The following is a 56,551-nucleotide window of genomic DNA, read 5'->3' as shown; positions in this document are numbered from 1 at the left end:
CCAGAAGGCGCAGGACACCGCCGAGTTGTTCTTCGACGACGTACGGGTGCCCAAGGCGAACCTGCTCGGCGCGGAGAACCAGGCGTTCTCCGCCCTCATGGCCAACCTCGCACAGGAGCGGCTGGCCATCGCCGTGGGCGCCGCGGCCGCGGCCGAGCACATTCTCGAACTCACCATGGCCCATGTGAAGGAGCGCGAGGCCTTCGGCCGGCCGCTCGCCCGCCTCCAGCACATCCGCTTCGAGATCGCCGAGATGGCCACCGAGTGCGCCGTCACCCGGAGCTTCGTCGACCGCTGCATCACCGAGCACAGCGCGGGACGCCTCGACGCCGCGCACGCCTCGATGGCCAAGTGGTGGGCCACCGAACTGCAGAAGCGGACCGTCGACCGCTGCCTCCAACTACACGGCGGATACGGCTACATGGCGGAGTACCGGGTCGCCAGGGCGTTCCTCGACGGCCGCATCCAGACGATCTACGGCGGCACCACGGAAATCATGAAGGAGATCATCGGCCGCTCGCTGCTCGGTTGAGTGCCCGTGAGCGCCCCTCCGTCCCGACGCGCCCCGACCTCCTCGGCGAAAGGCCTTCCCGTGAGCACCGAAGCGTACGTGTACGACGCGATCCGCACCCCGCGCGGGCGTGGCAAGGCGAACGGCGCCCTGCACGGCACGAAACCGGTCGACCTGGTGGTCGGCCTCATCCACGAGCTCCGTGCCCGCTTCCCGGACCTTGACCCGGCCGCCGTCGACGACGTGGTGCTGGGCGTGGTCAGCCCGGTGGGCGACCAGGGCTCCGACATCGCCCGGATCGCCGCCCTCGCGGCCGGGCTGCCCGACACGGTCGCCGGCGTTCAGGAGAACCGGTTCTGCGCCTCGGGTCTGGAGGCGGTCAACCTGGCCGCGGCCAAGGTCCGTTCCGGCTGGGAGGACCTGGTTTTGGCCGGCGGCGTGGAATCCATGTCCCGCGTCCCGATGGCCTCCGACGGCGGCGCCTGGTCGATGGACCCGCTGACCAACCACGAGATCGGTTTCGTCCCGCAGGGCATCGGCGCCGACCTCATCGCCACCCTCGAGGGCTTCTCCCGCCGCGACGTCGACGAGTACGCGGCCCTCTCCCAGGAGCGCGCCGCCACCGCCTGGAAGGAGGGCCGCTTCGCGCGCTCCGTGGTCCCGGTGAGGGACCGCAGCGGGCTGGTGGTCCTGGACCACGACGAGCATCTGCGTCCCGGGACCACCGCCGGCTCCCTGGCCGGGCTCAGGCCGTCCTTCGCGGACATCGGCGAGCTGGGCGGCTTCGACGCGGTGGCGCTGCAGAAGTACCACTGGGTGGAGAGGATCGAGCACGTCCATCACGCGGGCAACTCCTCCGGCATCGTGGACGGCGCCTCGCTGCTCGCCGTCGGCAGCCGGGAGGTCGGCGAGCGCTACGGGCTGAGCCCGCGTGCCCGGATCGTCTCCGCGGCCGTCTCCGGCTCCGAGCCCACCATCATGCTCACCGGGCCCGCCCCCGCCACCCGCAAGGCGCTGGCCAGGGCCAAGCTGAGCATCGACGACATCGACCTGGTGGAGATCAACGAGGCGTTCGCGGCGGTGGTGCTGCGTTTCGTGAAGGACATGGGCCTGTCGCTGGACAAGGTCAACGTGAACGGCGGGGCCATCGCGCTGGGTCACCCGCTGGGCGCCACCGGCGCGATGATCCTGGGCACCCTGGTGGACGAGCTGGAGCGCCGGGACAAGCGCTATGGCCTGGCCACCCTGTGCGTGGGCGGCGGCATGGGCATCGCCACCGTCGTCGAGCGCCTCTGAAGCCCCGGCGGACCCCGCACCCGAGCGACCCGAGCGCCCCGAGCGACTTCTACGGAGACCTTGTCATGACCGACAGCCCCACCATCCGCTGGGAACAGGACGACACCGGCGTCGTCACCCTCGTCCTCGACGACCCCCGCCAGTCCGCCAACACCATGAACCAGGCGTTCGTCGATTCCCTCGACGCCGTCGTCGACCGGCTGGAGAGCCGGCGCGACACCCTCAAGGGCGTCGTCGTGGCCTCCGCCAAGGAGACCTTCTTCGCCGGCGGCGACCTGCGCGACCTGAGCGCCGTCACCCCCGAGACCGCCGGCCGCTCCTTCGAGGTCGGCATGCGGGTCAAGCGCGCTCTGCGCAGGCTGGAGACGCTGGGTGTCCCCGTCGTGGCCGCCCTCAACGGCGCGGCTTTAGGCGGCGGTTACGAGATCGCGCTGGCCTGCCACCACCGCGTCGTCCTGGACCGGCACACCGCCCGGGTGGGTCTGCCCGAGGTGACCTTCGGGCTGCTGCCCGGCGGCGGCGGAGTGACCCGCACGGTAAGGATGTTCGGTATCGCCGAGGCGCTGCGGAAGGTGCTGCTCGAGGGCAGGCGGTACGCACCGGCCGCCGCGCTCGCCGCAGGCCTGGTCGACGAGATCGCCGCCGACCCCGCGGACCTGCTCGCCCGGGCCAGGGCCTTCATCGACGCCCACCCGGTCTCCGCGCAGCCCTGGGACCGGCCCGGCCACCGCATCCCCGGCGGCACCCCCGCCCACCCCGCGCTGGCCGCCCAGCTCCCGGCCTTCCCCGCGGCCCTCCGCAAGAAGCTGGCCGGAGCGCCCTACCCGGCGCCGCGCAACATCCTGGCCGCCGCGGTGGAAGGCGCCCAGGTCGACATCGACACCGCCTTCGTCATCGAGGCCCGCTACCTCACCGACCTGCTGACCGGGCAGACCGCCAAGAACATGATCCAGGCGTTCTTTTACGACCTGCGGGCCGTCGACGCGGGCGCCAACCGGCCGCAGCACATCCCCGCCCGCACCGTGAGCAGGGTCGCCGTCCTGGGCGCCGGCATGATGGGGGCGGGCATCGCGTACGCCTGCGCCGGGGCCGGGATCGACGTCGTCCTCAAGGACGTGTCCGTCGAGTCGGCCGAGCGGGGCAAGGCGTACTCGGCGCGGCTGCTGGAGAAGGCGGTGGCCGCGGGCCGGACCACCGACGCCGCACGCACGGCGCACCTCGCCCGGATCACGCCCACCGCCGACGCCCAGGACCTGGCGGGCTGCGACGCCGTGATCGAGGCCGTCTTCGAGGACCCCGGCCTCAAGGCCCGGGTGCTCCGGGAGGCCGAGAGCGTGGTCGCCGCCGATGCCCTGCTGTGCTCCAACACCTCCACCCTGCCCATCACTTCGCTCGCCGGTGCGGTGGGCCGCCCGAAGGACTTCATCGGCCTGCACTTCTTCTCGCCGGTGGACCGGATGAGACTGGTGGAGATCGTCAAGGGCGGGCGGACCGGCGACGAGGCGCTCGCCCGCGCCTTCGACCTGGTCCGGCAGATCAAGAAGACACCGATCGTCGTCAACGACAGCCGCGGCTTCTTCACCTCCCGGGTCATCGGCCGCTTCATCGACGAGGGCGTCGCCCTGGTCGGCGAGGGGTACGACCCCGCCTCCGTCGAACAGGCCGCGGCCCAGGCCGGCTACCCGGCCAAGGTGCTCTCCCTGATGGACGAACTCACCCTCACCCTGCCGCGCCGCATCCGGGAGGAGACGCGCCGCGCCGCGCAGGAGGCGGGCCGGGAGTGGACACCCCACCCGGCCGACGCCGTCGTCGACCGCATGATCGACGAGTTCGGCCGCACCGGCCGCAGTGGCGGTGCCGGCTTCTACGAGTACGCCGACGGCCGGCGAGCCGGACTCTGGCCCGGGCTGCGGGAACACTTCGCCGACCCGGCGCTGCGCGAGGCCGACCTGAGGGAACTCAAGGAGCGGATGCTCTTCGCCGAGGCCCTCGACTCCGTGCGCTGCCTGGAGGAGGGTGTCCTGGTCTCCGTCGCGGACGCCAACGTCGGCTCCATCCTCGGCATCGGCTTCCCCGCCTGGACCGGCGGCGTCCTGCAGTACATCAACGGTTACCCGGGAGGCCTGCCCGGCTTCGTGGCCCGCGCGCGTGAACTCGCCGCACGGCACGGAGAGCGTTTCACCCCGCCCGCGTCGCTGCTCCGCAGGGCCGAGCGCGGAGAGACCTTCACCGACGGCTGACGCCCGGACCCTTCGCCCGAAACCGCCGCACCATCCCTCCCGTCCCATCCCTCCCCCCGCCCCTCGATACGCCCCCGAACCGTCCAGCCCGCCAGGAGGCCGTCATGACACCAGCCCCGCGCACCGACGGGGAACAAGCGGCACGGTCCACGCTGCCGCTGCTCGTGGAACACAACGCCCGCGCCCACCCGGACCGGCCCGCCCTGTCCTGGCGCAAGCCGGACGGCGCGGGATGGGCCACGCTCGACTGGGCGCAGGTCCGGGAGCACACCGGACGACTCGCCGCCGGGTACGCGGCGCTCGGCGTCGGCCGCGGGGACCATGTCCTGCTGATGACGGCCAACCGGCCCGAGCACTGGCTGTCCGACCTAGCCCTGGTACGCCTCGGCGCCGTGCCCGTCAGTGTCTACGGCACCGCGGCGCCCGAACAGATCGCCCATATCGCCCGCAACTGCCGGGCGGCGGTGGCAGTGGTGGAAGGCGCCGCCCAGGCTCAGGTGTGGGAGCCGCTGCTGGACGACGACGCCACACCGCTGGCCCGGCTCGTGGTCGTGGAACCCGGGGAGGAGGGCCCGCACCTGTCGTACGCGGCACTGACCCGCGAACCCGTCCCGGAAGGGTTCGAGAAGGCGCTGGACACGGCCGGCCCCGACGACCCGCTGACCGTCGTCTACACCTCGGGCACCACCGGCGAGCCCAAGGGCGTGGTCCTGACCCACCGCCAGGTGATCGCCAACGCCCTCGCGCTCGACGCGGCGGTGGAACTGCCGCCGCACGTCGAACACATCTGCTACCTGCCGTTCGCCCACATCGCGGAACGCATGCTGGGCATCTACCTGCCCTGTCACCGCGCCTCGCACGTCTATCTGTGCGCCGACCCGACCGTCGTCGCCGAGACGGTGCGCGAGGTGCGGCCACGGCAGTTCTTCGGCGTGCCGAGGATCTGGGAGAAGCTGGCCGTGGCGGTACGCGCCGGGCTGGCCGTGCTTCCGGAGGAACAGCGCCACGGCGTGGAGAAGGCCATGGAGGTGGCCCGCGAGCACGTCGGTTTCCGGGAGCGGGGGGAGACCCCGCCCCCCGAACTGGAGGCGGCGTACGCCCGGATGCGGGAGAAAGTGCTCCAGCCGCTGCTGGCCGCGGGCGGACTCGACCGGGTGACCTGGACCGCCAGCGCCTCCGCGCCCATGTCCCTGGACGTGGTGAGGTTCTGGTCCGGCCTGGGCGTCGTGATCATGGACGCGTGGGGCCTGACCGAGACGACGGGCGTGGCCACGACCAACAGCCCCCGCACCGGGTTCCGGCTGGGCTCGGTCGGACGCCCGGTCTCGTCCGTGGAGGTCCGCCTCGCCGAGGACGGGGAGCTCGAGGTACGGGGCGCCTCCGTCTTCTCCGGTTACCTTCAGCAGGACGGTTCGGTGCGGTCGGTACTGGACGACGACGGATGGCTGGCCACGGGGGACATCGGCCGGATCGACGACGACGGCTATGTGTGGCTCACCGACCGGAAGAAGGAAATGATCATCACCTCGACGGGGAAGAACGTCTCCCCGGCCCTGGTGGAGAACACCCTGAAGGAACACCCCCTGATCGGGCAGGCCTTGGTGCACGGTGACAACCGTTCCTACCTCGTCGCCCTGCTGGTGCTCGACCCCGAGGCCGCCCCCGCCTGGGCCACCGCCCACGGCATCGACACCGGCGGCGACCTCGCGGCCCTGGCCGCCCACCCCGCCGTGCGCGAGGAGGTCGACCGTGCGGTCGCCGCGGCCAACACCCGGCTCAACCGGACCGAACAGGTCAAACGGTACCGGCTGCTGGCCCGGGAATGGGGGCCGGCGACCGGTGAGCTGACGCCGTCGCTGAAGATGCGCCGCCGCGTCATCCGCGACCGGCACGCCACCGAACTGACGGAGCTCTACGCCGACTGACGGCGACCCCGCTCCACCCGCCCCGCCCACCGACGGCCGCCCCACACGCCGACGGCCGCCCCGCCCGAACCGGCGGGGCGGCCGTCGGCGTACGGCCGTCGGCGACTTCTACAGCCCGTAGCTCCTGCCGATGATGTCGCGCTGGATCTCGCTGGTGCCGCCGTAGACGGTGGAGACCACGGCGGCCCGCAGATGGCGCTCCATCCCGTACTCGGTGGCGTAGCCGTAGCCGCCCATCATCTGCATGCACTCCAGAGCGACCCGCTTGGCCGTCTCGGTGGCCTTGAGCTTGGCCATCGAGGCCTCCCGGGGGAAGAGCCGGTCGGGCTCGGCGTCGCAGTCCGACGCCACCTCGCGTACCAGCAGCCGCGTGCACTCGATCTCCGTGGCGAGATCGGCGACGCGGTGCCGCAGTGCCTGGAAGCTCCCGACGGGCCGGCCGAACTGCTCGCGTTCGCCGATGTAGGCGACCGCGTCGTCGAAGGCCCTGCGCGCCAGGCCCAGCATGTTGGCGGCCAGGAACAGCCGCTCGTGGTTCAGCCCGGCCATCAACTGCTCCCAGCCCCCGTCGACTTCCCCGACCACCGCGTCGGCGGGCAGCCGTACGCCGGTGAAGAAGACGTCGTTGACCTCCTTGCCGCCCATGGTCTCGATGCCGCGGATCTCGATGCCCGGCGTGCTCGCCGGCACGTGGAACATGGTGAGCCCCTTGTGCTTGTCGCCGCCCGTCCGGGCCACCAGCAGCACGCTGTCGGCGAGGTGGGCATTGGAGATCCAGGTCTTCTGACCGTCGATCAGCCAGTCCCCGTCCGCCTGCCGTTCGGCACGGCAGCGCAGAGCCCCCACGTCGGATCCGGCGCCGGGCTCCGACATGGCGATGGCGAGGACGCCGCCGCGCGCCGCGCCGCCGAGCACCTCCCGCCGCTGCCGCTCGGAGCCGAACCGTTCGTACGCCTTGGCGGTGATGACGGTGGTGGTGAAACCCCCCGCGGGCACCATTCCGTAGGAGGTCTCCTCGAGGAACACGCAGGCATCGCCGATGCCCCCGCCCGCCCCGCCGTACTCCTCGGGCAGGCAGACCCCGAGCCAGCCGAGTTCGGCGAGCATGCCGTAGATCTTGGGGTTGTGCGGCTCCCGGCCGTCCTGCGTCAGCGCGGCGCGCTGCTCCCGTGACCCGCACTCGCGCTGGGCGAAGTCACGGATGGCGGCGGCGAAGTCCGCCTGCTGTGCGGTGAGACGACTTCCCATGTGGGGCCTCCGAACGTGGTGGGACACGGCGTTGGGATACATGTATATGGAGCATGTTTCAATGTTGCTCAGTGGAGGTGGGCCGGTACCGTGAAAGACACCATGAAGACTTCTGCGAACGACTCCTCGCTCGCCCGTGCCCTCGCACGGCCGGAGACGGAGGAAAGACTGGCGCGGCAGATCCTCGATGCCGCCCTGGAGCAGTTCACGACCTTCGGCCTGCGCCGCTCCTCGGTGGACGACGTCGCCAAACGGGCCGGCGTCTCGCGGGTGACGGTGTACCGCCGTTTCCGGAACAAGGACGGACTGGTCGAGGCGTGCCTGCTGCGCGAGGTCAGCCGCTTCTTCCGGGAACTGGACGACGCGGTCGCCGCGTTGCCGACCATGCAGGACAGGGTCGTCGAGGGTTTCGTGGTCGCCCTGCGCCACACCAGGGCCCACCCGCTCTTCGGAGGGCTGCTGCGGCTCGAACCCGAGGTGGTCCTGCCCTACCTGACCGTCCAGGGCGGCCCCGCCCTCGTCGTCACCACCGATTACCTGACGTCCCATCTGCGGCGGGCCCAGCACACCGAGGGCCGCTCGGACTCCGACCCGCGACCGGTGGCGGAGCTGATGGTGCGTGTCGCCGTCTCCTTCCTCCTCAACCCGGCCGGCTGCATCGAACTGGACGACGAGGAGCAGGCCCGCGCCTTCGCCCGGCGCTACCTCGCGCCGCTGCTCGACGCCTGACGGGAGCTGCCGGACCCGCATCGCGTCCCGCGGCGGGCCCGGCCGGCCACCCCTCAACGCCTGGTGTGCAGCCACCGCGTGAGCGCGACGGCACGGGCCTTCGCGGCGGACGGGGTGGCGAAGGACGTCAGGTCGACCGGAGGCGCGAAGCGCCGGACCGTGACCGACTGCGGCGCGGTGAACGCCCGCAGTCCGTCCGCACCGTGGATACGGCCGAAGCCGGAGTCGCCCGATCCGCCGAACGGCAGGGCCGGAACGGCGGCGAAGCCGAGCACCGAGTTCACCGACACCGCTCCCGCGCGCAGCCGGGACGCGATCGCGGCGCCTTCGCGGCGGCTGCCGCAGAACACCGCCGCGCCCAGTGCGTATCGGGACGTGTTGGCGCGGCGCACCGCCTCGTCGACGTCCGCCACGGCGTTGATCGCGACGGTCGGCCCGAAGGTCTCCTCGGTCATCGCGGGACAGTCCTCCGGTACGTCGACCAGAACCACCGGCGCCACGAACGGCCCGCCCGACGGCTCCGACGACTCCGACGGTTCCGGCGACACCGACGCATCCGTGCCACCGAGCGGCGCGCCCGCGCCGGCCGCCAGCGCGGCGTCGACATGCCGGCGCACCACGTCGCTCTGGCCCGGCATCGTCATCGGACCGTAGGCGGCGTCCGGGCCCGCGCCGGGCCGCAGCACGCGGGCCCGCTCCACGACCCGGTCGCACAGTTCCGCGTGCACCGCGCGGACCGCGTAGACGCGCTCCACACCCGCACAGGTCTGGCCCGCGTTGCCCAGCGCGCCCCACACGACGGCGTCCGCGGCGGCGTCGAGGTCCGCGTCCGCGGTGACGAGAACGGCGTCCTTGCCCCCGCATTCGGCCAGGAACGGCGTCAGCGACCGGGCACACACCTCCATCACCTTGCGCGCGGTCCCCGGCGAGCCGGTGAAGGCGAGCTTGTCGACCCCGGAGGCGGCCAGCGCCGCGCCGGTTTCGGCGGCACCCGTGACGACGGTGAACAGACCCGCGAAGTCGGGCACGGCCGCGTCGAAGAGCCGGGCGAGCAGCACGCCGGTGCCCGGGGTGTACTCGGACGGTTTGAACACCACGGCGTTGCCCGCCGCCAGGGCGTAGCCGATCGACCCCATCGGCGTGTAGACGGGGTAGTTCCAGGGGCCGATCACCCCGACCACGCCGAGCGGCCGGTGGACGACGAAGGCCGCCTGGTTCGACGCCGCCAGACCGGTGCGGACCCGGCGCCTGCGCAGCACGGGGCCGGCGTTGCGCGCCGCCCAGGACAAGTGCTCCAGGGTCAGCACCACTTCCAGTTCCGCGTCCTGGAGCGGCTTGCCCGTCTCCGCCGCGACGGACGCCGCCACCGTGTCCAGCTCCGCTGCCAACTTCCGCTTCCAGCAGAGCAGATGGGCACGCCGCCGGGCGGCCGGGAGCGCCGCCCAGCGCGCGCCGGCCGCCCGGCCCCGTTCCACCGCCGACGCGACGTCCTCCGGTCCGTGGACCGGGTGGTCGGCGAGCGGCCGGCCGGTGGCCGGGTCCCGGGACGTGAACGTCGCCGTCGGCGGCGTCCTTCGGGAGGTATCGGTGTCGGTCATCGGTTCTCCAGCGGTGAGGTCTCGTCGGCGAGCGGCTCCAACGGCCTGCCGTGCGCCCAGTGCGGGCCGAGGTCGTCCAGCGTCCACCCGAACGGGTAGCTGCGCGGCTTGTGCCGGAACCCCCACCACGCGGGCCGGGGTGGAAGCAGGCGCACCACCGCGGCACGGGTGCGCAGGACGCGGTGGGCGGCGGCGCGCAGCAGGCGGGGCTGCGGGGCGAAGCCGAGCGCGGTCAGCAGCGGTTCGTCCAGAACCGCCATCAAGAAGCGCGAGACGAGCGGACGCAGCGGCCGGGGATACCAGTCGGTCATGACCCGCAAAGTGGCCGCGGCCACCCGCCGGTTGGCGGGGTCGTAGGCGAACATCTCCTTCTCGTAGGAGTCGAGGAGATGCTCGAAACCGGCGTAGTCGGCGGGCATGCCGGCGATGCCCATCAGGTCGCCCATCCGTCGTCCGACCAGGGCCAGGCTCTCGGTCTCCTGCCAGGACAGCGTGCGCCAGCCGTAGCGGTCGATCCACCGTTTCGGGCCGACCACGGTGGTGGCCAGCACGTACAGGTAGTCCTCGTTCGGTATGCGGTAGCGGCCGTGGATACGGTTGAGGTGACGGGCGGCGGCCCGCCCGTGCGGTGAGTCCATGCCGTCGCGGACCATCTCGTACGCGATCAGGACCGTGTCGTCGTAGCGCTTCTGCCCCGCGCGCTCGAACTCCTGCGTGCGGTCCAGCAGCCGGGAGATGCGGGGGACGCCGTAGTCGCGCAGGAACGCGACGGAGACGCCCTGAAGGTAGTCCCAGGGGAACTCGTACCGGGTGAGCAGCGCGAAGATCTCCTCGTAGTCCTGCTGCGGGTCCATCTTTTGGATCCGGCGGAGCCGGGTGTAACGGCCCATCGGGGGTGCCTCCTCATCGAGACAGGGTGCGCGCGTTCAGACCGGAGAAGCCGACCGCCTCGGCGTCGACGAGCACCCTGCCCCCCATGAGAGTTCCTTGACGTCGGAGTGACGGCGCGGGATGACGTGCCGGTCGGACTGTGAGAGAGTCGAAGATACAAAAACTATTGACTTGTTTCAGGGGGCGCGTCAATACTCCGGACGCGATGGATGATCGGAGGCCTCATGAACAGCATGTGGCACACATACGACCCCCCAACCCGCCTGCGAAAAAAGCTGAGTGACGCGACGTCACACATTCGGGCGCCAAGCGGAGGCGGAGTGGCCCGGCGCCGCTTCGGCGACGCCCGCTCCACGCCGATGGCACCAGGGCTGCTGTGGCCACAGGTGTCGCCCCCGGTGGTCGGAGCCGGCGTCGCGGACCACAGCACCTTCCGCCGCCTGCCGGGCCACCCACCGGCCGGTGCCCGGCCGGGCACCGACCCCACCGCCCGGCGGCCCCTCGGAGTGTGGTGACGGCCATGAACAACGGCCCCGCACACGCGACCGGACCGGACACGGGCCCCGCACCCGGCCCGGACCTTTGCCCCGAGCCCGTTCCGTTCGCGCCCGGCTCCCTCCTCTGGGACACCGCCGGTGACGTCCGGGTCCTGCTCTCCCTGCCCGCCGCCCTGGTGCTCCAGGTCGCCCACCCGGCGGTCGGCGCGGGGGTCGACGAGCACTCCGTGTTCCGCACCGACCCCTGGGGCCGGGCCGAGCGCTCACTGGACTCCCTGCAACTGTGGGTCTACGGCGGCGAACAGGCCCTGGAGGAGGGCCGCAGGCTCCGCAGACTGCACAGGACCATCAGCGGCACCGACACCCGCGGCCGCCCCTACCACGCACTCGCCCCCGCCTCCTACGCCTGGGTGCACGCCACCGCCTACCCGGTCTTCCTGAGAGCGGCGCGGTACCTGTCCCACCCGCTCGACGAGCGGGACGAACGCCGCCTCTACGACGAGCACCTCCACCTCGGCGCCATCCTCGGCATCAGACAGCGCGACATGCCCGGTACCCCGGAGGAGTTCTGGCCGTACTTCGACGCGATGGTCCGTGAAGAGCTGGAGAGGACGCCCGTCGTGGCGGAACTGCTCGACCCGCGGCGGCCGATCCCTCCGCCGGACGGCGCGGGCGCGTTCCTGCGCCGGATCTGGCCGGTGCTGCGCCCGCCCCTGGCGCGGCTGCACGTCTTCGTCACGACCGGCCTGCTCCCGCCGGCCGTCCGCGAGCACCTCGGCCTGGTGTGGACGGCACGGGACGAACGGAGACTGCGCCGCCTGGGCACCGTCGTCCGCACGGTGGTCCCGCTGCTGCCCGAACACCTGCGCTACCTGCCCAAGGCCCGCGCCGCCCGCCGCGCCGCCCGTACGTGACCCCGACACCCATACGGCGGTGGCGTGCGGCACGCCTTCGACATCGTCGGCACGGCGGCGACGGCGGACCATGCCTTGCGCATGACCGCCCCGGGCGGGGACGTGTACGTGGTGGGCCCGGCCGGCAGCGGCGAAGGCGAACTGAGCCTCTCCCTGCCCCGGCTGCTTCTCCAGCAGAAGCGGATCCAAGGACTGATCATGGGGTCGGCCACTCCTCGCCGGGACATCGCCCACTACGCCGAGCTGTATCTGCGCGGGCTCCTGAACCTCGACGGCCTCGTGTCCCGGCGGATCTCCCTGGACGGGATCGACGCGGGTTGCGCGGCCCTCCAGGACCCTGAGGTGGCATGCGTGGTCGTCACGTCGTTCTGAGAACCGCTGCCGCCGCCGGGCGGAGGAACGCGGCGTCCGCCCGGGACCGCGACGACGGCGTCAGCCCGCGGAACTCCGCTTCCCCGGCGCCCCGACATGCACCGCCCTCACCCCCGGGGCCTGTGCGCCGAAGTGCCACCGCAGATTCCGCTCGATGAACCGGTCGCCGCGGCGCAGCAGATACGCGCGGCCCGCCGGCGTACGGCCGAGGACGTGGTAGCGCAGAAGATTGCCGACGAGCAGGGGCGGCACGGCCCAGGGCAGCGCCGCGGGCAGCCGCAGATCCCGCATGCCCCGCCGCCCGAGGAAGTACCGCAGCATGCTCAGCAGCCGCGCCCGCGCATAGGCGCGACGCACCCGGGCGAAGCGGTCGAAGTGCAGGGCGCCCTGGGCCTCCACCAGGGCTTCGGCCAGGGGCGGCCCCGCCGGGCCGCCGTAGCTCTGAGCGAGCAACAGGTGGTAATTGAACCGGTGCTGGAGAATCTCACGGTCGCAGAGCCAGTCCTCGTCCACGCCCATCAGATGGCCGACGTACTTCCACAGGTGCATGAGCGCGCGCGACTCGGCGCGGGTGACACGCACCCCGAGCAGCCGGACGCCGAGCAGCTGAACCGCGTTGAACAGGCCGAGGGTGGCCGCCAGATCGGACTGGTTGACCGGCAGCCCCAGCCGGGCGACGTCCCATCGACCCCCGCTCTCCACCTCATGGTTGACCAGGGCGTGCATGAGGCGGACATGGACCGTGAGACCGAAGCCCCGGCCCCGGCGGCGCATCGCGCCCGGGCCGGTGACCGCGGACGCCCACTGCTGGGTCTCGGCGATCCTGCGCAGCGCGGATCCGCCGGCCAGACCGCCGGTCTCGACCAGCAGCCGGGGCGGCCCGTCGAACCGGTAGGAGCCGATCAGCGCCAACTGCAGCATGACGTCGGAGGAGTTGCGGCCGAACCTGCGGGCCACCCGGCCGCCCTCGTCGACCAGGTCGAAGTCCACCCAGTCCGGCACCGGGTCGACAGCGGCGAAGAAGTTCCGCAGGGCCGCCGGAGGATCGGGCACCGAGTCGATCCCGTCGGCGAGCGCGGTCCGGAACTGACGCATCGTCACCCGGTCCGGGTGTGCCGGGTCGGTGATCCGGAGCGCACTCGCCAGCTCCGCCGCGACCACGTCGCGCGCCGTCAGCCGCTCGCCGATGGACGCCAGCAGCACCGGATCCACCCTGCCCCGGCGCCCCAGCAGCAGCCGCAGCGGTCTGCCCAGACGCCGGTTGAGACTCTCGGTCTCGCGAAACCGCCGCGGATACGGGGCCGGACGCAGGGCCGGATGCGAGGGCGGGGGAGTGGGCGGTGGCGGCATCACGTCCCCCGGCCCGGCAGAGGTATCACGCTGCGGCAGCTCGTGTGCGACCATGACTCGATGCTGACCGCAACGGTTACTCGCGTTCAATTCGCGTTCTGACTCCCATGTCACCGTCTCCCCGGGACACGCGGCGCACCCCCACCACTCGCGTTTCGCCCCGCAGGACGCCACGGCAGGAACGATCCCGGGCGATGGTGGAGAACATCATCGGGGCCGGCCGGCAGGTTCTGGCCGAGTACGGCTACGAGGGCGCGTCCACCAGCCGGATCGCGGCCGAGGCCGGCATCAGCCCCGGCTCGCTGTACCAGTACTTCCCCCACAAGGACGCCATCGTCCTGGCGGCGCTGGAACGCTACAGCGACACACTCGTCTCGCACGTCACCACCCGCATGTCCGGGCAGTTCGCACAACCCGCGCCCGTGATCGTCCGGACCACCGTCGCGGCGCTGCTCGACGGGCTCGACGTCGAACCACCGCTGCTGCGCGCCGTCGTCGAGGACGGCCCCCGCCTCGACGACGGACGCACCCTGCGCGCCTTCGAGCAGCGCATCGGCGAACTGGTCCTCGCCTACCTGACGACCCGGCGCCAGGACCTGCGCCCCGACACTCCCCTCGACACCGCCGTGTGGATGCTGGTCCGCACGGTCGAACACCTCACCGTCCGCTACCTGCTCGACCGCCCGCCCATCCCCAGGGACCGGTTCACCGAGGAACTCACCCGCCTCGTCCTCAACTACCTCCGCCCGCCCCCGTAACACCACCCGTCCGACGGTCCTGAGAAGCGTCCGGCCCCGGCCGGGTGGTGAGTGCGGGCGTGGGCGCCGACGGGGGAGCGGGGGCCCGGGCACCGGCCCTGTTCATCGTTCGTGCGAACCCGGGGCGAGGAGGTCAGGCGGCCGTGCCACGACGGAGTCCGCTTCCACGCCCCACCGCAGTGAGCACGACCACGGAAACGGTCGCCGCGGTCCCCGTGGCCAGCGCGTCCGCGATGTACCGGCTCAGCTCGGGGCGCAGGAGGTCGACGAGTGCGAACAGCACGGCGACCCCCACGAGGCCCGCCGCGACACCGGCCGGCCAGGAGCGGCGGCGCGTCCAGAACCACTGGAGGAGTCCCATGCCGACGAGGGGCGCCACGGACAGCCGGGGCTCGTCGAGGGCGGCCAGGACGCCGTACCCCAGGACGCTCACCACCCAGCAGGCCACGGCCACGAGCGCCGCCTCGCTCCAGGGTGCGGACTGGTTCACGGCTGACTCCTCTCCAGAAAACAGGTACCGCGAGGTGGAATTCCACGATCCTTCCTGCGCAACGGCCGGTGCCGCGATATCGAAGTGATCATGACACCCCCGAGCAGCTCGTTGCCACTGCCCGACCTCATGATCGTCCGGAGAACACTTTTCGCGGAAGCCCGAGGCCAGGAGGAACGGACGGGCAGGGGGTGGACGGTGCGTGTCCACCCTCGCGTTCACTCCTCGGCCACCACGCCGGCCGGCCCCGGCAACGCGGTCGTCGCCGGTGCCGTACGCCAGGCGTACGGCGTGAAATGCGCCGGAGTGTGGTCGATGGGCAGGTCGGGGCGCCAGGCGGTGAGGATCTGGGCGCTGCACACGAACAGACCGCCGGGCAAACGGTCCAGGGGACACCAGGCCCACTCGCCGACGCTCTCGTCCGGCTGCGTGGCCGGCCGGCCCTGCCATGCGTGGACGACGGCACCGACGGTGACCCGCACGACGTCACCGACGTGGTCGACCAGCGTTCCCAGCAGGGTGACATCGTCGGGCCGGGCGATCAGCCCGGTTTCCTCGGCGAGTTCACGCACCACGGTCGCTTCCAGGGACTCCCCGGCCTCCACGGTCCCGCCGGGCAGCTCGAAGGTGCCGTGCCGGTGGCGCCCGAGCAGCACGCCCTGGTCACCGAAGACGATGGCACCGACACCGACGGCCGCGTGCGGCACCGGCGGCCTCGTGGTGCGGGGCCGGCTGGAGACGCGTACGGGCCGGACCGGGAGACGACGGGCGCGGACGAGTTGCTGCACGACCGGGCTGTCCTCGTCGGAGGACCGCAGCAGGTCGATGCCCTCGACCCGGAAGCCGTACTCCGTGAGCAGGTCCTCCCACAACCGCGGTGCCAGAACCCACATCCGGGTGGGGAGAGGCGGGTGGTCACGATGCCTGACCATCTGCTCGCGGGCCGCGACCGTCGTGGACGGGCCGTGGCCGTGCAGGTCGGTGTGGATGAGGGAGAGGACCAGCGGGGCGCCGGGGCGGAGTCCGTCGCGCAGCGCGGGCAGGACGCGGTGCGGGTCGATGAAGGCCAGACTTCCGATGGCATACGCGGCATCGAAGGGTTCGGCCGTGCGGAGATGGTCGACCACGTCGCCGTGCACGAACCGCACGCCCGGCGTGCCCGCGTGGGTGCCGGTGGCCCGTCGGTGCTGGGTGGCGGACCGTTCGACCGCGTGCACCTGCGCGCCGTGTGCGCGGGCCAGGTGCACGGCGTGGTGCCCGGCGCCGGAGCCGATGTCCAGGACACGTTTCCCGGTGATGTCACCGAGGACCTCCGTACCGGGGCCGACCCCTTTCCACGGAGCCCACTCCAGTCGCTCGGGGACGGGTGGCATGTACCCACGATTCAGCTGGCGTCGGCCGTAGGTGGTCCACGCTTCGGCGTTCACGTCCTCAACGGTCATACGAACTCCCAGGAGTGGAGGGCGGAGAGGGGAGGATGGGGCGGGCCCATTCAAAGGGTTTGTCCACAGGGCCCCTTCAGGCAGGGTCCACGACGGTGGGCGGGGCCGGGTGGGGGACGGTGGGTGCCGGGGCGTACTGGGCGGCCTGGGCGTCGAACATCGCGGCGTACCGGCCCCGGGCGGTCATCAGCTCCTGGTGACTGCCCTGTTCGGCCAGCCGGCCCTGGTGCAGGACGTAGATGCGGTCGGCGTGCCGGACCCCGGACATGCGGTGGGTGACCAGGACGACGGCCAGGTCCGGGGAGGCGAGCCGGCGGATGCGGTCGAAGGCGGCGATCTCGGCCTGCGGATCGAGGGCGGAGGTGGGTTCGTCCACGATCAGGACGCCGTCCGCCGCCGCGGTGGAACTGCGCCAGTGGGTGCGGGCCAGGCCGATCTTCTGCCACTCGCCACCGGACAGCTCACTGGCGCCGCGGAACACGCGGGCCAGCAGGCTCTGCAGGCCGTCGGGGAGTTTCGCGACGACCGGTCCGGCATTCGCGTAGTCGACGGACGGCCGGAGGTCGTCGGGGCCGGCCTCGTGGGCGGGCCGGCCGATCCGGATGTTCATCGCCGCCGTCACGGGCCAGCGCTGGAAGTCCTGGGTGAGCAGTGCGACGCGGTCGAAGAGCTGGGAGCGGTCCAGAGAAGCCACCTCGGCATCGCCCCATCGCACGGCCCCGCCCTGCGGCAGCAACAGGCCCGACAGCAGTTTCATCAGGGTGCTCTTGCCGGAGCCGTTCTCACCGACCACGGCGGTGACCGAGCCCATGGGCAGCGTGAGCGACACCTCGTCCAGCGCGGGGTCCGCCCGGTCCGGGTAGCGGTAGGTGACCCGGTCGAGCGTGACCTGCCGTACCCGCGCGGGAACGGGATCGCCCCCGCCGGGGATGGTCCGGCGCGTCGCCTCGTCCAGGAAGCGGGAGTGGTCGCGGACGTAGAGGGATTCCTCGTGCAGCTGGTTCACGTTCATCACGAGCGCGCCCAGGCTCGCCGAGCCGGAGCGGACGGCGATGACCGCGGTGCCGGCGACGGCCAGGCTCATGTGCCCGTCCATGATCAGCCAGAACATGATTCCGTACGTGACGGCCATGGCCACGCCGGACAGCGCGGCGGCCACCCACTCCGTGACGGCCTTGCTGGAGGCCAGCCGCTCCTGCTCGGCCTCGGCGCTTTCGGCCATGCGCTCGTAGCGGCTGAGCAGGAACGGCCCGACGGAGTGGATGCGCACCTCCTGCGCGGCGGTGCGTTCGGTGAGCAGGTTGCCGATGAGGCGGCTGGCCCGTACGTGCTCGACCCAGCTCATCACCGACACGTACCGTTCCTGCGCCACCCGCATCGCGCCCCAGCCGCGTGGGGCCGCGATCAGGATCAGCATCGGCAGCAGGGCCGGGTGCAGGATGGTGAGCACTCCGGCCGTGGAGATCAGGGAGATGCCCCCGTTCAGCGAGGCCACGCAGGCGCCGATCATGCGGCGGGCGGACGCGGCGCCGTACTGGGCGACATCGATCAGCCGCCGGAACTCCGGGTCCTCGATGGCTTCCAGCTCCACCGACGCGGCGGCGGCCAGGTACTGGGTCGTGGCGATCCGCTCGACCAGCGGCTCCAGCCGGCCGGCCCGCGCGGTGGACCACCCGGCCAGACCCGAGTTCACCACGGCCGCCCCGGCGGCGATGGTCAGGCCGGGGAGCATCGTGTGCAGCCGCTCCACCGGCGTGCCCGAGCCGAGCAGCGCGTGCATGACGGCGTTGACCGCGAGCAGTCCCACGGCCGCGGCGACACCCTGTCCGACCTCGCTGATCGCCACGGTGAGCAGGGCACGCCGGTTCGCCTGCCATGCCATCCGCAAGGTCGCCCCGACCAGCTTCGGCATGGAGCGCAGGGCGGACAGCATGGTCAGGTCGAGTTGGGCGTGCTCGTGTTCCGACCAGCCCATGTCGTAGCGCAGCGGACCACCGAACAACTCCCGTTCGGCATCGGAGACCTGGGGCTCGGCCATCCGCACGCGACCGAAGAACCTCCGCACGGGACGCCTCCCGGCTTCGGCCTTCGCCCCCTTCATGGACTCCGTCATCGTGTTCCTCCCGGGCCCGCGGGTGAGCCCGTGAGGGATTCCGAGCCCGAACCCGTGTCCGAAACCCTGTCCGATCCCGGTGTGCCGGGATCCGGTTGTTCCTGTGTGCCGGCCGAGGTCATGGTGGCCCCCTCGAGGGTCGCTGCGGTTGGCTTCTCGGGCTCAACGACCCAGCCGGCATTTCGAACACCTGTGTTTCGGTCGTGTGCGGAGCCCCGGGATCGGGGCGTGGCGGAGCATGTGGGATGCACCGACCCTTGTCGCACAAAGGGGCAGGCGCACGGCGGCGGTGGCCGAAACGCCGAGTGTGCCGCCGGCTCGGGGGCCGCGTCCGTCCTGCGGGCCCGGGAACACACACTGAGCGGGGCCGTCCAGGAGACGGCCCCGCTCAGTGTGTGGAGGGAGGGATGCAGCCGGATGCCCCACGCCTCACAGGCAGAAGACGCCGGACGCTCACGGTTCCGTCCACCGGCACAGCAGCCGGAACAGTGAGTACAGCGTCAAGGGCCAGAAGGCGGCGAAGACCCAGATCACCGCCGGCTCCGAGGTTTCGATGCCGGCCGCCATGAGGGCGACGGACACCGTCAGCAGCACCGCGACGGTCCACGGGCGTGGCCGGTGGCGCGCCACGCGAACCAACAGCGGCCGCCGGCGCCGCTCCAGCGTGCGCATGCGCCGGTCGAAGCGGCGATCGCGGCGCAGTACGCGTTCCATCTCGGAGAGGATGTACTGCTCGTCGTCGCGAAGCGGACCGGTCGTCACTGTCTCTCCTCGTCACGGGCCACCGGGGATGAGACGCGGGTGCCCTGCCGCTCCTCCGGACTAACCGGTGGGGGCCGGGGCAGTACGGGACGGCCACACGACTGACCGGGTACTGGACGACAGGACGGCAGGGCGACAGGACGGCTGTGCACGGGACGAGCCGGCGGTCTCGACCCAGCGGCGTCCGTCCAAGAAGACGGGGCGGATCGTCCGCGCCCCACGTCCAGCAGTCGTCAGAAGCCGTCAGAAGCCGTCAGGGACCACCCTGCCGGCCGCGCTCACGGCCGGGGGTTGGTGCGGTGCCATCGTGGGCGGGCGTCGCCGCCGCGGCGTCCGGCGACCGAGGCGCAGCGCGGGCACTGGCGCCGCACCTGGTCCGCCGCGCCTCCGGACTCCGGGAAGGTGTCCGGCCAGCCGACGTGCGGGAAGCGGATCAGCTGGGAGCGGCTGAGGGACAGCCCGCAGACGGTCTGGTTCAAGCCCGGCTCCCAGGCGTGGACCTCGCCGGCGGGCAGTCGGCGGCGGCCCTCCTCCTCGTCCGTCCACTGTCCGGAGGCGGCGACGGCGTACTGCTTGACGCGTGCCATGGGTGTGTACTCCGTCCGTCATCCGGCCGCGTTGTCCACGCGCAGCCGTACCTGTTCCTCCAGGCGCTGAAGACTGGTCTCCAGGGCGTCGCCCACGGCCTGCGCACCCGGATCATGGCTCTCGTCGAAGAACGACAGGTGCACGGTCACCTCACTGGCCCCGCTGCCGATGCCGGCGACCTGGAGCCACCCCGCGTAGCTGCCCTGGTCGCGGGTGCCCCATTCCAGCCGCATCTGGTCGGGCCGGGCACGGAACAGGGCGGAGGTGTCCTCGTCGGTACGGTCCTCGTGCACGGTGACGGCCGGTAGCTCCCCGGCGTCCACGTGCAGGGCTTCCGGCAGCCAGGTTTCCATCTGGTCGACATGGGCGGCCTGGTCGAAGACGTGCTCGGGCTGTGCCGGCATGGTCCGTGAACGCTCGTACTCGGTCATCGCGATACCGTCCTCCGTCGGGGTCGTACAGGAGCGGGCCCACGCGTGGAGATCTCGGGTACCCAGTGACCAGGGCCGTGAATCGGTCCGGGAGCCGGCCCGCCCCTGCCGCCCCGGACGTGCCCATCGAGCAGCGGCCCGGTTACGGCGTTTCCGTCCGGGCGGCCGGGCTGCGGCTGCGCGGCCGGATGCGCGGCTCCCTGTCCGGCACGCTGGCGACGATGGGCCCGGGCGTGCCCTACGCCATCGGCGCGAAGTTCGCCCATCCCGACCGGCCGGCGATCGCCCTCGTCGGTGACGGCGCGATGCAGATGAACGGCATGATGGAGCCGGTCACCGCGGCCAAGTACCACCACGAGTGGTCCGATCCGCGGCTGATCGTCGCCGTGCTGAACAACGGAGACCTCAACCAGGCCACCTGGGAGATGCGGGCGATGTCCGGCGCGCCGCAGTTCGAGGAATCGCAGCACCTCCCCGACCTGCCCTACGCGGAGATCGCCCAACGGATCGGGCTGGACGGCGTGCGGGTGGAGAAGCCCCGGCAGATCGAAGCGGCCTGGGACCGGGCACTGGCCGCGGACCGGCCCTTCGTCATCGACTTCCGCACCGACCTGGCCGTCCCGCCGATCCCGCCGCACGCCGAGCTGGACCAGATCGAGGCCGCCACCATGGCGATCCTGCAGGGTGACAGCGACCGCGGCTCCATGATCAAGCAGGACTTCAAGGCCAAGGTGCAGGAGATGCTGCCCGGCAGCCGGCACCGTGATGACCGGCCCGGCGCCGGACCCCAGGGCTGACCGGCCGGCGGCGGAGCGGCGGGGCTTCTCCGTCGCCCCACCCGTCGGGACGTCAGATCCGGTTGCGTCCCAGGCCCGCGACGAACCCGGACCATGCGCTTCGGGTGAACGCGAGCCGGGGGCCGGACGCGGGGCGGGAGCGCACACCTCGCCCTCACCCTGACCCCCGCCGGCCTGCGGATCGAGGTCACCGACGCGCGGGGCGGTCGTCCGCCCGTGCCGAGGCCGGACGCCGAGGCCGACGGCGAGTCCGGGCTGGGCCTGCTCTTCTTCGCCTCGCTCGCCGACGCCTGGGGCTGCGAGTCCCATCACCCGGGCGGCAAGACGGCGTGGGCGGAGTGCGGCGTCGTGCTCCCGCACATGGTTCCAACCGGTTGACCGGTGGTCAACACGGATGCACGATGAGGGCCATGACGGATGATCACATGCGGCGCGGAGCAGTCGCCGACGAGCCGCATTCGGTGCACTCGGGCCGCGTCCCGATCGTCCGGCGCCGGCTCCCCGGTCCTCCCGGACGGTCGCCGAAGGCAGCGGTCTGACGATGCCGCCCTTGCTCATCGCGTACGCGGGGCTCGTCCTGCTGAACCTGACCGGAGTGGCTCTGCACCACGAGGTTCTGGAGTGGGTCAGCAAGCCGCTGCTCGCTCCGGTGCTGGCCCTGTATCTGTGGCGCCGCACGGGCCGGAGCCATCCCTTCGTGCTCGCCGCACTGGTCCTGTCGACCGCGGGCGATGTGGCCCTGCTGCTGTCGGGTACCGGTGCCTTCATGGCCGGTGTCGCCTGCTTCCTGGGCGCTCAGGTCTGCTACATCACCGCCTTCGCCAAGCAGGGCGCGCTCACGTTTCTGCGAGCGCGGCGAGGGTGGTGCGTGGGCTGGCTGGTGGCGTGGGCCGCGGGGAACGTGGCTCTGGCGCCCCTTCTCGGGGCCCTGGTGTGGGCGGTCGCCCCCTACAGCCTGGCCCTGGTCGCCATGGCGTGTGCCGCGCCCGTGAGGGGGAGGAGGGCGGCCTGGGGCGGTGCGCTGTTCGTCTGCTCGGACCTGCTCATCGGACTCGGCGCCGCGGGGCTGGGCTTCGGCGGACGCCCCTTCGTGGTCATGGCGACCTACGTGGCGGCGCAGTACTTGCTGACCGTCGCCTTCGCCGACACGCCCGCGCAGCGGACCGCGCGGCTCTCCGCGGCGGACGAGGACCGGCCGTACGCGCCTCCCGCCGCCGACGGAGCGGACGGCCCTCCGCAACGCTGAACGGGACGGGCCGCGCGATCCGTGCCGCCCCGGCGGCCCTCTCGTCCTGGGCCCGGGCCCCGAGGACGCCTGCCCGGACGCGGCGGTCCCGCCCGGTCACCGACCCCGCCGGGGAGCCGCCGGTCAGGATCGCTTCCGGACGGGTGTCCGCAGGGCGAGGAGGGCGACGTCGTCGTCGTTGGCGGCGGGGCGGACCCGGCGCAGCAGATGGTCGGTGAAGGAGGCCAGCGGGCGGTGGGCGAGGGCGGCGGCGTGCTGGCGCAGCCGGTGCAGACCCTCGTCGAGGGTGTGGCCGGGTTCTTCGATCAGCCCGTCGGTGTACAGCAGAAGGGTGGAGCCGGGCGGCAGCAGGGCGACGGCGTCGGTGCGGGGGCTGCGGGTCCCGGTGCCCAGGAGGATCCCGTGGCCGTCCGTGAGGTAGTCGGCCAGGCCGTCGTGGCTGATCAGCAGGGGCGGCGGATGGCCGGCGTTGGTCCAGGACAGTTTCCAATGGCCGTCGTCCGCCTCTTCGATCCGGGCGAAGACCACGGTGGCCATGGCGACGTCGGTGATGTGCAGGAGCGCCTCGTCCAGCCGGCCGATGATCCCGCTGGGGGGCTCCTGCAGGGCCCAGGCGTACGCGCGGAGCATGTTGCGCAGCTGCGCCATGCCGGCCGCGGCCTCCAGGTCGTGACCCACGACGTCTCCCACTGCCAGCGCGGTGGCGCCGTCGGGCAAGGAGAAGGCGTCGTACCAGTCGCCACCGACCTGTGAGGCATCGGGCGCGGGCAGGTAGCGCACCGTCATCTGCAGCCCGGGCACGCGCGGCATCTGGGGCAGCAGGTGGTTCTGCATGGTCTCCGCGACCTTGCGTTGGCGCTCGTAGAGACTCGCGTTGTCCAGGGCGAGGCCGGCCCGGCGGGCGATGTCCTCGATCAGGGGGAGATCGTCGGCGGTGAAGTCCACCGGCTTCTTGGCGCGGCCCAGAGTGAGGGCCCCCAGCACTTCGCGCGTGCTGCGGATGGGGGCGATGGCCGCGGAGCGGATGCCGGTGGCCTCGAACAGGCCGCGCTGTTCGAGCGCGATGCCGGAATCCGGTGCCCCCTGGTAGGTCTGCGGGCCGGCCAGGGCGGAAGCGACTCCGCGGAGGGCCCTGGACAAGGGCATCTGGGAACCCTCCGGGATCGGCGGCATCGGCCCCTGCAGTTCCTCGTGGCGCACCAGGGCATCACCGTCCGCGTGCACGACGAGGGTGCGCCACACCTCGTCGCGCTCGGTGATCAAATCGATGACGGCCCAGTCCGCCAGCCTGGGCACCACCAGGGTCACCAGCCGGCGCAGCGCCTCCTCGACATCGAGCGTGGAGGTCAGCTGAGTGGTGGTCTCGGCCAGCAGCGCGAGCCGTTCGAGCTCCGGCAGCGGGCCGGCCGTCACCTCCGGCTGGGGCTCGATCTCCAGCGAGTGCCGGGGGCGGAAGAGGACGAGCGTGCCGAGTGCGTGGTCACCGACGTCATAGGGGGTGATCAGCCACGAGATGGGCAGCAGGGAGCCGTCCCCGCGTGCGAAGTAGTCCCCTTCGACCTGGGCGGTGCGCCCGGCGAGAAAAGCCTGCCGCATGCTGCATTGAGCCCTTGACAAGCGCTGGCCGTGGGAGTTCCGGTGCAGCAGGTCGTGCGCGTCGCGACCGAGGAGATCCTCTGCGGACAAGGCCAGCAACTGCTCGGCGTGGGCGTTGACCGCGATCACGCGGCCCTGCTCGTCCACGATGTAGGCGCCGCTCCCTATGGCCTCCAGCGCCCGGGTGAGCATGGCAGCAGGTTCGGCCGGGGACTGTTCGCCGAGGGCCTGCGTAGGCTCCACCCCTGCCATACCCTCATCTCCTTCGCTGACCGGCGGCACGTCCGCACAACAATATTTTCCTTCCCAGGGTGCCCCAGTACGAGTGATTCCAGCCTCAGTCTCGAGCACGCTCCGGGAACCGGATGCGCATTGAAGCATCTCCACCGGCGGAACCTCCACACAGGTGGGCGGCCGCCCGTTCCGGAGGGAGGCCGGGGACAAGGCCGCCTTCGCCTGGACCGAGCTGTGAGCGGCAGCCGCACCAGGGGGCGGCGGTGACGGAGGAGAAGGGCGTGCCGGGGGTGGGAGCGGTGGCGGTGCGGACCCGGGTCCGGTCGGTACCGGTCCTGTCCGGATCTGCGCTCCGCACCTTTGTCCGGTATGTGTTGATTCATATGGGTACTGGCAACGGGTCCCGTCAGGTCGGGTGATGAGGGGAGGGTGTGGAGCGGCAGCCGGTGCGGACGCTGATCCCGCGAGGCGCGGCGGCCCTGTGGTCCGGGACGGTGGCGCCGGTCGTCCCCACCATCGCCGCAGCGCGCCCGGCCCGCCGTACCCGGCACGCCTGACCAGCGGGAACCGCCGCTCGGGGTAGTGACGACCCGCTCCGGACGCACGCGGTGGCACAGCGCCGAGGCCTCAGGAAGGACGCAGGAGATGAGCACTCCGGGATTCGGTTTCGGGCGTGGCCCGTTCGACGACTTCGACGACGTCTTCACCCGGTTCTTCGGCAGCGGGCCGCCGTCCGCACAGCGGCGGCCCCGGCAGGTCGACGTCGGAAGCCTGCTGTCCGAGCGTGCCCGGGAACTGGTCGCACGCGCTCAGCAGGCGGCAGCCCGGGAGGGCAGTGAGGAACTGGGCGCCCGGCACCTGCTGGCCGCCGCGCTCGAGGTGGACAGCACCCGGCGCATGCTCACCGAGGCCGGTGTCGACGTGGACGCGCTGGGCCGGCGCCTGGGCATCGACGCCGCCTTGGAGGAGGCGCCGGGACCGGGGCCGAACGAGCTCTCGCCGTCGGCGAAACGGGCGCTGCTGGACGCCTACCAGCTGTCCCGCCGCCTGGGCACCTCCTACATCGGGCCGGAGCACATCCTGCAGGCCCTGGCCTCGAACCCGGAGTCGTCGGCCGCACGGACCCTGGCCGAGGCCGGCGGCGAGGCGGTCGCCGCTCGGTCCGGGCAGGCGGGCGAGCAGCTCAGCAGCAGCACGCCGACCCTGGACGAGTTCGGACGTGACCTGACCGAACAGGCCCGCGCGGGCAAGCTGGACCCGGTCATCGGCCGGGACGAGGAGGTCGAGCAGACCATCGAAGTCCTCTCCCGCCGCACCAAGAACAACCCGGTCCTGATCGGCGACCCCGGCGTGGGCAAGACCGCCATCGTCGAGGGCATCGCCCAGCGCATCGTGTCCGGCGACGTGCCGGTCACGCTGGAGGGCAAGCGGCTGGTCTCCCTGGACCTGGCCGGAATGGTCGCCGGTACGAAGTACCGGGGCGAATTCGAGGAGCGGCTGAAGAAGCTGCTGGACGAGGTCGGCGAACACGGCGACGACCTGGTGCTGTTCCTGGACGAGCTGCACACCGTCGTCGGCGCGGGGGGAGGCGGCGAGGGCGCGATGGACGCCGGCAACATGCTCAAGCCCGCCCTGGCCCGCGGCGAACTGCACCTGATCGGCGCGACCACCATCGACGAGTACCGCAAGCACATCGAGAAGGACGCCGCCCTCGAGCGGCGCTTCGCCCCCATCCTGGTCGGTGAGCCCACCGTCGACGACACCGTGGAGATCCTGCGCGGCCTGCGCGACCGCTACGAGGCCCACCACCAGGTCCGCATCCAGGACGAGGCGCTGGTCGCCGCCGCCGAACTGTCCGACCGCTACGTCACCTCACGCTTCCTGCCCGACAAGGCCATCGACCTGATGGACCAGGGCGCGGCCCGCGTCCGGCTGCGCGCCAGGACCACCCCGGCCGACACCCGCGACATCGAGGACCGCATCGCCGCGCTGGGCCGGGAGAAGGACCAGGCCGTCGCCGAGGAGGACTACGAGCGTGCCAAGGACCTGCGCGACCGGATCAGGCAGACCGAGCAGGAGCTGAAGACCGCGCAGGCCGAGGACCAGGAACAGGCCGAGCCGAAGGTCACGGCCGAGGACATCGCGGAGGTCGTCTCCCGCACCACCGGCATCCCCGTCGCCCAGCTCACCCAGGAGGAGCGGGAACGCCTCATGGGTCTGGAAGGGCACCTGCACCAGCGGGTGGTGGGCCAGGACGAGGCCGTCGCCGCCGTCGCCCGCGCGGTGCGCCGGGCCCGTGCCGGCATGGCCGACCCCCGCCGGCCGGTGGGCAGCTTCCTCTTCCTCGGCCCCACCGGAGTGGGCAAGACCGAACTCGCCCGCGCGCTGGCAGCCGCCCTCTTCGGCGACGAGAACCGCATGATCCGCTTCGACATGAGCGAGTTCCAGGAACGCCACACCGTCGCCCGGCTGGTCGGCGCCCCACCCGGATACGTCGGCTACGACGAGGCCGGCCAGCTCACCGAGGCCGTGCGCCGCCAGCCGTACGCGGTGCTGCTGCTGGACGAGGTCGAAAAGGCCCACCCGGACGTCTTCAACGTGCTGCTGCAACTGCTGGACGACGGCCGCCTCACCGACGCCCAGGGACGCACCGTCGACTTCAAGAACACGGTCGTCATCATGACCTCCAACATCGGCGCCGACCGCATCCTCTCCGCCGGCGTCGAGGACTACGCCAAGGTCCGCGCATCGGTCATGCCCTCCCTGCAGCAGCACTTCCGGCCCGAGTTCCTCAACCGCATCGACGAGATCATCGTCTTCCGCGGCCTCGAACGCGGCCAGCTGCGGCAGATCGTCGACCTGCTCCTGGAGCACACCCGCCGCCGGCTGCACGCCCAGGACGTCACCCTCCAGGTCACCGACGCCGCCGCCGACCTGCTCGCCGATCTCGGCCACCAGCCCGAGTTCGGCGCCCGGCCGCTGCGCCGCACCATCCAGCGCGAACTCGACGACCGCCTCGCCGACCTGCTCCTGTCGGGCGCCCTGGAATCCGGCGCGAGCGTCCGCGTGGACGCGGTGGACGGCGAACTCGACATCCGTGCCGTGGACGGCGGCACCGCCGACAGCGAGGCCGCCCGGTGACGGAGCCGGGGGGCAGCCGCCCGGCTCTCCCCGCACCGACCGCCGCCGTGCCGTCCGAGCCACCCTTGATCACGGAGCGTACCGATGTCCGCTGAACCGCCCCCGCCCCCCACCGAGCGAGTCGTCGTCGAGTCGTACCCCAGCTACGAAGGAGCCCAGCGGGCCGTCGACTTCCTCGCCGACAGCGGCTTTCCCGTCGAGCGCACCGCGATCATCGGCTCGGACCTGAGGATGGTCGAGACCGTGCTGGGCCGCCTCACCCGCGGACGCGCGGCCCTGGCCGGCGCGGGCTCGGGAGCCTGGTTCGGCCTGCTCATCGGTCTGCTGCTCTCCCTCTTCGCGGCCGGCTCCCACACCGCTCTCGCCCTCCTCCTCAGCGGCATCGCCTACGGCGCCGTCTTCGGGGCGGTCTTCGGCTTCATCGGCCACGCACTCACCGGCGGGCGCCGCGACTTCACCTCCCGCAGCCAGATCGTCGCCGGACGCTACGACGTCGTGGCCGACCCGCAGGTGGCCGAGGAGGCCAAGAACACGATCGTCAAACTGAACCGGCGGGAGTCCTGAGGGGCGCCGGGCCCCGGGCGCGACGCCCCTGAGGAATGCCTCGGTCCCCGGGCCGCCGGCGCCGACGACGGTGTCCGGCACGTCGGACACGTGGACACGTGCAGGGCGGCCGTCGCCGAGGCGGCGGCCGGTGCCCTGGTGAGCACGCCGGGCCGCACGAGCATGGAACAGCGAGGGCCCTCGTGGCAAGAGGGCTGCACGCGGCGAAAACAGCCGGTGCGCATCTCTTCTCCGAGCTCGGGGGGCGCTGTTACATTCCGGAAAACAAGAATTCATTTCAGTCTGTGACTGGAGGCTCCCATGGCGGCTGCCGAGGCTGTTCCCACCGTGCACGCGCCGGTCCGTCGAGAGTTGCCACCGTCGATGGTCGAGCGGATGACGCTGATCATGGACGTGTTCGAAGGCCGGACGGCCCGGCTGTCCCTGGAAGAGGTGGCCCGCTGCACGCAGTTGCCCAGGTCGACGGCGCACCGGATACTCGACCAGCTGGTGCGGCTGCGCTGGCTCGAACACAACGGCCTCGGCTACGGACTCGGGCGCCGCGCCCTCGGGCTCGGCGGGGGAGACGGCGGACACAGCAGGATCCGTGAGGCCGCCGCCGCCCGCCTGCACCACCTGCAGATCAGGACCGGGCTGGTCGTCCACCTCGCCGTCCTGGACGGAGCGGAGGTGTACTACCTCGACAAGGTCGGCGGCCGCTTCGCCACGACCGTGCCGTCACGTGTCGGCGGCCGGGCCCCGGCCCATTCGACGGCGCTCGGCAAGGCCATGCTGGCCTGGCTCGAACCGGAGGACGTCGAGGCGAGGGCGGGCGACTCCATCGGCCGCATGACCCAGCGCACCATCTCCGACCTGGGCACCCTGCATCAGGAACTCAACCGCATCCGGCGCCGGCACGGCCTGGCCTTCGAGCGCGGCGAGTGCTTCCCGGACATCGCGTGCGCCGCCACGGCGGTCCGCGGTCCCGAGGGGCCCGTCGCCGCGATCTCCCTGGTGGGAGACGCCTGGTCCCCGCTGGAGAAGGTCGCCCCGCTGGTGGTGGACGCGGCCCGGCAGGTGTCCCTGGAGCTGTTCCCCGGCCGTCGGACGCCGGTCAGGTCGTCCCGCCGCGCGGCGACCGTACCGGAGGAGACCTGGTCCCCGCAGACCATGGACCGCCTGCTCGCCGCAGGGCAGTACGGGGACTGGCAGTAGGGGCCCCCTCCGGTCACGCCGCCGCGGCGGCCACCGCTCATCCCCAGTGGTCGCCCCAGCCCCACAGGTCCGGGACCGGGGCGGCGGCCGCCGGGCTCTCCACGCCGAAGCCGCCGCGGAAGAAGAGCATCGGCTGCCGGTCGGTCACGGTCTCCAGGGCGAGGACCCGGCCCACCACCACGTCATGGTCGCCCGCGGTGTGCACGTCGTACACGTCGGCGTGCACCCGGGTCAGGACGTCCGGCAGCGACGGCGTTCCCCAGGGGGAGAGTTCCCAGTGCAGGCCCTCGTACTTGCGGCCCTTGCCGGACCCGAACCGTCCGCACAGATCCGTCTGTTCCGCGGCCAGGATGTTGACGGCGAACCGCCCCGACTCCCGGATCTTCGGCCACGCGCGCCCCCGGTGATCGGCGCAGAACAGGACCAGGGCGGGTTCGAGCGAGACGGACGCGAACGACTGGCAGGCGAAACCGGCCGGAACACCGTCCCGGCCGACCCCGGTCACCACGGTCACCCCGGACGCGAAGGAGCCCAGGACGCGCCGCATCCGCAGGGGCGTCGGCTCGGTCTCCTCGGCGGCCTCGGGCGGGGACAGGGACTCTGCGGTCATCGGATTTCACCTCGAGGGAGACGGTGCGGTGATGTGCCCGGAGTGGGCAGGGGGCCGAAGCTAGGACACCGTCCGGCCGCGCCGGGCGCCCGTTCCCGATGAGTGGAACGGCCTGCGGGCCCGGGCCCGCAGACCGCGCCGGCACCCCCGTGACCGTACACATCCCGCTGACCGAGACGTCCGGCGCGCGGCCCCGCCGGCCGTGACTACCGTCCAGGAACCGATCACACGGCACCCGTGGCCGCCCGCAGCCGGCGACCACCCGGAAACCGCCGGTCACCAGGACCATCGACCATCGAGGTCAACCGAGGGCAGGGATGATGACGGAGCTGAGTCACGACTCCACACTGCGCGAACTCCCCACCGAACAGGGCGTTCTGCGCTACCACGAGGCCGGCGACGGCCCGCCCCTGCTGCTGTTGCACGGCTCGGGCCCCGGGGTCACGGGCTGGCGCAACTACCGGAACAACCTGGGCACGTTCGCCGAGCACTTCCGCTGCCTCGTGCTGGAGTTCCCGGGGTTCGGGGTCAGCGATCCCGTCGACGGCCACCCCATGGCGACCGCGGCCTCGTCCGTGACCCGCTTCCTGGACGGGCTGGGACTGCATCAGGTCGACGTCATCGGCAACTCCATGGGCGGCATCGTCGGCACCCGGTTCGCAATCGGCCACCCCGACCGGGTGAGGCGCCTCGTGACGATCGGCGGCATCGGCCGCAACGTGTTCAGCCCGGGGCCCGGCGAAGGCATCAAGCTGCTCACCGAGTTCACCGACGTGCCCTCCCGCGAGGGCCTGGTGCGCTGGCTGAACTCCATGGTGTACGACCGGTCGCTGGTGACCGAGGAGCTCATCGAGGAGCGGTGGACGCAGGCCACCGACCCGGACACCCTCGCCAGTGCCCGCCGCATGTACGGCAGCGAGGCCTTCGCGGCCCAGGCCGCCGCCGCGGCCGCCTCCGACGAGGCGCCGTACTGGGCGATGCTGCACCGGCTGACGGCGAAGACCCTGCTCACCTGGGGCCGCGACGACCGGGTCAGCCCCCTCGACATGGCGCTCCTGCCGATGCGCACCATCCCCGACGCGGAGTTGCACGTCTTCCCCGACTGCGGGCACTGGGTGATGATCGAGCAGAAGGCCGCCTGGGAGAGCGCGGTCCTCGCCTTCCTGACCCGCAAGGACACGGCGTGAGCGCCGCCGCCCAGCAGGCCTGGGACGCGGAGTTCGACTTCGTCGTGGTCGGCAGCGGCGGCGGCGGCATGGCCGCCGCGCTGACCGCGGCCGACAGCGGCCTGTCCACCGTCGTGGTCGAGAAGGGGGCGATGTACGGCGGCACCACCGGCATCTCCGGCGGCGGCATCTGGATCCCCAACAACCCCACCCTGCGCGCCAGGGGCCACGACGACAGCCGCGAGTCCGTCCGCCGCTACCTGGACCGGCTCACCGAGGGCCGGGTGCCCGGCGCCCGGCTCGACGCCTACGTCGACCAGGGGCCGGCCGCCATGGAACTGCTCGGCCGAAGCCGCTGGATGAGGTTCTTCTGGGTCAAGGGGTACGCCGACTACCACCCCGAGTACGAGGGCGGCCGCCCGCTCGGCCGGTCCGTCGAGGCGCTGCCCTTCGACACCCGCACACTCGGCGAGGACGAGAAGTACCAGCGGCCCAACAGCCTCAAGGGCCCCCTCGGCCTCTGGATCACCGCCAAGGACTACCGCGACCTCGCCATGGTCAAGCGGACCTGGCGCGGACGCTGGGCGTCGGTCGTCGCCGCCTGGCGGGTCTCTTCGAACGCGGTCCGCCGTCGCCACATGGCCACCGGTGGCCGGGCCCTGGTGGCCCGCATGCGCATGGCACTCAAGGACGCCGGTGTACCGGTGTGGCTGCGCAGCCCGATGACCGGACTCGTCGTCGACGACGGCGGAAAGGTCACCGGCGTCGTCGTGACCCGGGACGGCCGGACCGTGCGCGTCGGCGCCCGGCACGGCGTGCTCCTCGCCACCGGCGGCTTCGACCACAACCGGGAGATGCGCGAGAAGTACCTGCCCGAAGGCGGCCGGGACGACCACAGCGCCGGCGCCGCCGAGAACGTCGGCGACGGCATCACGGCCGGCCAGGCGCTCGGTGCCGCCCTCGACCTCATGGACGACGCCTGGTGGATGCCGTCCGTGCACCACCCCTCCGGAGCGACGATCCCCCTGGTCTCCGAGCGGTGCATCCCGCCGTCGGTGATCGTCTCCGGGGACGGCAGGCGCTTCACCAACGAGTCCTCGCCGTACGTCAACTTCGTCCACGACCAGCTCGCCGGCGGACACGTCCCCGCCTGGTTCGTGATGGACGCCAAGGCCCGCGCCCGCTACCCCTTCGCCCAGATCCTGCCCGGCATGCCGTTCCCCGCCGCGTTCTACGACAACGGCACCGTGCACCGGGCGGACAGCATCGAGGAACTCGCGGGGAGGATCGGCGTTCCGCGTGAGGCGCTGGCCGACACCGTGGCACGGTTCAACGGTTTCGCCCGCACCGGCAAGGACACCGACTTCGGGCGCGGCGACAGCGCCTACGACCGCTACTACGGCGACCCCACCCTGAAGAACCCCAACCTGGACGAGATCGACAAGGCCCCCTACTACGCCGTCCGCATCGAGGTCGGCGACCTCGGCACCAAGGGCGGCCTCGTCTGCGACGAGCACAGCCGCGTCCTGCGCGAGGACGGCACGGCCATCGGCGGGCTCTACGCCACGGGCAACACCTCCGCGTCCGTGATGGCGAACGAGTACGCCGGGCCGGGCGCCACCATCGGCCCGTCCATCGTGTTCGGCCACATCGCCGCCCGGCACGCGGCCGCCACCCGTACCCGGTCCGTCATCGCCGGGGGCGCGCCATGAGCCCCGGGCCGCTGACCGTACGGGTCGTCAAGGTGATCCGGGAGACGGCCGACGCGCACTCGCTGGTCCTGGAGCCCGCCGGGGAGGACCGGGCCGCGTTCGCCTACCGGCCGGGCCAGTTCCTCACCGTCCGGGTGCCCTCCGAGCGGGACGGCGGGGCCGCACGCTGCTACTCGCTGTGCAGCTCCCCGGTACGCGACGAGCCGTTGAAGATCACCGTCAAGCGCACCGCCGGAGGGTACGCCTCCCACTGGATCTGCGACCACGTCACCGAGGGCGACACCCTGGAGGTGCTGCGCCCCGCGGGCACCTTCACCCCCGACTCCCTCGACGGCGACTTCCTGCTGCTCGCCGCCGGCAGCGGCATCACCCCGGTCATGTCGATCCTCGTCTCCGCCCTGCACGCCGGGACCGGCACGGTCACCCTCGTCTACGCCAACCGCGACGAGCAGTCCGTGATCTTCCGCGACGAACTGGCCGCCCTGACACGGGAGTACGGCGACCGGCTCACCGTGCTGCACTGGCTGGAGTCCCTCCAGGGCCGGCCCACGGCATCCGGTCTGCGCGCCCTCGCCGGACCGTACGCCGGGCGCCCCGCCTTCGTCTGCGGGCCGGGCCCCTTCATGGACCTCGCCACCGGCGCCCTCACCGACCTGGGCGTGCCCCCGCACCGCATCACCGTCGAGCGGTTCGCCTCCCTGACCGGCGACCCGTTCGCGCGGCCCGGGGGCGGGCCCGAGCCGGACACCGAAGGGCCCGTCAGCACCGCCGAGGTGGAGCTGGACGGGGTGAGCCGCACCGTCGACTGGCCGCGGAGCGAGCCCCTGCTCGACGTTCTCCTGAGGGCCGGCCTCGACGCGCCCTACTCCTGCCGGGAGGGCGCCTGCAGCGCCTGCGCCTGCGTCCTCGTGGAGGGCGAGGTGGTCATGGAACGCAACGAGGTCCTCGACGCGCAGGACCTCGCCGACGGGATCGTCCTCGCCTGCCAGGCGCGCCCGGTCAGCGACCGGCTGAAGGTCACCTACGACGGCTGACCGCCCTCCCTCCCTTCTTTTCCCTCCCTCGACTCGGATGAGGTTCGACACCGTGACCAAGGCGACCGCCGCGATCGTCGGATCCGGCAACATCGGAACCGACCTGATGTACAAGCTCCTGCGCTCGGAGGCCATCGAACCGCGCTGGATGATCGGCATCGACGAGCAGAGCCCCGGCCTCAAGCGCGCCGCCGACCACGGCCTGCACACCAGCGCCGACGGCGTGGACACGCTGCTGTCCGGCGCCGAGCGGCCGGACCTGGTCTTCGAGGCCACCTCCGCCTACGTCCACAAGGCCAACGCGCCCAGGTACGCCGGACTCGGCATCCAGGCCATCGACCTGACCCCGGCCGCCGTCGGCCCCGCCGTCGTGCCCGCCGTCAACCTCGGCGACCACCTCGACGCGCCGAACGTCTCCCTCATCACCTGCGGCGGACAGGCCACCATCCCGATCGTGCACGCCGTCTCCCGGGTCACCGAGGTCCCCTACGCGGAGATCGTCGCCAGCGTCGCCTCACCGTCCGCCGGGCCCGGCACCCGCGCCAACATCGACGAGTTCACCCTCACCACCGGCCGGGGCATCGAGACCATCGGCGGCGCCGCCAAGGGCAAGGCCATCATCATCCTCAACCCGGCCGAACCGCCGATGCTCATGCAGGACACCGTCTTCTGCGCGATCCCCGCCGACGCCGACCGCGCCGCCGTCACCGCGTCGGTCCACGAGACCGTCGCCAAGGTCGCCTCCTACGTGCCCGGCTACCGGCTGCGCACCGAGCCGCAGTTCGACGAGCCGAGCGCGGTCAGCGGCGGACTCGCCCGCGTGGCGGTGTTCCTCGAAGTGGAGGGCGCGGGCGACTTCCTGCCCCCGTACTCCGGAAACCTCGACATCATGACCGCCGCCGCCACCAAGGTCGGCGAGGGCTTCGCCCAGCGGATCACCGCCCGCCGCGCCGGCGCCTGACCCCCGCTCACCGAGGAGTACACGAGTCATGCCCTACAGCACCGACCTGGACATCCGCGTCACCGACTCGTCCCTCAGGGACGGTTCGCACGCCAAGCAGCACCAGTTCACCGTCGACCACGTCACCTCCATCGTGGCCGCCCTCGACGACGCGGGCGTGCCCGTCATCGAGGTCACGCACGGCGACGGCCTCGGCGGATCCTCGTTCAACTACGGCTTCAGCCACACCCCCGAACAGGAACTGATCAAGGCCGCCGTGAAGACCGCCCGGCGGGCGAGGATCGCCTTCCTCATGCTGCCCGGCCTCGGCCTCCAGGACGACATCCGCGAGGCCGCCGACAACGGCGCCTCGATCTGCCGGATCGCCACCCACTGCACCGAGGCCGACATCGCCGTCCAGCACTTCGGACTCGCCCGCGAACTGGGCCTGGAGACCGTCGGGTTCCTGATGATGTCGCACAGCCGGCCGCCCGAGGAACTGGCCCGGCAGGCCCGCATCATGGCCGACGCCGGCTGCCAGTGCGTCTACGTCGTCGACTCCGCCGGCGCCCTCGTCATGGAGGAGACCGGCGACCGCGTCGCCGCCCTGGTCGCCGAACTCGGCGACGACGCCCAGGTCGGCTTCCACGGCCACGAGAACCTGGGCCTCGGCGTCGCCAACTCGGTGCTCGCCGTGCGCGCCGGGGCGACCCAGATCGACGGATCGACCCGCCGGTTCGGCGCGGGCGCGGGCAACACCCCCGTCGAGGCGTTCGCCGCGGTCGCCGAACGCCTGGGCATCCGCACCGGCATCGACGTACTGAAGATCGTCGACGCGGCCGAGGACGTGGTGCGGCCCGTCATGGACGGCGAGTGCCTGCTCGACCGCATGTCGCTGACCATGGGCTACGCCGGCGTCTACTCCAGCTTCCTGAAGCACGCCGCCCGCCAGGCCGACAAGTACCGGGTGTCCGGCGCCGAGATCCTGCTGGAGGCGGGCCGCCGCAAGCTCGTCGGCGGCCAGGAGGACCAGCTCATCGAGATCGCGGTCGCCCTCGCCGAGAAGAACCGCGCCGGCCGCGCCACCGCCCAGACCTCCCCGGGGAAGTGAGAAGAGCCATGTCCAATCCGGTACTCGAGGCCGTCGAGGCACGCGCCGACGAGATCCGCGCCCTCGGCCCCGCCAACGAAGCGCTCGGCAGGCTCGACGACCACGCCGTGAAGATCCTGCGGGACGTCGGTGCGATCCGCATGCTCCAGCCCAAGGCCTACGGCGGCCTCGAACTGCACCCGCGCGAGTTCGCCGAGACCGTCATGAGGATCGCCGCCTGCGACGGCTCCACCGGCTGGGTCGCCGGCGTCGTCGGCGTCCACCCGTGGGAGATGGCGATGGCCGACCCGCGGGTGCAGGAGGAGGTCTGGGGCGAGGACCCCGACACCTGGATCGCCTCCCCGTACGCGCCGATGGGCCTGCTCAGGCCCGTCGACGGCGGCTACGTCTTCAACGGCCGCTGGCAGTTCTCCTCCGGCACCGACCACTGCCGGTGGATCTTCCTCGGCGGCTTCCTCACCGACCCCGACGGCAACCGGCTCAACCCCCCGCAGTCCGTGCACGTGATCCTGCCGCGCGCCGACTACGAGATCGTCGAGGACTCCTGGGACGTGGTCGGGCTGCGCGGCACCGGCAGCAAGGACGTCATCGTCAAGGACGCCTTCGTGCCCGCCCACCGGGTCATCGAGTACGCGAAAGTGGTCGACGGCTCCCTGGCCGCCGAGTCCGGGCTGACCAACCCCGCCTACCGGCTGCCGTTCTCCGCCGCCTTCCCGCTCGGCATCACCTCGGCCGTGATCGGCATGTGCGAGGGCGCCCTCGCCCACCACCTCGCCCACCAGCGCGACCGCGTCCAGATCACCGGCCGGGCCGTGAGGGACGACCCGTACGTCCTGTACGCCGTCGGCGACGCGGCGGCCGAGATCGCGGCCTCCCGCTCCGCGCTCCTGGACAACGTCTGCCAGATGTACGACCTGGTCGCCGCCGGCCGGGAGATCACCTTCGAGCGGCGGGCCGTCGGCCGGCGCACCCAGGCCGCCGCCGCCTGGCGGGCGGTCCGCGCGGTCGACGAGATCGTGGCCCGCTCCGGCGGCAACGCGATGCGCCTGGACAACCCGCTCCAGCGCTTCTGGCGCGACGTGCACACGGGCCTCACGCACGCCATCCACGTGCCGGGCCCGGTCTTCCACGCCTCGGCCCTGACGGAGATCGGCGTCGAGCCGCCGCAGGGGCCGATGCGTTCGATGATCTGAGCTGTGCTCCGAGGACGCTTCGAGGATCTCTGAGGACGAGGGAGTGGAAAGCATGACGCAGATCCGAGGGCTCGGGTATCTCCGGGTCCAGACCCGTGACATCGACCGCTGGCGTGAACTCACCGTGGACGCCCTCGGTTTCGCCGAGGGTTCGGGACCGGACTCCGACGGCCTGTACCTGCGGATGGACGAGCGCCGCGCCCGGCTCGTCGTCCTGCCCGGCGACAGCGACCGGGTGCTGTCGGTCGGCTGGGAGGTGCGGGACCAGTTCGCGCTGGCCGCGGTCGGCCGCGCCGTCGAGGCGTCCGGCACGGCCGTGAAGATGCTCAGCCAGGAGGAGGCCGACGACCGGGGCGTGGAGCAGGCCATCGCCTTCGAGGACCCGGCCGGCGTGCCCGTCGAGGTGTTCTTCGCGCCCATCCTCGACCACAGCCCCGTACTGACCGGCCTCGGGCAGCGGTTCGTCACCGGCGGCCAGGGCATGGGGCACGTCGTGCTGCCCACCACCGCCATGGACGACACGGTCGCCTTCTACACCGAGGTGCTCGGCTTCCTGCCGCGCGGCGGCATCCGGCTCAGTGGCCAGTCGCCCGACGCGCCGCCCCGCCGGGTGCGCTTCATGGGCGTCAACGAACGCCACCACAGCCTCGCCGTCTGCCCCGCCCCGCACAGCGGGGAACCCGGGCTGGTGCACCTGATGGTCGAGGTGGACACCCTGGACGCGGTCGGCCGCGCCCTCGACAACGTGGGCAGGCAGGGCTTCTCGATCTCCTCCACGCTGGGCCGGCACACCAACGACAAGATGGTGTCCTTCTACGTGCGCGCGCCCGGCGGCTGGGACATCGAGTACGGCTGCGAGGGAATGCGCGTCGACGAGCGGCACTACACCGCCGAGGAGATCACCGCCGACAGCTACTGGGGCCACGACTGGTCCGGTTCCGAGCCGCTGGCCGCCTTCAGCCCGCCGCCCGGGACGGACACGTGAACAGCTCCCGGCCGGTGACTCCCGTCCGCGCCGAGGCCGTCACCCACTACGCCGCCGAGACCGACGTGCTGGTCGTCGGCTTCGGCTGCGCGGGAGCCGCCGCCGCCTTCGAGGCCGCGTCGGCGGGCGCCGACGTCCTGGTCCTGGAACGGGCGGGCGGCCCCGGCGGGTCGTCGGCCCTCTCCGGCGGCGAGCTGTACCTGGGCGGCGGGACCGCGGTGCAGAAGGCGTGCGGCTTCGAGGACAGCGCCGACGAGATGTTCGGCTACCTCCGGGCCGCCCTCGGCCCGCACGCCGACGAGGAGAAGCTGCGCCTGTACTGCGAGGAGAGCGTCGCCCACTTCCAGTGGTTCGTGGACCGGGGCCTGGCCTTCGAGCCGACCCTGTGGGACGCGCCCACCTGGATGCCGACCACCCGGGACGGCCTGATGTGGCTGGGCGAGAACGCCTGGCCGTACAACGAGATCGCCCGGCCCGCACCGCGCGGCCACCGCTGTGCCACCGAGGCGTACGGCGGCTGGCTGGTGATGGAGAAGCTGGTCGCCGCCGCCGAGGCCGCGGGGGCCGTGGCGCACGCCGACACCCTGGCCACGGCGCTGATCGTGGACGACGCGGGCCGGGTGGCCGGCGTCACCGCCCGCCGGCACGGCGAGGAGGTGGCGTACCGGGCGCGCAGGGGAGTGGTGCTCACCACCGGCGGCTTCGCCGACAACGAGGAGATGCTCGCCGACCACGCCCCGCACCTCCTCGCCCACGGCAGGGTCAGCGACGGACTCGACGACGGCAGCGGCATCCGGATGGCCGCCGCGCTCGGCGCCGCCACCCGGCGGATGGGCGTGGTCGAACTGGCCCTGACCGCGCTGCCGGCCCTGGCCGCCCGGGGCATGCTGGTCAACGCCCGCGGGCAGCGCTTCATCAACGAGGACGTCTACCCCGGTCTGTTCAGCGTCGCCGCCGTCCTGACCCAGCCCGCCCCCTACTGGGTGATCGTCGACGAGGAGGGCTACGAGGCGGTACCCGAGCGCGAACGCTGGGGCGTCGTCCCCCGGTTCGTCTCGGAGACCCTGGAGGAGCTGGAGGCCGAGCTCGGCATGCCGCAGGGCGCCCTGGAGACGGCCGTCGGCACCTACAACACGTACGCGGCGCGCGGGCAGGACCCGTACTTCCACAAGGACGCCCGCTGGCTCCGCCCGCTGAAGGGCCCGTTCGCGGCGGTCGACCCGAGGGCCGGCTTCCACCAGGGCGGGCGGCCGAGCGCGGGGGCCGGGACGGGCGTCGCCGGGTTCACCCTCGGAGGGCTGCGCACCACCGTGGACGGCGCCGTGCTCGACGTGTCCGGCGCCGTCCTGCCCGGCCTGTTCGCCGCGGGCCGCGCGGCCTCCGGCATCCACGGCGAGGGGTACGTCAGCGGCACGTCGCTCGGCGACGGCACGTTCTTCGGACGCCGGGCGGGAGTCGCGGCGGCGGGCGGATAGCGGGGCGGGGGAGCGGGGCACGACGGGAGGCCGGGTACGCGCGGGAAGCGCGTACCCGGCCTCTTCGTCGCGTCCGCCGGGCCCGGAGGACGTGTCCCGGCGGACGGCCCGGGGTCAGGCCCGGTGCTCCGGGACCCGACCGGTGGCACCGGTGGGCCGTTCGTCGCCGTCACCGCCGTCACCGCCGTCACCGCCGTCGACCACCTCGAGCGTGCCGCACAGCGCGGCCTCACGGATCGTGTCGCGCAGGGACCGGCACCCCTCGAAGGCCCCGCCGGCCGGGTTCCGCTCCGCGCAGGCCGCCGTGGCCCGCGCGTCCCACTGCACGCTGGTCTGCTGCCAGCTGCTCTTGCGCACCAGGACCCCGGCGGCACACCGCCCGCAGGCCAGCGGCCGCATCGGGGCCCCGTCGGTGAACCGGTTGTCGGGCCGCATCAGACCGGCCGGCTCTCGGCGACGGCGGCCTTGCGGGCGAGGTTCGCCTCGACCTCCTTCTGCCACGCCTCGACGGGCCGCGTGGTGTCCAGCTCGAACTCGAAGCGGTCGGTCATCTCCGGTGTCACGTCGGCGACATCGACGTAGAACTGCTCGTACCACCGGCGGAGCTGGTAGACCGGGCCGTCCTCCTCGCACAGGAGCGGGTTGTCGATGCGGGTCTTGTTCTTCCAGATCTCGATGTCCTGCTCGAAACCGAGCTTGATGAACTGCGCCATGCCCGACGCGAGTTCGTCGGCGGCCTCGCCCGACAGGGACTCCGAGCGCTTGACGACGATGCCGTACTGCAGCACGAAGCGGTTCGCGTCCACCGGATAGTGACAGTTGATCAGCACGGACTGCACGTCACCGGTGTCGTAGTGGTACGTGAGGTCGTCGATCATGAAGGACGGGCCGTGGTAGGAGGCCACCGAATTGCTGCCGGTGGTCTTCGGTTTGCCGTCCTGCTCCTGCGGGCGGGCGTCGGGCCGGCCGGTGCCGCGCATGTACTGGGTGGCGGTGTGCCCCTCGAAGACGTTCTTGAAGTACGTCGGGAAGGAGTAGTGGACGTAGAAGAAGTGGGCCATGTCCACGACGTTGTCGACGACCTCGCGGCAGTTGGCGTCGACCACGGTCTCGTACCAGACCCAGTCGGTCCACTCGTCGCTGGTGGCCCCCTCGATGCGGGGGACGGTCACGTCCGGGGGCGGCGGGTTGCCCTCCGGATCGTTCCAGACGAAGAGCATGCCGTCCTGGTCCAGGGTCGGCCAGGCCGCCGTACGGGCCCGCAGCGGAACCCGCCTGGAGTACGGGATCTGCTTGCAGCGGCCGTCACCGCCCCAGCGCCAGTCGTGGAAGGGACAGGCGACCTGGTCGCCCTTGACCGTGCCCTGGGAGAGGTCGCCGCCCATGTGACGGCAGTACGCGTCCAGGACGTTGAGCGTGCCGTCGCCCGCCTGGAACACCACGAGCTTCTGGCCGAAGGCCCGCACCGAGTGCGGCTTGCCGTCCCTGTACTTCTCCGCGAGGCCCAGGCAGTGCCAGCCGCGCGCGAACCGGGTGGGTGCCGCGGCCGCCTCGATGGCCCTGACGTCGTCGTGTGCTGACTCGACTGCGCTCACGTTGCTCTCATCCCCTCAGGACGCGTGGTCTCCAGGGTCCGGACGGTAGGCGCGGACACCGCGGATCACGGCGGGGAGTCCCACTGACCGGAACCGGTGGTGGCCGGGCCGTGCGAGGGGCGGTCCCGGTCGGTGGGACCGGTCCTTCGCCGCCCCGCCGGCGGGCGTACAGTCCGCCGCCCCGTCCGTCGGCACGTGCAGCAGCGAGGAGCCGTGATGAACCGTTTCGAGGGTGTGAAGGTCCTGCTCACCGGTGCAGGATCCGGCATCGGGCGGGCCACCGCGCTGCGTCTGGTGTCCGAGGGTGCGGCCGTGTTCGCCGTCGACCTGTCCGCAGAGGGCCTGGCGGAGACGGCCGCGGGGGTTTCCGGCCCCGGACGGATCACGACCCGTGTCGCCGACGTCGCCGACGAGGACGCGGTGGTGGCGGCCGTGCGGGCGGCGGCCGGTGAACTCGGCGGCATCGACGTCCTGGTGAACGTGGCGGGCATCCACCGCACGACACCGATCGACCGGCTGACCGTCGCCGACCTGCACCGGCTCTTCACGGTCAACGCGGTCGGCACCGCCCTGTTCTGCCGGGAGGCACTGCCCCTCCTGCCGGACCGCACCGGCGTCATCGTCAACGTCGCCTCGTCGGCGGCGTCGCACGGCAACCCGTACATGACCGCGTACGCCGCCTCCAAGGGAGCCGTCCTCGGCTTCTCGCTGTCCCTGGCCGCCGAGGTCGCCCACCGCGGCGTCCGGGTCGTGCCGATCTCGCCCGGCGCGGTCGCCACACCGCTGGCCGGGCCGCACGTGCTGCCGCCGGAGCTGGACGCCTCGTACTACGGGCGGATCCGCTCCCCCTTCGGCGCCGCCGAGCCCGAGCAGATCGCGGGGGTGATCGCCTTCGCCGCCTCGCGGGACGCGGGGTATCTCACGGGGGCCGAGATGCGGGTGGACGGCGGGTCGCACATCTGACGGCACGCAAGAGGGGCCTCGTGTCTCCGGCCGGCCACTGAGCGGGACTGGGCCTTGCCTGTTTCGAGAACGAATTCTAGTTTTCCCGTGTCCGTCAGCACGTCCGTCCGTCAGTCCCGGGCCCCCACGGCCCCTCACCCCTTATGGAGAGCCATGACCGAGGCCGTCATCGTCGAAGCCGCGCGGACACCGGTCGGCCGGCGCCGCGGTGTCCTGTCCGGGCTCCACCCGGCGGAACTCCTCGGGCTGACCCAGAAGGGCCTCGTGGAGCGTGCCGGCATCGCCCCCGGCACCGTGGAGCAGGTCATCGGCGGCTGTGTCACCCAGGCCGGTGAGCAGTCCAACAACGTCACCCGCAACGCCTGGCTGCACACCGGGCTCCCGCACACCACCGCCTGCACCACCATCGACTGCGCCTGCGGTTCGTCCCAGCAGGCCGTGCACCTGGTCGCCGGCCTGATCGCCGCCGGTGCGATCGAGACCGGCATCGGCTGCGGCGTCGAGTCGATGAGCCGCGTCTTCCTCGGCAAGGCGCTCACCCCCGGCACCGGCGTCCCGGTGCCGGAGAGCTGGTCCCTGGACATGCCCGACCAGTTCACCGCGGCCGAACGCATCGCACGGCACCGGGGCATCACCCGGGCCGACGCCGACGCCCTCGGCCTCGCCTCCCAGCACAAGGCCGCCCGGGCCTGGGCGGAAGGCCGCTTCGACCGGCAGATCATCGGCATCGACGCCCCCGTCGTCGGACCCGAGGGGCCCACCGGGGAGACCGCCCTCGTCACCTGCGACCAAGGGCTGCGCGACACCACCCCCGAGGCGCTGGCCGCCCTCAAGCCGGTCCTCCCCGACGGCATCCACACCGCCGGAAACTCCTCCCAGATCAGCGACGGCGCCGCCGCCGTCCTGCTGATGAGCCGGGAGCGCGCCGCCCGCGAGGGGCTGCGGCCGCGTGCCCGGATCGTGGCCTCCGCCATGGTCGGCTCCGACCCGTACTACCACCTCGACGGGCCCGCCGCCGCGACCGAACGGGTGCTGGGCACGGCCGGCATGACCCTCGACGACATCGACCTCGTCGAGATCAACGAGGCCTTCGCCTCCGTCGTCCTGTCCTGGGCCCAGGTCCACAAGGCCGACCTGGACAAGGTCAACGTCAACGGGGGCGCCATCGCGCTCGGCCACGCCGTCGGTTCCACCGGGGCCCGGCTCATCACGCAGGCCCTGCACGAACTGGAGCGCACCGGCAAGTCCACCGCGCTGATCACCATGTGCGCCGGCGGGGCGCACGCGACCGCCACCGTCATCGAACGCGTCTGAGGGGCCGTCATGACCATCGGGCTCACCCAGGAGCACCGCGACCTGCGCGACGCCGTGCGCGCCTTCGCGAACCGGCACATCACCGAGGACACCCTCCGCTCGGCGGCCGATGCCGAGAAGGAGACGCTCCCCGACCACTGGAGCGGCCTCGCCGGGCAGGGGCTGCTCGGGCTGCACCTCCCGGAGGAGGCGGGCGGCGCCGGGTACGGGCTCGTCGAACTCGCCGTCGTCACCGAGGAACTGGGGCGCGCGATGGCGCCCGGTCCCTTCCTGCCGACGACGCTCGCCTCGGCCGTCCTGCACGCCGCCGGACACCGCACCCATCTCGCCGGGCTCGCCACCGGCACCGCCGTCGGCGCGGTCGGACTCGCCCCCGGCACCCTCGCCCTGACCCGGGCCGCCGACGGCACGGCCACGCTCACCGGCACCTGTGAACTCGTCGTCGGCGGCCACCTCGCCGACCTGTTCGTGCTCCCCGCCGCCGACGGGGGCCGCACCACCTGGCTCGTGCTGCCCCGCGCCGCCGTGGAGAGCACCGACGTCCGCAGCCACGACCTCACCCGCCGCTCGTCCCGGGTGACCGCACGCTCGGTGCCCGTCCCGGCCGCCGACCTCCTCGACCTCGACCCGGGGCGTCCGCGGGACCTCGCCGCGGCCCTGTTCGCCGCCGAGGCCTCCGGCATCGCCGACCGCTGCGTGACCACCGCCGCCGATTACGCCCGGGTGCGCGAGCAGTTCGGCCGCCCCGTCGGCCAGTTCCAGGGCGTCAAGCACCGCTGCGCCCGCATGCTCGCGCACGCCGAACAGGCCCGCGCCTGCGCCTGGGACGCCGCCCGCGCGGGCGACGGCCCCGGCGGCGCAGGAGACGCCCCCCTGGAGGCCGCACTGGCCGCCGCCGTCGCCGGAGCGGTCGCCGTCGAGGCCGCGTTCGTCACCGCGAAGGACTGCATCCAGGTACTCGGCGGCATCGGCTTCACCTGGGAACACGACGCGCACCTCGCGCTGCGCCGCGCCCAGACCCTCCGCATCGCCCTGGGTCCGACCGCCGCCTGGCGCCGCCGCGTCGCCCGCCTCGCCCTGGACGGCACCCGCCGCAGCCTGGGCGTCGAACTGCCGCCGGAGGCCGAGGCCGTACGCGGTGACATACGTGCCGAACTGCGCGCCGCCGCAGCCCTGGACGGCACGGAGCGCCTCACCCGCCTCGCCGACCACGGGTACACTGCCCCGCACCTGCCCGCCCCCTGGGGCAAGGGCGCCGACCCGGTGACCCAGCTCGTCATCGCGCAGGAGCTGGAGGCCGCCGGCCTCACCCCCGTCGACATGATCATCGGCGGCTGGGTGGTACCCACCCTCATCGCCCACGGGGACGACGCCCAGCGGGAGCGGTTCCTCGCCCCGAGCCTGCGCGGCGACATCGTCTGGTGCCAGCTGTTCAGCGAACCCGGCGCGGGCTCCGACCTCGCCGGTCTCGGCACCCGCGCCGAGAAGGCCGACGGCGGCTGGCGGATCACCGGCCAGAAGGTGTGGACGTCCATGGCCCGCGACGCCCACTGGGGCGTCCTGCTCGCCCGCACCGACACCGCCGTGCCCAAGCACAAGGGCATCTCCTACTTCCTCCTCGACATGACCAGCCCCGGCCTCGACATCCGGCCACTGCGGCAGATCACCGGAGAGGCCGAGTTCAACGAGGTCTTCCTCGACGACGTGTTCGTCCCCGACGAACTGCTCGTCGGCGCGCCCGGCGACGGCTGGAAGCTCGCCCGCACCACCCTCGCCAACGAACGCGTCGCCCTCTCCCACGACTCGGTCGGCTCCGGCGCCGAGACCCTGCTGGAGATCGCCGCCGCCTCCGACGCCCTGGACGACGAACGCCTCACCACCCTCGGCGGCCACCTCTGCGACGCCCAGTCCGGTGCCCTCCTCGCCCTGCGCACCACCCTGCGCACCGTCTCCGGACAGCAGCCCGGCGCCGAGGCGTCCATCGCCAAACTCCTCGGCGTCGAACACCAGCAGCGGGTCTGGGAGACCTGCGTGGACTGGCAGGGCCCCGCCGCGCTGACCGGCGAGGGCGCACGCCACGACGCCATGTGGATGTTCCTCAACTCCCGCTGCCTGTCCATCGCGGGCGGCACCACCGAGGTCCAGCTGAACATCATCGGCGAGCGCCTCCTCGGCCTGCCCCGCGACCCCGAGCCCACCCGGAAAGGCTGACCATGCCCATCGACCGCGACAAGGCGCTGAGCGCGGACCCCGCCGTCCGCGAGATCCACTGGACCACGCGCGACGTCCTCCTGTACCACCTGAGCCTGGGCGCCGGCACCGCCGCGGCCACCGACCCCGAACCGCACCTGACCTTCGAGAAGGACCTCAGGGTGCTGCCCACCTTCGCCCTGGTGGCCGGCACCGGCATCTCCGCGGGCGAGGCACCGGTGCCGGGCGTCGAGATGCCCGGCATCGACGTCGACCTGCGTGCCGTACTGCACGCGGGCCAGGGCCTGCGGGTGCACCGGCCCCTGCCGGCGTCGGGCACCGCGACGCTCCGCTCGCGCGTCGCCGAGGTGTGGGACAAGGGCAAGGCCGCGCTCATCGTGCTGGAGTCCGCGGCCACGGCCCCCGGCGGCGAACCCCTGTGGACCACGACCACCCGCATCTGGGCGCGCGGCGAGGGCGGCTTCAGCCAGGACCCCGGACCCGAGGAGCACTGGCCGGCACCGGACCGCCCCGCCGACACCGTCCTCACCACCGCGACCACACCGCAGCAGGCGCTGTGGTACCGGCTCAACGGCGACCTCAACCCGCTGCACGCCGACCCGGCCTTCGCCCGCGCGGCCGGCTTCGACCGGCCGATCCTGCACGGCCTCGCCTCCTACGGACTGGTCGCCAAGGCCCTGGTCGACGGGATGCTCGACGGCGACGTCACCCGCCTCACCGGCCTCGCCGTGCGCTTCGCGGGCCCGCTCGTCCCCGGCGAGTCGATCGTGACGTCCGTCTGGCGCGACGGACCACCGGCGGACGACGGCACCGGGCGGCTCCTGCTGCACGCGGCCTGCCCCGAGCGCGACGACGCGCCCGTGCTCACCCACGCGACGGCGACGGTGCGGTCATGAACGCCCCCGCCCCCCACGAGACCGCCGGACATGTCACCGAACGGGTCGCCGAACAGGACGGTGCACCGGCCGCCGGCCCCCGCCTGGTGGCCGAACCGCGCCCGGACGGCGTGGACGCCGCGGTCGCCGCGGCCCGCCGCCTGATCACCGCGCTGCTGCGCGCCGGCGACGGCACCGGCGCCGACATGACCGCGATCGCCGCACAACTCGACGCCGTCACCGACCGGCTCACCGAGAAGGCGCCCACCGTGCAAGAACGCCTCGCCGAGATGTGGCGCGGCCAGGGCGTCACCCGGCACGACCCCGTCACCGGCCCGGAGAACGCCCTCGCACCGCCCCTGACCCTGCACGGCAGGGACGACCGCTCCATCGAGGGCGTCGTCACGCTCGACCTGCCCTACCAGGGACCCCCCGGGCACGTGCACGGCGGCGTGTCGGCGCTGCTCCTGGACCACACCCTGGGCGTGGCCAACCACTGGGCCGGTCCCTCCGGGATGACCGCGGAACTGACCCTGCGCTACCTGCGGCCCACCCCGCTGTTCGAGCCCCTCACCGTCACCGGACGGCAGGTCTCGGTGGACGGCTCGCGGATCCGCACGGCCGGCGAGATCTCCGCGGGTGGCCGCACCTGCGTCACCGCGGAGGGCCTGTTCATCAACAAGCAACTGCCGCGGCCGAGCTGAGGAGAGGGTCACCATGGAACACCCGGTACGGAACCTCGACGGCAAGGTCGCGGTCATCAGCGGGGCCGGCCAGGGGGTGGGACAGGGCATCGCCCTGGCCCTGGCCTCCGAGGGCGCCTCGGTCGCCGTCCTCGGGCGGACGGCGGCCAAGCTGGAGACGACCTGCGAGATGCTGCGCGCCAGGGGAGCGGAGGCGCAGCCGTTCGTCCTCGACGTGCTCGACACGGACCGCATACCCGGCGTGGTCGAAGCCGTCGCCGAGCACTTCGGCGGCGTCGACATCCTGGTCAACAACGCCTACACCGGCTGCTACGGCCCGCTCCTCACGCTCGGCGACGAGCAGTTCCGCAAGGGCTTCGAGAGCGGTCCGTTCGCGGCGTTCGCCTTCATGAAGGCCGCGCACCCGTACCTGAAGCGGAACGGCGGCGTGATCGTCAACCTGGTCACCTCGGCCATGGTCCGCTGGGACCTGAGCACCTACGGGGCCTACGCGGCGGCCAAGTCCGCCCTGCGCACCCTGACCCGGGCCGCCGCCAACGAGTGGGGCCGCGACGGGATCCGGGTCAACGCCGTCGCCCCGCACGCCGTGTCGCCCGCCCTCGCGGCGTGGCAGGAGGCCCACCCCGAGGAGGCCGCCGAGTTCCGCGCCTCCATCCCGCTGGGCTACGTCGGCGACTGCGAGCAGGACATCGGGAGAGCCGTGGCGATGCTGTGCGGCCCGGACGCCCGTTACCTGACGGGCGCCACGGTGCCGCTCGACGGCGGCCAGGCCAACTTCGGCTGACGGCCGGCAGCCGGCGGCCATGGTCGCCGGCTGCCGGCCGCATTCCTCCCGGTCAGCGGGACAGCCCGGAGTGGGGCGGCCCACCCGCGGCTAGCGTCGCCGACGGCAGGAGGAACCGGGCGGCCGTGAGCGGGACCGGGCCACGGGCGACAGCGGGTCACGGACGGTCCGGCCGCCCCGGAGCCCGGAGCCCGCCCCGCGTCCCGAGGCCCCGCACACCCCGCCCGGGGCCCTACGACCACTACGGAACACCCGGCGCATCCCGCGCCACCCGTCTCCGTACCGACATCGGCAAACCCGTCCACCGGGTGAGAGGGACCGACGTTGCCACACCAGACGATCGCCGACCTGCTGCTCGCCCGTGCCGGGGACGACCGCCCGGGCCTGCTGACCCGCGAGGACTCCTGGACCTGGGACGAGGTGGTCGCCGAAAGCGCCGCCCGCGCCGCCTGGGCCGGGGAGCTGCGCACCGAGGGGCCGTTCCACATCGGCGTCCTCCTGGACAACGTGCCCGAGTACGTCTTCTGGCTCGGTGCCGCCGCCCTCGCCGGCGCGGCCGTCGTCGGCATCAACCCGACCCGCCGCGGTGCCGAACTGGAACGCGAAGTACGGCACACCGACTGCCAGTTGATCATCACGGACCGGGCGGGCCTCGACCTGCTGGACGGCCTGGACGTCGGCGTGAAGCGGGACCGCTTCCTCGTCGTCGACGAGCCGGACTACGCGAGCCGCCTCGCCGCCCACTCCGGGCCGGGGCCCGTGCGCGCCGCCCCCGACGTCACCGCCGCCACGCGGATGCTGCTCCTGCTGACCTCGGGCACGACCGGCACGTCCAAGGCGGCGATCTGCTCGCAGGGCAGGCTCGCCGCGCTCGGCGCCTCCAACAGCGCCAAGTACGACATCACGCGCGACGACACCTGCTACTGCCCGATGCCGCTGTTCCACGGCAACGCGCTGATGGCCCTGTGGGCGCCGGCCCTCACCGCGGGCTCCACCATCGCGCTCACCCGCAAGTTCTCCGCCTCGGGGTTCCTCCCCGACGTCCGCCACTTCGGTGCCACCTACTTCACGTACGTCGGCAAGGCGATCGGCTACATCCTGGCCCGCCCCGAGACACCGGAGGACGCCGACAACCGGCTGACGCACGCCTTCGGCACCGAGGCCTCGCCCGAGGACGCGGACCGCTTCCTGAGCCGTTTCGGCTGCCGTCTCGTGGAGGGATACGGCTCCAGCGAGGGCAGCGGCATGCTCAAGCTGGCACCCGACGGGCCGGCCGGCGCGCTCGGCGTGCCCGCCCGGGACAGCGTCCGCATCGTGCACCCCACGACCCGGGAGACCTGCCCGCCCGCCGTCCTCGACACCTACGGCCGGGTGCGCAACCCGGAGGAGGCCATCGGCGAGATCGTCGACACCGAGGGCGCCGCCCGCTTCGAGGGCTACTACAACAACGAGGCCGCCAACGCCGAACGCGTCCGGCACGGCTGGTACTGGACCGGCGACCTCGGCTACGTGGACGAGGCCGGCTACTTCTACTTCGCGGGCCGCTCCGGCGACTGGATCCGTGTCGACGGCGAGAACATCTCCGCCCTGCTCACCGAACGCGTCCTGCGCAGGCACCCGGGCGTCGTCGCCGCCGGCGTCTTCGGCGTCCCCGACCCACGCTCCGGCGACCAGGTCATGGCCGCCCTCGAGATCCCCGACGGCACCCGCTTCGAGGACCTCGGCCTGCCGGGGTTCCTGGCCCGCCAGGAGGACCTGGGCACCAAGGGCGCCCCCCGCTTCGTGCGCGTCTCGCACGCACTGCCCACCACCGGCTCCAACAAGCTGCGCAAGAAGGAGATGCAGCTCGACGGCTGGCGCACCGACGATCCGGTGTACCGCTGGGCGGGCCGGGGCGCGCCCGCGTACGCGCCGATGACCGACGCCGACAAGGCCGCGCTGCGCGGCGAGTTCCTCGCCAACGGGCGCGGGCGCTTCCTGCCCTGAAAGGCACTTCCCTCCCCGGCAGGCCCGGTCCGCCCGACGGCGACAACCAAGGAGAACGACACATGCAACTGCGCGAGAGCGCCGCGCACCGCGAGCTGCGGCGGGAACTGCGGGCGTACTTCGCGGGCCTGATGCCCGAGGACGAACGCCGTCGCGTCGGCGAGGAGGGCGTCGGCGGCGACCGCTTCCGCGAGGTCGTCAAACGGCTCGGCGCGGACGGCTGGCTGGGCATCGGCTGGCCCACCGAGTACGGCGGCCAGGGCCGGCCGGTCGAGGACCAGTACGTGTTCTTCGACGAGGTCCAGCGGGCCGGCCTGCCCTTCCCGTTCGTCACCGTCAACACGGTCGGCCCGACCCTCATGGCGTACGGGTCGGAGGACCACAAGAGGCGGTTCCTGCCCGGCATCCTCTCCGGCGACATCGTGTTCGCGATCGGCTACACCGAGCCCGAGGCCGGCACCGACCTCGCCTCGCTGACCACCCGGGCCGTCCGGGACGGCGACGCGTACGTCGTGGACGGCAGCAAGATCTTCACCAGCGGCGCCAACACCGCCGACCACGTGTGGCTCGCCGCCCGCACGGACCCGGACGCCCCGAAGCACAAGGGCATCTCCATCCTCATCGTGCCCACCACCGACGAGGGCTTCACCTGGAGCCCCATCCGCACGGTGGGCGGCATGGTCGTCACCGCCACGTACTACAGCGGCGTACGGGTCCCGGCAGGCGATGTGGTGGGCGAGGTGGACGGCGGCTGGCGGCTGATCACCGCCCAGCTGAACCACGAGCGCATCGGCCTCGCCGCCCTCGGCGGCCGCATGATCCAGCTCTGGGAACGGGTCCTCGACTGGGCCAGGGAGAACGGCACGGCCGACCTCCCCTGGGTGCGCCAGGAGTTCGCCCGCACCCACGCCCGGCTGGAGGCGATGCGGCTGATGAACTGGAAGATGACCGCGGCCGTCGCCGCCGACGCGCTGACCGGCGCCGACGCGGGCGCCGCCAAGGCGTACGGCACCGAGACCCACATCGACGTCCAGCGCTCACTGACGCAGATCCTCGGCGCCGCCGGACGCATCCGGCCCGAGTCGCCGGGCGCGGTCCTCGCCGGGCAGGTCGAGCAGCTCTCCCGGCAGGGCATCGTGAACACCTTCGGCGGCGGCGTCAACGAGATCCTGCGCGACATGGTCGCCACCCAGGGGCTCGGGCTGCCGCGCAAGGAGCGTGGCGCGTGACCGGGCAGCACAGCACCCCGCCGGACCTCGGGTACGAGGAGCGGCTGCAGGCCTTCGCCGGGCGCGAACTGCGCGCGCTCACCCCGGCCCAGGACCCCGTCAACCAGCCGATGATCCGGCACTGGACGGAGGCGATGGGCGACACCAACCCCGTCCACACCGACGCCGGGGCGGCCCGTGCCACCGGACGCGCGGGGGTGGTGGCGCCGGCGTCGATGGTCCAGGCCTGGACGATGCGCGGCTACGCCGCCACTGTCTCGCCGCCGGCCGGGCGGGACGGCTTCGACGAGCTGGTCGACCTCCTCGCCGAGGGCGGCTACACGTCCGTGGTGGCGACCGACTCGGAGTTCACCTTCCTGCGGGAACTGGAGCCCGGGGACCACGTCGCCGTCCGCGAGACCGTGGAGTCGATCTCGGCGGAGAAGCGGACCGGCCTGGGCACGGGGAGGTTCGTCACCACCCTCAAGACGTACACCGACCAGCACGGCGAGACCGTCGCCACCCAACGCTGGCGGACCCTCAGATTCCGCCCGGCGGCCCCTGCGGCTCCGGCGCCCCCGGCGGTTCCGGAACCGGGCCCGCGAACCGTCCCCGGACCGGCTCCGGAAGCGGCCCCCGCCCTGCGGCCCCGCCCCGCGATCAACCGCGACAACGCCTTCTTCTTCGACGGCGCGAAGCAGCACCGGCTGCTCATCCAGCGGTGCGCCGCCTGCTCCGCCCTGCGCCACCCCCCGGGCCCCTGCTGCCCGGAGTGCAACGCGCTGGAGTGGGACACCGTCGAGGCCTGTGGCCGCGGCCACGTCTACAGTTACGTCGTCAACCACCATCCGCGGCACCCCGCCTTCGACTTCCCGCATGTCGTCGCGGTCGTCGAACTCGCCGAGGGCACCCGCCTCATCACCGACCTGACCGGGGTCGCGCCCGAGGACGTCGCGATCGGCATGCCCGTGGTCCTCGACTGGCTCGACGCCGACCCCGATCTGACCCTGCCGGTGTTCCGGCCCGCCCCGACGGAGGTGCCCTGATGGATTTCTCCCTGGGAGAAGAGCTCGAAGCGGTCCGTGACCTGGCGCGGGAGATCTTCACCGACCGTGCGACGCCCGAGCGGCTGCGCGAGGTGGAGACCTCGCCGGCCCGTGTCGACGCGCGCCTGTGGGCCGACCTGGCGTCGGCCGGTCTGCTCGGCGCCCTACTGCCGGAGGAGGACGGCGGTGCCGGACTCGGCATGGCGGGGCTCTGCGTCCTCCTCCAGGAGCAGGGCCGGCGGGTGGCGCCGGTACCGCTGTGGCCGGCCCTGGTCGGTGGCCTCGCCGTCGCGGCGCACGGCACCGCGCGGCAGCGGGCGGAGCTGCTGCCGGGCCTCGCGGGCGGCGACGGGCGGCCGACCGTCGCCCTGGAGGAGTTCGGCCCCGCCGACCCGCTCACGCCCCGGACGACGGCGGTGGCGGACGGCCCGCACTGGCGGCTGACCGGCACCAAGGCCGTGGTACCCGCGCCGGACGGTGCTCAGCATGTCCTGGTCACCGCCACCACGGCGACGGGCCCCGGCCTGTTCCTGGTCGCGTCGGACGCCCCCGGAGCGACCTGGGAGCACGCAGAGACGACCACCCACGACCTGAGCGCCCATCTCACCCTCGACGGCGCCCCGGGCGAACCCGTCGGCACGCCCGGCGACGGGACCGTCGCGGAAGTGGTCCGCGACTCCTTCGTGGCGCTCGCCGCCGTCCAGCTCGGCGTGGCCGAGGGCGCGCTGCGGTACGCCGCCGACCACCTGCGCGAACGCCACCAGTTCGGCCGTCCGCTCGCCACCTTCCAGGCCGTGCAGCATCAACTCGCCGACTGCTACATCGACATCGAGGCGATGCGGGTCACGCTGTGGCAGGCGGTCGACGCCCTGGCGGAGCCCACCGACGCGCCGGCGGAGCCGTTCGACGCCGAGGACGCCGACCGGGCCGCCCTGGTCGCCAAGTGGTGGGCCACCGAGGGCGGACTGAACACCGTCCACCGCGTCCAGCACGTGCACGGCGGCATCGGCGTCGACACCGACTACCCGGTGCACCGCCACTTCCTGTGGGGCAAGCAGATCTCCACCACCCTGGGCGGCGCGGGCGCGGACCTGGAACGCCTCGGCGCCCTGCTGACGAGCGGGGCGGTGGCCTCGTGACCCGGCCGGACACTCCCGCTCTCCCCACCACCCGCACCTACGACGAGGTGGCCGTCGGCGACGTCCTCCCCGACCTGTCGGTCCCGGTGACGCGCACCCTGATCGTCGCCACGGCGCTCGCGAGCCGCGACTACCAGGACGTGCACCACGACCCCGAACTCGCCCGCGAGCGCGGCTCCAAGGACATCTTCATGAACATTCTGACCAGCAACGGCCTGGTCGAGCGCTACGCCACCGGCTGGGCCGGCCCGGCCGCCGTCGTCAAGGCCATCCGCATCCGGCTCGGCGTCCCCAATCACCCCGGCGACACCATGGTGCTCACCGGCACCGTGACCGGGAAGTCCGACGAGGACCGCAGCGTCGACCTCGCCGTCAAGGGCACCAACGGCCTGGGCGCCCACGTCACCGGCACTGTGACCCTGCGGCTGCCGGGGGAGGCCCGATGACCGCCGGCCCGCTCTCCCGGGCCGCGGCCGTGGCCGGGATCGGCGCCACCGAGTTCTCCAAGAACTCCGGACGCAGCGAGCTCCAGCTCGCCTGCGAGGCCGTGCTCGCCGCCCTCGCCGACGCCGGACTGAAACCCGCCGACGTGGACGGCCTGGTCACCTTCACCGCCGAGACCAACTCCGAGATCCATGTCGCCCGCAACACCGGCATGGGGGACCTGACGTTCTTCTCCCGCATCGGATACGGCGGCGGGGCGGGCTGCGGCACGATCCAGCAGGCGGCGATGGCCGTCGCCACCGGAGTCGCCGACGTCGTGGTCTGCTACCGGGCGTTCAACGAACGCTCCGGCGAGCGCTACGGACTCGGCCAGGCCGCCCGCCCCATGGACACCACCGCCGACCGGGCCGCCTACGCCTGGATGACGCCGTTCGGGCTGAGCACCCCCGCCCAGTGGGTGGCCATGTTCGCCCGCCGCTACCTCCACGAATACGGTGCCAGCACCGACGACTTCGGCCGGGTGGCCGTCGTCGACCGCAAGCACGCCGCGAACAACCCCGCCGCCTGGTTCCACGGCCGCCCCATCACCCTGCAGGACCACCGCGACTCCCGCTGGATCGCCGAACCGCTGCGGCTGCTCGACTGCTGCCAGGAGACCGACGGCGGCCAGGCCCTGGTGATCGTCTCCGCCGAACGGGCCCGCGACCTGCCCCACCCGCCCGCGCTGATCCACGGGGCCGCCCAGGGACTCGGCGCCGACCAGCACATGATGACCAGCTACTACCGGCCCACGATCACCGGAATCCCCGAGATGGGCCTGGTCGGACGGCAGTTGTACCGGCAGAGCGCCCTCGGCCCCGACGACATCGACGCGGCGGTCCTCTACGACCACTTCACCCCGCTGGTCCTGCCCCAACTGGAGGAACTGGGCTTCTGCAAGCCCGGCGAGGCGAAGGACTTCATCGCCGACGGCCACCTGGAGGTCGGCGGCCGGCTGCCCCTGAACACCCACGGCGGGCAGCTCGGCGAGGCGTACCTGCACGGCATGAACGGCATCGCCGAGGGCGTCCGGCTGGTCCGGGGCACCTCCGTGAACCAGCCGGACGGCGTCGGCCACGTCCTGGTCACCGCCGGCACCGGGGTACCCACCAGCGGCCTAATCCTGGGAGCGGACCGATGAGCGCATCCACGACCGCCTCACCGTGGCAGGGCCACGACCTCGGCACCCGCACCGTCTCCTACACCGAGCGCGACGCGATCCTGTACGCCCTCGCGGTCGGCGCCGGCGCCGACCGGCTGGACCTCGTGTACGAGGAACGCCTGCGCGTACTGCCCACCTTCGCGCTGACCCTGGCCCAGTGGGCGCCCGACGCACTCGGCGCGCTCGGCGCCTTCGACGTCACCACCGCCGTGCACGGCAGCCAGCGCCTGGTGGTGAAGGGGCCGTTGGAGCGGGCCGGGGAGCTGACGATGTCCGCGCGGGTCGCCGACGTGTGGGACAAGGGCTCCGCCGCCGTCTTCGACGTCGAGGTGTCCTGCGACCGCTTCACGGCGACCTGGTCGCTCTTCGCCCCCGGCAGCGGCGGCTTCGGCGGCGACCGCGGCCCGTCCGCCCCGCGCCGCCCGGACCGGCCGGCCGAGCACGGGCCGACCGTGACCACGCACTCCCGGCAGGCGGCCCTCTACCGGCTGCTCGGCGACCGGCACGCCATGCACGTCGATCCGGAGGCCGCGAAGGCGGCGGGCATGCCCCGGCCGTTCCTGCACGGGCTGTGCACCCTCGCCGCCGCACTGCTGCCGCTGGCCGACGCCCTCGGCGCACACCCCGCCGATCTGGTGGAGCTTCAGGCCCGGTTCGCCGCACCGGTCTTCCCGGGCGACCGCCTCGCCCTGCGCGGCTGGAACGACGACGGAGCCGGCGTCCGCTTCGAGGCGTCCGCCGCCGACGACGACCGCACGGTGCTCTCCGGAGGTCGTGCCCGCTTCGCCCCCGACGCACCCGGCCGTGAGGAGACCCCCGATGCTTGAACCCGCGCAGCGCGCCGAGGCCGCCGACCTGCTGTGGACCGCACAGCGCGACCGCACCCCGGTCGACCCGCTGACCAGCACGTACCCGGACATCGACGCCACCGACGCGTACGAGATCCAACTCCTCAACATCCGAAGGCAGTTGCGGGACGGTGCCACGGTCCACGGGCACAAGGTCGGCCTGTCCTCCAAGGTCATGCAGCAGATGATGGGCGTGGACGAACCCGACTACGGCCATCTGCTCTCGGACATGGTGCTGTCCGAGGGGACACCCGTGGAGGCGGGCCGCCACTGCTTCCCCCGGATCGAGGTCGAGATCGGGTACGTGCTGGGCCGCAGCCTGCCCGGCGAGGGCTGCACCACGGCGGACGTCCTCGCCGCCACCGAGTACATCGTGCCGAGCATCGAACTCATCGACAGCCGGATCAAGGACTGGAGGATCGGACTCGCCGACACCATCGCCGACAACGCCTCGTCCGCGGGCGTGATCCTCGGCGCGGCCCGGGTGCGTCCCGCCGACCTGGACCCGGCCGACATCGCCGCCGTGCTGTACCGGGGCGGCGAGGAGATCGCCCGGGGCAACACCAGCGCGGTGCTGGGGGATCCGACCGAGGCCGTCGCCTGGCTGGCCCGCAAGGTGGCCTCCTACGGGGTGCGCCTGGAAGCCGGTCACCTCGTGCTGCCGGGTTCGTGCACCCGGGCGGTGGACGTGCGGCCGGGGGACGCGTTCCGGGCCGAGTTCGAGGGACTCGGCTCCGTGTCGGTCGGTTTCGTCTGAGTGTCCGCCCGGCTTCGTCCGGGGGCCCACTCAACGGGACACCACCGGATCGAAAACTGGAATCGGTACTAGTTTCGCGGGCGAGGCGCACCCCATCGGCAGGCATGAGGTGCGCCGGCACATCCATCCGCCCGACGGAACACGGAAAGAGGCAGCATGAGCTCGACGAACACCCTGGAGGGGCGTACCGCCGTCGTCACCGGTGCGGGGGCGGGACTCGGCCGTGCCGAGGCGCTCGCGCTCGCGGGCCTCGGCGCCGACGTGGTGGTCAACGACGTCGGCCCGGCGGCCGACGACGTGGTCGCCGAGATCAAGGCCCTGGG

The 56,551-nt window shown here is 72.7% G+C and carries 52 protein-coding genes and 1 pseudogene (2 of these 53 running past the window's edge); 39 read left to right on the top strand and 14 right to left on the bottom strand.

The genetic code is table 11. From position 1 onward, the window contains the following. From ACIF80_RS25700 to ACIF80_RS25685, 4 genes are all read left to right on the top strand, one after another. Positions 1 to 532 carry the 3' end of an acyl-CoA dehydrogenase family protein gene (locus ACIF80_RS25700; protein ID WP_399808856.1) on the top strand. 611 nt of this gene lie to the left of the window's left edge, so 532 of the gene's 1,143 nt are visible here — the last part of the coding sequence; its start codon lies beyond the left edge, outside the window; its stop codon occupies positions 530 to 532. Between the two features lie 60 nt (positions 533 to 592). After that, on the top strand, positions 593 to 1,807 hold the full coding sequence (locus tag ACIF80_RS25695; protein WP_399808853.1) for an acetyl-CoA C-acetyltransferase: 1,215 nt from the start codon (positions 593 to 595) through the stop codon (positions 1,805 to 1,807). A 65-nt stretch (positions 1,808 to 1,872) separates the two neighbouring features. Then, positions 1,873 to 4,047, top strand: coding sequence for a 3-hydroxyacyl-CoA dehydrogenase NAD-binding domain-containing protein (locus ACIF80_RS25690; protein ID WP_399808850.1), 2,175 nt, complete (start codon positions 1,873 to 1,875; stop codon positions 4,045 to 4,047). Between the two features lie 104 nt (positions 4,048 to 4,151). Then, a complete protein-coding gene (locus ACIF80_RS25685) occupies positions 4,152 to 5,972 on the top strand; it encodes an AMP-dependent synthetase/ligase (protein ID WP_399808848.1) in 1,821 nt (606 codons plus the stop codon). A 108-nt stretch (positions 5,973 to 6,080) separates the two neighbouring features. Here ACIF80_RS25685 and ACIF80_RS25680 read toward each other — a convergent pair whose 3' ends face one another. Further along, positions 6,081 to 7,220 carry an acyl-CoA dehydrogenase family protein gene (locus tag ACIF80_RS25680; RefSeq protein ID WP_399808845.1) on the bottom strand — a complete coding sequence of 380 codons (1,140 nt, stop codon included), beginning with the start codon at positions 7,218 to 7,220 and terminating at the stop codon, positions 6,081 to 6,083. A 102-nt stretch (positions 7,221 to 7,322) separates the two neighbouring features. On the opposite strand from ACIF80_RS25680, the gene ACIF80_RS25675 reads away from it, so the two are divergent. Further along, a complete protein-coding gene (locus tag ACIF80_RS25675; protein WP_399808842.1) occupies positions 7,323 to 7,949 on the top strand; it encodes a TetR family transcriptional regulator in 627 nt (208 codons plus the stop codon). Positions 7,950 to 8,002: 53 nt separating this feature from the next. Here the strand turns inward: ACIF80_RS25675 and ACIF80_RS25670 are convergent, their stop codons facing one another. Next, entirely contained in the window at positions 8,003 to 9,547 is a 1,545-nt protein-coding gene (locus ACIF80_RS25670) for an aldehyde dehydrogenase family protein (protein ID WP_399808839.1), read from the bottom strand. Next, a complete protein-coding gene (locus ACIF80_RS25665; RefSeq protein ID WP_399808836.1) occupies positions 9,544 to 10,437 on the bottom strand; it encodes an oxygenase MpaB family protein in 894 nt (297 codons plus the stop codon). Before ACIF80_RS25665 ends, ACIF80_RS25670 begins: the two co-directional genes overlap by 4 nt. Positions 10,438 to 10,758: 321 nt before the next feature. On the opposite strand from ACIF80_RS25665, the gene ACIF80_RS25660 reads away from it, so the two are divergent. Genes ACIF80_RS25660 through ACIF80_RS25650 form a run of 3 tightly spaced genes read left to right on the top strand, consistent with a single transcriptional unit; the run spans position 10,759 to position 12,221 of the window. Further along, on the top strand, positions 10,759 to 10,953 hold the full coding sequence (locus tag ACIF80_RS25660) for a hypothetical protein (RefSeq protein WP_399808833.1): 195 nt from the start codon (positions 10,759 to 10,761) through the stop codon (positions 10,951 to 10,953). Between the two features lie 5 nt (positions 10,954 to 10,958). Then, positions 10,959 to 11,849 (top strand): oxygenase MpaB family protein, encoded by an 891-nt coding sequence (locus tag ACIF80_RS25655; protein WP_399808831.1) that lies wholly within the window; start codon positions 10,959 to 10,961, stop codon positions 11,847 to 11,849. Between the two features lie 24 nt (positions 11,850 to 11,873). Further along, positions 11,874 to 12,221, top strand: a complete 348-nt coding sequence (locus tag ACIF80_RS25650) for a zinc-binding dehydrogenase (protein ID WP_399808829.1) — start codon at positions 11,874 to 11,876, stop codon at positions 12,219 to 12,221. 60 nt (positions 12,222 to 12,281) lie between these two features. On the opposite strand, the gene ACIF80_RS25645 is transcribed toward ACIF80_RS25650, so the two are convergent. Then, complete coding sequence (locus ACIF80_RS25645) at positions 12,282 to 13,625, bottom strand: oxygenase MpaB family protein (RefSeq protein ID WP_399808828.1); 1,344 nt, start codon at positions 13,623 to 13,625, stop codon at positions 12,282 to 12,284. A gap of 140 nt (positions 13,626 to 13,765) precedes the next feature. On the opposite strand from ACIF80_RS25645, the gene ACIF80_RS25640 reads away from it, so the two are divergent. After that, complete coding sequence (locus ACIF80_RS25640) at positions 13,766 to 14,329, top strand: TetR/AcrR family transcriptional regulator (protein ID WP_399808825.1); 564 nt, start codon at positions 13,766 to 13,768, stop codon at positions 14,327 to 14,329. Between the two features lie 133 nt (positions 14,330 to 14,462). Here the strand turns inward: ACIF80_RS25640 and ACIF80_RS25635 are convergent, their stop codons facing one another. The 6 genes from ACIF80_RS25635 to ACIF80_RS25610 form a co-directional block, all read right to left on the bottom strand. Further along, positions 14,463 to 14,819, bottom strand: coding sequence for a hypothetical protein (locus tag ACIF80_RS25635; RefSeq protein ID WP_399808822.1), 357 nt, complete (start codon positions 14,817 to 14,819; stop codon positions 14,463 to 14,465). 218 nt (positions 14,820 to 15,037) lie between these two features. Continuing rightward, entirely contained in the window at positions 15,038 to 16,261 is a 1,224-nt protein-coding gene (locus ACIF80_RS25630; RefSeq protein WP_399808820.1) for a bifunctional class I SAM-dependent methyltransferase/NUDIX hydrolase, read from the bottom strand. A 76-nt stretch (positions 16,262 to 16,337) separates the two neighbouring features. Further along, positions 16,338 to 18,374, bottom strand: a complete 2,037-nt coding sequence (locus ACIF80_RS25625; protein WP_399808817.1) for an ATP-binding cassette domain-containing protein — start codon at positions 18,372 to 18,374, stop codon at positions 16,338 to 16,340. A 453-nt stretch (positions 18,375 to 18,827) separates the two neighbouring features. Next, on the bottom strand, positions 18,828 to 19,136 hold the full coding sequence (locus ACIF80_RS25620; RefSeq protein WP_399808814.1) for a DUF3040 domain-containing protein: 309 nt from the start codon (positions 19,134 to 19,136) through the stop codon (positions 18,828 to 18,830). A 278-nt stretch (positions 19,137 to 19,414) separates the two neighbouring features. Further along, positions 19,415 to 19,723: a hypothetical protein gene (locus ACIF80_RS25615; RefSeq protein WP_399808811.1), complete on the bottom strand. Its 309-nt coding sequence runs from the start codon at positions 19,721 to 19,723 to the stop codon at positions 19,415 to 19,417. 18 nt (positions 19,724 to 19,741) lie between these two features. Continuing rightward, positions 19,742 to 20,155: an SRPBCC family protein gene (locus ACIF80_RS25610; protein ID WP_399808808.1), complete on the bottom strand. Its 414-nt coding sequence runs from the start codon at positions 20,153 to 20,155 to the stop codon at positions 19,742 to 19,744. 161 nt (positions 20,156 to 20,316) lie between these two features. Between ACIF80_RS25610 and ACIF80_RS25605 the strand changes: the two are divergent. From ACIF80_RS25605 to ACIF80_RS25595, 3 genes and pseudogenes are all read left to right on the top strand, one after another. Beyond that, positions 20,317 to 20,952, top strand: a pseudogene (locus ACIF80_RS25605) (thiamine pyrophosphate-dependent enzyme); the annotation flags it as partial. 216 nt (positions 20,953 to 21,168) lie between these two features. Then, a complete protein-coding gene (locus tag ACIF80_RS25600; RefSeq protein WP_399808805.1) occupies positions 21,169 to 21,330 on the top strand; it encodes a hypothetical protein in 162 nt (53 codons plus the stop codon). A gap of 172 nt (positions 21,331 to 21,502) precedes the next feature. Then, entirely contained in the window at positions 21,503 to 22,198 is a 696-nt protein-coding gene (locus ACIF80_RS25595; protein WP_399808802.1) for a lysoplasmalogenase, read from the top strand. Between the two features lie 123 nt (positions 22,199 to 22,321). Here the strand turns inward: ACIF80_RS25595 and ACIF80_RS25590 are convergent, their stop codons facing one another. Further along, a complete protein-coding gene (locus tag ACIF80_RS25590) occupies positions 22,322 to 24,046 on the bottom strand; it encodes a SpoIIE family protein phosphatase (RefSeq protein ID WP_399808799.1) in 1,725 nt (574 codons plus the stop codon). Between the two features lie 413 nt (positions 24,047 to 24,459). Here ACIF80_RS25590 and ACIF80_RS25585 point away from each other — a divergent pair, with 413 nt between their 5' ends. From ACIF80_RS25585 to ACIF80_RS25570, 4 genes are all read left to right on the top strand, one after another. Beyond that, the gene (locus ACIF80_RS25585; protein WP_399808796.1) at positions 24,460 to 24,585 is read left to right on the top strand and encodes a hypothetical protein; all 126 of its coding nucleotides are present in this window, start codon (positions 24,460 to 24,462) and stop codon (positions 24,583 to 24,585) included. Between the two features lie 88 nt (positions 24,586 to 24,673). Beyond that, positions 24,674 to 27,169, top strand: a complete 2,496-nt coding sequence (locus ACIF80_RS25580) for an ATP-dependent Clp protease ATP-binding subunit (RefSeq protein WP_399808793.1) — start codon at positions 24,674 to 24,676, stop codon at positions 27,167 to 27,169. Between the two features lie 84 nt (positions 27,170 to 27,253). Then, the gene (locus tag ACIF80_RS25575) at positions 27,254 to 27,733 is read left to right on the top strand and encodes a general stress protein (RefSeq protein WP_399808790.1); all 480 of its coding nucleotides are present in this window, start codon (positions 27,254 to 27,256) and stop codon (positions 27,731 to 27,733) included. Between the two features lie 300 nt (positions 27,734 to 28,033). After that, positions 28,034 to 28,927, top strand: a complete 894-nt coding sequence (locus ACIF80_RS25570) for an IclR family transcriptional regulator (protein ID WP_399808787.1) — start codon at positions 28,034 to 28,036, stop codon at positions 28,925 to 28,927. A 37-nt stretch (positions 28,928 to 28,964) separates the two neighbouring features. Here the strand turns inward: ACIF80_RS25570 and ACIF80_RS25565 are convergent, their stop codons facing one another. Then, positions 28,965 to 29,537, bottom strand: a complete 573-nt coding sequence (locus tag ACIF80_RS25565) for a flavin reductase family protein (protein WP_399808784.1) — start codon at positions 29,535 to 29,537, stop codon at positions 28,965 to 28,967. Positions 29,538 to 29,857: 320 nt separating this feature from the next. Here ACIF80_RS25565 and ACIF80_RS25560 point away from each other — a divergent pair, with 320 nt between their 5' ends. The 8 genes from ACIF80_RS25560 to ACIF80_RS25525 all read left to right on the top strand — a co-directional run bounded on the left by ACIF80_RS25560 (position 29,858) and on the right by ACIF80_RS25525 (position 39,153). Next, a complete protein-coding gene (locus ACIF80_RS25560; RefSeq protein WP_399808781.1) occupies positions 29,858 to 30,724 on the top strand; it encodes an alpha/beta fold hydrolase in 867 nt (288 codons plus the stop codon). Continuing rightward, entirely contained in the window at positions 30,721 to 32,415 is a 1,695-nt protein-coding gene (locus tag ACIF80_RS25555) for an FAD-binding protein (protein ID WP_399808779.1), read from the top strand. Before ACIF80_RS25560 ends, ACIF80_RS25555 begins: the two co-directional genes overlap by 4 nt. Further along, positions 32,412 to 33,449 carry a 2Fe-2S iron-sulfur cluster-binding protein gene (locus ACIF80_RS25550; RefSeq protein ID WP_399808777.1) on the top strand — a complete coding sequence of 346 codons (1,038 nt, stop codon included), beginning with the start codon at positions 32,412 to 32,414 and terminating at the stop codon, positions 33,447 to 33,449. The genes ACIF80_RS25555 and ACIF80_RS25550 overlap by 4 nt, the downstream gene beginning before the upstream one ends. A 106-nt stretch (positions 33,450 to 33,555) precedes the next feature. Then, the gene (locus tag ACIF80_RS25545) at positions 33,556 to 34,410 is read left to right on the top strand and encodes an acetaldehyde dehydrogenase (acetylating) (protein ID WP_399808949.1); all 855 of its coding nucleotides are present in this window, start codon (positions 33,556 to 33,558) and stop codon (positions 34,408 to 34,410) included. A gap of 28 nt (positions 34,411 to 34,438) precedes the next feature. Further along, positions 34,439 to 35,500, top strand: coding sequence for a 4-hydroxy-2-oxovalerate aldolase (gene dmpG / locus ACIF80_RS25540; protein ID WP_399808774.1), 1,062 nt, complete (start codon positions 34,439 to 34,441; stop codon positions 35,498 to 35,500). Positions 35,501 to 35,508: 8 nt separating this feature from the next. Then, positions 35,509 to 36,693 carry an acyl-CoA dehydrogenase family protein gene (locus ACIF80_RS25535; RefSeq protein ID WP_399808772.1) on the top strand — a complete coding sequence of 395 codons (1,185 nt, stop codon included), beginning with the start codon at positions 35,509 to 35,511 and terminating at the stop codon, positions 36,691 to 36,693. Positions 36,694 to 36,745: 52 nt separating this feature from the next. Next, complete coding sequence (locus tag ACIF80_RS25530) at positions 36,746 to 37,678, top strand: VOC family protein (protein WP_399808769.1); 933 nt, start codon at positions 36,746 to 36,748, stop codon at positions 37,676 to 37,678. After that, a complete protein-coding gene (locus ACIF80_RS25525; RefSeq protein WP_399808767.1) occupies positions 37,675 to 39,153 on the top strand; it encodes an FAD-dependent oxidoreductase in 1,479 nt (492 codons plus the stop codon). The genes ACIF80_RS25530 and ACIF80_RS25525 overlap by 4 nt, the downstream gene beginning before the upstream one ends. A 114-nt stretch (positions 39,154 to 39,267) precedes the next feature. Here the strand turns inward: ACIF80_RS25525 and ACIF80_RS25520 are convergent, their stop codons facing one another. Beyond that, the gene (locus ACIF80_RS25520) at positions 39,268 to 39,588 is read right to left on the bottom strand and encodes a ferredoxin (RefSeq protein ID WP_399808764.1); all 321 of its coding nucleotides are present in this window, start codon (positions 39,586 to 39,588) and stop codon (positions 39,268 to 39,270) included. Next, positions 39,588 to 40,748 carry a Rieske 2Fe-2S domain-containing protein gene (locus ACIF80_RS25515; protein WP_399808762.1) on the bottom strand — a complete coding sequence of 387 codons (1,161 nt, stop codon included), beginning with the start codon at positions 40,746 to 40,748 and terminating at the stop codon, positions 39,588 to 39,590. The genes ACIF80_RS25520 and ACIF80_RS25515 overlap by 1 nt, the downstream gene beginning before the upstream one ends. A 216-nt stretch (positions 40,749 to 40,964) precedes the next feature. On the opposite strand from ACIF80_RS25515, the gene ACIF80_RS25510 reads away from it, so the two are divergent. The 15 genes from ACIF80_RS25510 to ACIF80_RS25440 form a co-directional block, all read left to right on the top strand. Beyond that, positions 40,965 to 41,711: an SDR family NAD(P)-dependent oxidoreductase gene (locus ACIF80_RS25510; RefSeq protein WP_399808759.1), complete on the top strand. Its 747-nt coding sequence runs from the start codon at positions 40,965 to 40,967 to the stop codon at positions 41,709 to 41,711. Between the two features lie 153 nt (positions 41,712 to 41,864). Further along, the gene (locus ACIF80_RS25505; RefSeq protein ID WP_399808756.1) at positions 41,865 to 43,025 is read left to right on the top strand and encodes a steroid 3-ketoacyl-CoA thiolase; all 1,161 of its coding nucleotides are present in this window, start codon (positions 41,865 to 41,867) and stop codon (positions 43,023 to 43,025) included. 9 nt (positions 43,026 to 43,034) lie between these two features. Continuing rightward, positions 43,035 to 45,236 (top strand): acyl-CoA dehydrogenase, encoded by a 2,202-nt coding sequence (locus ACIF80_RS25500; RefSeq protein WP_399808754.1) that lies wholly within the window; start codon positions 43,035 to 43,037, stop codon positions 45,234 to 45,236. 2 nt (positions 45,237 to 45,238) lie between these two features. Continuing rightward, a complete protein-coding gene (locus ACIF80_RS25495; protein WP_399808752.1) occupies positions 45,239 to 46,132 on the top strand; it encodes a MaoC/PaaZ C-terminal domain-containing protein in 894 nt (297 codons plus the stop codon). Continuing rightward, positions 46,129 to 46,815: a PaaI family thioesterase gene (locus ACIF80_RS25490; RefSeq protein WP_399808749.1), complete on the top strand. Its 687-nt coding sequence runs from the start codon at positions 46,129 to 46,131 to the stop codon at positions 46,813 to 46,815. The genes ACIF80_RS25495 and ACIF80_RS25490 overlap by 4 nt, the downstream gene beginning before the upstream one ends. A gap of 13 nt (positions 46,816 to 46,828) precedes the next feature. Continuing rightward, positions 46,829 to 47,599 carry an SDR family NAD(P)-dependent oxidoreductase gene (locus ACIF80_RS25485; RefSeq protein WP_399808746.1) on the top strand — a complete coding sequence of 257 codons (771 nt, stop codon included), beginning with the start codon at positions 46,829 to 46,831 and terminating at the stop codon, positions 47,597 to 47,599. A gap of 324 nt (positions 47,600 to 47,923) precedes the next feature. Then, positions 47,924 to 49,585 carry an AMP-binding protein gene (locus ACIF80_RS25480; protein WP_399808743.1) on the top strand — a complete coding sequence of 554 codons (1,662 nt, stop codon included), beginning with the start codon at positions 47,924 to 47,926 and terminating at the stop codon, positions 49,583 to 49,585. A gap of 62 nt (positions 49,586 to 49,647) precedes the next feature. Beyond that, positions 49,648 to 50,814, top strand: a complete 1,167-nt coding sequence (locus ACIF80_RS25475; protein WP_399808740.1) for an acyl-CoA dehydrogenase family protein — start codon at positions 49,648 to 49,650, stop codon at positions 50,812 to 50,814. Further along, positions 50,811 to 51,839, top strand: coding sequence for a bifunctional MaoC family dehydratase N-terminal/OB-fold nucleic acid binding domain-containing protein (locus ACIF80_RS25470; protein ID WP_399808737.1), 1,029 nt, complete (start codon positions 50,811 to 50,813; stop codon positions 51,837 to 51,839). The genes ACIF80_RS25475 and ACIF80_RS25470 overlap by 4 nt, the downstream gene beginning before the upstream one ends. Continuing rightward, entirely contained in the window at positions 51,839 to 52,978 is a 1,140-nt protein-coding gene (locus ACIF80_RS25465; RefSeq protein ID WP_399808734.1) for an acyl-CoA dehydrogenase family protein, read from the top strand. Before ACIF80_RS25470 ends, ACIF80_RS25465 begins: the two co-directional genes overlap by 1 nt. After that, positions 52,975 to 53,424, top strand: coding sequence for a MaoC family dehydratase (locus ACIF80_RS25460; RefSeq protein ID WP_399808731.1), 450 nt, complete (start codon positions 52,975 to 52,977; stop codon positions 53,422 to 53,424). Before ACIF80_RS25465 ends, ACIF80_RS25460 begins: the two co-directional genes overlap by 4 nt. Beyond that, a complete protein-coding gene (locus ACIF80_RS25455; RefSeq protein ID WP_399808728.1) occupies positions 53,421 to 54,602 on the top strand; it encodes a lipid-transfer protein in 1,182 nt (393 codons plus the stop codon). Before ACIF80_RS25460 ends, ACIF80_RS25455 begins: the two co-directional genes overlap by 4 nt. Next, positions 54,599 to 55,450 (top strand): MaoC/PaaZ C-terminal domain-containing protein, encoded by an 852-nt coding sequence (locus ACIF80_RS25450; RefSeq protein WP_399808726.1) that lies wholly within the window; start codon positions 54,599 to 54,601, stop codon positions 55,448 to 55,450. The genes ACIF80_RS25455 and ACIF80_RS25450 overlap by 4 nt, the downstream gene beginning before the upstream one ends. Then, positions 55,443 to 56,228, top strand: a complete 786-nt coding sequence (locus tag ACIF80_RS25445) for a 2-keto-4-pentenoate hydratase (RefSeq protein ID WP_399808723.1) — start codon at positions 55,443 to 55,445, stop codon at positions 56,226 to 56,228. The genes ACIF80_RS25450 and ACIF80_RS25445 overlap by 8 nt, the downstream gene beginning before the upstream one ends. Positions 56,229 to 56,384: 156 nt before the next feature. Beyond that, positions 56,385 to 56,551 carry the 5' portion of a 3-oxoacyl-ACP reductase gene (locus ACIF80_RS25440; RefSeq protein ID WP_399808721.1) on the top strand. Its footprint extends 766 nt past the window's final position, so only the first 167 of its 933 coding nucleotides appear in the window; it begins with the start codon at positions 56,385 to 56,387; its stop codon lies off the right edge, out of view.

It is taken from the genome of Streptomyces sp. NPDC085927, assembly GCF_044540975.1.
Taxonomy (GTDB): Bacteria; Actinomycetota; Actinomycetes; order Streptomycetales; family Streptomycetaceae; genus Streptomyces; species Streptomyces hirsutus.
The sequence above is the reverse complement of the archived record's forward strand: the minus strand, read 5'-3'. Positions and strand labels throughout refer to the sequence as shown.

What these genes read in the sequence shown, in the direction of transcription:
- ACIF80_RS25690 (WP_399808850.1), top strand. Translation starts at nt 1,873, where the DNA reads ATGACCGACAGCCCCACCATCCGCTGGGAACAGGACGACACCGGCGTC.
- ACIF80_RS25685 (WP_399808848.1), top strand. Translation starts at nt 4,152, where the DNA reads ATGACACCAGCCCCGCGCACCGACGGGGAACAAGCGGCACGGTCCACG.
- ACIF80_RS25680 (WP_399808845.1), bottom strand. Translation starts at nt 7,220, where the DNA reads ATGGGAAGTCGTCTCACCGCACAGCAGGCGGACTTCGCCGCCGCCATC.
- ACIF80_RS25675 (WP_399808842.1), top strand. Translation starts at nt 7,323, where the DNA reads ATGAAGACTTCTGCGAACGACTCCTCGCTCGCCCGTGCCCTCGCACGG.
- ACIF80_RS25670 (WP_399808839.1), bottom strand. Translation starts at nt 9,547, where the DNA reads ATGACCGACACCGATACCTCCCGAAGGACGCCGCCGACGGCGACGTTC.
- ACIF80_RS25665 (WP_399808836.1), bottom strand. Translation starts at nt 10,437, where the DNA reads ATGGGCCGTTACACCCGGCTCCGCCGGATCCAAAAGATGGACCCGCAG.
- ACIF80_RS25655 (WP_399808831.1), top strand. Translation starts at nt 10,959, where the DNA reads ATGAACAACGGCCCCGCACACGCGACCGGACCGGACACGGGCCCCGCA.
- ACIF80_RS25645 (WP_399808828.1), bottom strand. Translation starts at nt 13,625, where the DNA reads ATGGTCGCACACGAGCTGCCGCAGCGTGATACCTCTGCCGGGCCGGGG.
- ACIF80_RS25640 (WP_399808825.1), top strand. Translation starts at nt 13,766, where the DNA reads ATGGTGGAGAACATCATCGGGGCCGGCCGGCAGGTTCTGGCCGAGTAC.
- ACIF80_RS25630 (WP_399808820.1), bottom strand. Translation starts at nt 16,261, where the DNA reads ATGACCGTTGAGGACGTGAACGCCGAAGCGTGGACCACCTACGGCCGA.
- ACIF80_RS25625 (WP_399808817.1), bottom strand. Translation starts at nt 18,374, where the DNA reads ATGACGGAGTCCATGAAGGGGGCGAAGGCCGAAGCCGGGAGGCGTCCC.
- ACIF80_RS25615 (WP_399808811.1), bottom strand. Translation starts at nt 19,723, where the DNA reads ATGGCACGCGTCAAGCAGTACGCCGTCGCCGCCTCCGGACAGTGGACG.
- ACIF80_RS25610 (WP_399808808.1), bottom strand. Translation starts at nt 20,155, where the DNA reads ATGACCGAGTACGAGCGTTCACGGACCATGCCGGCACAGCCCGAGCAC.
- ACIF80_RS25590 (WP_399808799.1), bottom strand. Translation starts at nt 24,046, where the DNA reads ATGGCAGGGGTGGAGCCTACGCAGGCCCTCGGCGAACAGTCCCCGGCC.
- ACIF80_RS25580 (WP_399808793.1), top strand. Translation starts at nt 24,674, where the DNA reads ATGAGCACTCCGGGATTCGGTTTCGGGCGTGGCCCGTTCGACGACTTC.
- ACIF80_RS25575 (WP_399808790.1), top strand. Translation starts at nt 27,254, where the DNA reads ATGTCCGCTGAACCGCCCCCGCCCCCCACCGAGCGAGTCGTCGTCGAG.
- ACIF80_RS25570 (WP_399808787.1), top strand. Translation starts at nt 28,034, where the DNA reads ATGGCGGCTGCCGAGGCTGTTCCCACCGTGCACGCGCCGGTCCGTCGA.
- ACIF80_RS25565 (WP_399808784.1), bottom strand. Translation starts at nt 29,537, where the DNA reads ATGACCGCAGAGTCCCTGTCCCCGCCCGAGGCCGCCGAGGAGACCGAG.
- ACIF80_RS25560 (WP_399808781.1), top strand. Translation starts at nt 29,858, where the DNA reads ATGACGGAGCTGAGTCACGACTCCACACTGCGCGAACTCCCCACCGAA.
- ACIF80_RS25550 (WP_399808777.1), top strand. Translation starts at nt 32,412, where the DNA reads ATGAGCCCCGGGCCGCTGACCGTACGGGTCGTCAAGGTGATCCGGGAG.
- ACIF80_RS25545 (WP_399808949.1), top strand. Translation starts at nt 33,556, where the DNA reads ATGTACAAGCTCCTGCGCTCGGAGGCCATCGAACCGCGCTGGATGATC.
- dmpG (WP_399808774.1), top strand. Translation starts at nt 34,439, where the DNA reads ATGCCCTACAGCACCGACCTGGACATCCGCGTCACCGACTCGTCCCTC.
- ACIF80_RS25535 (WP_399808772.1), top strand. Translation starts at nt 35,509, where the DNA reads ATGTCCAATCCGGTACTCGAGGCCGTCGAGGCACGCGCCGACGAGATC.
- ACIF80_RS25530 (WP_399808769.1), top strand. Translation starts at nt 36,746, where the DNA reads ATGACGCAGATCCGAGGGCTCGGGTATCTCCGGGTCCAGACCCGTGAC.
- ACIF80_RS25520 (WP_399808764.1), bottom strand. Translation starts at nt 39,588, where the DNA reads ATGCGGCCCGACAACCGGTTCACCGACGGGGCCCCGATGCGGCCGCTG.
- ACIF80_RS25510 (WP_399808759.1), top strand. Translation starts at nt 40,965, where the DNA reads ATGAACCGTTTCGAGGGTGTGAAGGTCCTGCTCACCGGTGCAGGATCC.
- ACIF80_RS25505 (WP_399808756.1), top strand. Translation starts at nt 41,865, where the DNA reads ATGACCGAGGCCGTCATCGTCGAAGCCGCGCGGACACCGGTCGGCCGG.
- ACIF80_RS25500 (WP_399808754.1), top strand. Translation starts at nt 43,035, where the DNA reads ATGACCATCGGGCTCACCCAGGAGCACCGCGACCTGCGCGACGCCGTG.
- ACIF80_RS25495 (WP_399808752.1), top strand. Translation starts at nt 45,239, where the DNA reads ATGCCCATCGACCGCGACAAGGCGCTGAGCGCGGACCCCGCCGTCCGC.
- ACIF80_RS25490 (WP_399808749.1), top strand. Translation starts at nt 46,129, where the DNA reads ATGAACGCCCCCGCCCCCCACGAGACCGCCGGACATGTCACCGAACGG.
- ACIF80_RS25485 (WP_399808746.1), top strand. Translation starts at nt 46,829, where the DNA reads ATGGAACACCCGGTACGGAACCTCGACGGCAAGGTCGCGGTCATCAGC.
- ACIF80_RS25475 (WP_399808740.1), top strand. Translation starts at nt 49,648, where the DNA reads ATGCAACTGCGCGAGAGCGCCGCGCACCGCGAGCTGCGGCGGGAACTG.
- ACIF80_RS25465 (WP_399808734.1), top strand. Translation starts at nt 51,839, where the DNA reads ATGGATTTCTCCCTGGGAGAAGAGCTCGAAGCGGTCCGTGACCTGGCG.
- ACIF80_RS25455 (WP_399808728.1), top strand. Translation starts at nt 53,421, where the DNA reads ATGACCGCCGGCCCGCTCTCCCGGGCCGCGGCCGTGGCCGGGATCGGC.
- ACIF80_RS25450 (WP_399808726.1), top strand. Translation starts at nt 54,599, where the DNA reads ATGAGCGCATCCACGACCGCCTCACCGTGGCAGGGCCACGACCTCGGC.
- ACIF80_RS25445 (WP_399808723.1), top strand. Translation starts at nt 55,443, where the DNA reads ATGCTTGAACCCGCGCAGCGCGCCGAGGCCGCCGACCTGCTGTGGACC.